The organism is Pseudomonas sp. GL_103 (assembly GCF_057835175.1).
In genome coordinates this window covers 840,343-898,013 of sequence record NZ_CM174420.1, presented here as the reverse complement: position 1 = coordinate 898,013, position 57,671 = coordinate 840,343, and the positions used below count along the sequence as shown (strand labels likewise).

Annotated in this window: 44 protein-coding genes and 3 tRNA genes (1 of these 47 running past the window's edge); 19 read left to right on the top strand and 28 right to left on the bottom strand. The window is 58.9% G+C overall.

The window, feature by feature from the left end; all coding sequences use genetic code 11:
• Positions 1–297 precede the first annotated feature (297 nt).
• From AC3IP0_RS03970 to AC3IP0_RS03935, 8 genes are all read left to right on the top strand, one after another.
• Positions 298–1,923, top strand: coding sequence for an ABC transporter substrate-binding protein (locus AC3IP0_RS03970; protein WP_489318338.1), 1,626 nt, complete (start codon positions 298–300; stop codon positions 1,921–1,923).
• Positions 1,924–2,226: 303 nt separating this feature from the next.
• Complete coding sequence (locus AC3IP0_RS03965) at positions 2,227–3,828, top strand: ABC transporter substrate-binding protein (RefSeq protein WP_489326695.1); 1,602 nt, start codon at positions 2,227–2,229, stop codon at positions 3,826–3,828.
• 173 nt (positions 3,829–4,001) lie between these two features.
• Positions 4,002–5,435 (top strand): OprD family porin, encoded by a 1,434-nt coding sequence (locus tag AC3IP0_RS03960; protein WP_489318336.1) that lies wholly within the window; start codon positions 4,002–4,004, stop codon positions 5,433–5,435.
• 78 nt (positions 5,436–5,513) lie between these two features.
• Positions 5,514–7,109 (top strand): ABC transporter substrate-binding protein, encoded by a 1,596-nt coding sequence (locus AC3IP0_RS03955; protein WP_489318335.1) that lies wholly within the window; start codon positions 5,514–5,516, stop codon positions 7,107–7,109.
• A gap of 72 nt (positions 7,110–7,181) precedes the next feature.
• A complete protein-coding gene (locus tag AC3IP0_RS03950; protein WP_489318334.1) occupies positions 7,182–8,192 on the top strand; it encodes an ABC transporter permease subunit in 1,011 nt (336 codons plus the stop codon).
• Between the two features lie 10 nt (positions 8,193–8,202).
• Positions 8,203–9,114 carry an ABC transporter permease subunit gene (locus tag AC3IP0_RS03945; RefSeq protein ID WP_489318333.1) on the top strand — a complete coding sequence of 304 codons (912 nt, stop codon included), beginning with the start codon at positions 8,203–8,205 and terminating at the stop codon, positions 9,112–9,114.
• Positions 9,115–9,124: 10 nt separating this feature from the next.
• Complete coding sequence (locus AC3IP0_RS03940; RefSeq protein ID WP_489318332.1) at positions 9,125–10,093, top strand: ABC transporter ATP-binding protein; 969 nt, start codon at positions 9,125–9,127, stop codon at positions 10,091–10,093.
• The gene (locus tag AC3IP0_RS03935; protein ID WP_223448115.1) at positions 10,093–11,073 is read left to right on the top strand and encodes a peptide ABC transporter ATP-binding protein; all 981 of its coding nucleotides are present in this window, start codon (positions 10,093–10,095) and stop codon (positions 11,071–11,073) included. The genes AC3IP0_RS03940 and AC3IP0_RS03935 overlap by 1 nt, the downstream gene beginning before the upstream one ends.
• Positions 11,074–11,207: 134 nt before the next feature.
• On the opposite strand, the gene AC3IP0_RS03930 is transcribed toward AC3IP0_RS03935, so the two are convergent.
• The 3 genes from AC3IP0_RS03930 to AC3IP0_RS03920 all read right to left on the bottom strand — a co-directional run bounded on the left by AC3IP0_RS03930 (position 11,208) and on the right by AC3IP0_RS03920 (position 14,736).
• Positions 11,208–11,459, bottom strand: a complete 252-nt coding sequence (locus AC3IP0_RS03930; RefSeq protein ID WP_489318330.1) for a hypothetical protein — start codon at positions 11,457–11,459, stop codon at positions 11,208–11,210.
• Between the two features lie 540 nt (positions 11,460–11,999).
• On the bottom strand, positions 12,000–13,022 hold the full coding sequence (locus AC3IP0_RS03925) for an IS110 family RNA-guided transposase (protein WP_489319727.1): 1,023 nt from the start codon (positions 13,020–13,022) through the stop codon (positions 12,000–12,002).
• Positions 13,023–13,152: 130 nt separating this feature from the next.
• A complete protein-coding gene (locus AC3IP0_RS03920; protein WP_060541686.1) occupies positions 13,153–14,736 on the bottom strand; it encodes a peptide chain release factor 3 in 1,584 nt (527 codons plus the stop codon).
• 327 nt (positions 14,737–15,063) lie between these two features.
• Between AC3IP0_RS03920 and AC3IP0_RS03915 the strand changes: the two genes are divergently transcribed.
• The 5 genes from AC3IP0_RS03915 to AC3IP0_RS03895 all read left to right on the top strand — a co-directional run bounded on the left by AC3IP0_RS03915 (position 15,064) and on the right by AC3IP0_RS03895 (position 20,337).
• A complete protein-coding gene (locus AC3IP0_RS03915; RefSeq protein WP_489326693.1) occupies positions 15,064–15,780 on the top strand; it encodes an ABC transporter permease in 717 nt (238 codons plus the stop codon).
• Between the two features lie 20 nt (positions 15,781–15,800).
• A complete protein-coding gene (locus AC3IP0_RS03910) occupies positions 15,801–16,694 on the top strand; it encodes a glycine betaine ABC transporter substrate-binding protein (protein WP_489326692.1) in 894 nt (297 codons plus the stop codon).
• Between the two features lie 12 nt (positions 16,695–16,706).
• A complete protein-coding gene (locus tag AC3IP0_RS03905; RefSeq protein WP_489326690.1) occupies positions 16,707–17,360 on the top strand; it encodes an ABC transporter permease in 654 nt (217 codons plus the stop codon).
• Positions 17,357–18,514 (top strand): osmoprotectant ABC transporter ATP-binding protein OsmV, encoded by a 1,158-nt coding sequence (locus AC3IP0_RS03900; RefSeq protein WP_489318326.1) that lies wholly within the window; start codon positions 17,357–17,359, stop codon positions 18,512–18,514. The genes AC3IP0_RS03905 and AC3IP0_RS03900 overlap by 4 nt, the downstream gene beginning before the upstream one ends.
• Positions 18,515–19,173: 659 nt before the next feature.
• Positions 19,174–20,337: a type III PLP-dependent enzyme gene (locus AC3IP0_RS03895; protein ID WP_489318325.1), complete on the top strand. Its 1,164-nt coding sequence runs from the start codon at positions 19,174–19,176 to the stop codon at positions 20,335–20,337.
• A gap of 170 nt (positions 20,338–20,507) precedes the next feature.
• Here the strand turns inward: AC3IP0_RS03895 and AC3IP0_RS03890 are convergent, their stop codons facing one another.
• Together AC3IP0_RS03890 and AC3IP0_RS03885 are read right to left on the bottom strand one after the other, a co-directional pair.
• The gene (locus tag AC3IP0_RS03890; RefSeq protein WP_489318324.1) at positions 20,508–21,266 is read right to left on the bottom strand and encodes a tetratricopeptide repeat protein; all 759 of its coding nucleotides are present in this window, start codon (positions 21,264–21,266) and stop codon (positions 20,508–20,510) included.
• Complete coding sequence (locus AC3IP0_RS03885; RefSeq protein WP_489326688.1) at positions 21,267–21,947, bottom strand: Fe2+-dependent dioxygenase; 681 nt, start codon at positions 21,945–21,947, stop codon at positions 21,267–21,269.
• Between the two features lie 207 nt (positions 21,948–22,154).
• Here AC3IP0_RS03885 and AC3IP0_RS03880 point away from each other — a divergent pair, with 207 nt between their 5' ends.
• Complete coding sequence (locus AC3IP0_RS03880) at positions 22,155–24,479, top strand: TonB-dependent receptor (RefSeq protein ID WP_489326687.1); 2,325 nt, start codon at positions 22,155–22,157, stop codon at positions 24,477–24,479.
• A gap of 133 nt (positions 24,480–24,612) precedes the next feature.
• Positions 24,613–27,141, top strand: coding sequence for a PepSY domain-containing protein (locus AC3IP0_RS03875; RefSeq protein WP_489326685.1), 2,529 nt, complete (start codon positions 24,613–24,615; stop codon positions 27,139–27,141).
• Between the two features lie 41 nt (positions 27,142–27,182).
• On the opposite strand, the gene AC3IP0_RS03870 is transcribed toward AC3IP0_RS03875, so the two are convergent.
• The 6 genes from AC3IP0_RS03870 to ptsP form a co-directional block, all read right to left on the bottom strand.
• Complete coding sequence (locus AC3IP0_RS03870) at positions 27,183–28,079, bottom strand: hypothetical protein (protein ID WP_489318320.1); 897 nt, start codon at positions 28,077–28,079, stop codon at positions 27,183–27,185.
• A 105-nt stretch (positions 28,080–28,184) separates the two neighbouring features.
• On the bottom strand, positions 28,185–30,431 hold the full coding sequence (locus AC3IP0_RS03865) for an alpha-xenorhabdolysin family binary toxin subunit A (protein WP_489318319.1): 2,247 nt from the start codon (positions 30,429–30,431) through the stop codon (positions 28,185–28,187).
• A 364-nt stretch (positions 30,432–30,795) separates the two neighbouring features.
• A complete protein-coding gene (locus AC3IP0_RS03860) occupies positions 30,796–32,334 on the bottom strand; it encodes an alkaline phosphatase D family protein (RefSeq protein WP_489318318.1) in 1,539 nt (512 codons plus the stop codon).
• Positions 32,335–32,432: 98 nt separating this feature from the next.
• Positions 32,433–34,172, bottom strand: coding sequence for a PTS fructose-like transporter subunit IIB (locus AC3IP0_RS03855; RefSeq protein WP_489326684.1), 1,740 nt, complete (start codon positions 34,170–34,172; stop codon positions 32,433–32,435).
• 11 nt (positions 34,173–34,183) lie between these two features.
• Complete coding sequence (gene pfkB / locus AC3IP0_RS03850; RefSeq protein WP_489318316.1) at positions 34,184–35,125, bottom strand: 1-phosphofructokinase; 942 nt, start codon at positions 35,123–35,125, stop codon at positions 34,184–34,186.
• The gene (ptsP, locus tag AC3IP0_RS03845) at positions 35,125–37,986 is read right to left on the bottom strand and encodes a phosphoenolpyruvate--protein phosphotransferase (RefSeq protein WP_489326683.1); all 2,862 of its coding nucleotides are present in this window, start codon (positions 37,984–37,986) and stop codon (positions 35,125–35,127) included. Before ptsP ends, pfkB begins: the two co-directional genes overlap by 1 nt.
• A gap of 290 nt (positions 37,987–38,276) precedes the next feature.
• Between ptsP and cra the strand changes: the two genes are divergently transcribed.
• Positions 38,277–39,272, top strand: coding sequence for a catabolite repressor/activator (gene cra / locus AC3IP0_RS03840; RefSeq protein WP_489318314.1), 996 nt, complete (start codon positions 38,277–38,279; stop codon positions 39,270–39,272).
• Positions 39,273–39,275: 3 nt separating this feature from the next.
• The gene (locus AC3IP0_RS03835; RefSeq protein ID WP_489326682.1) at positions 39,276–40,055 is read left to right on the top strand and encodes a TatD family hydrolase; all 780 of its coding nucleotides are present in this window, start codon (positions 39,276–39,278) and stop codon (positions 40,053–40,055) included.
• 124 nt (positions 40,056–40,179) lie between these two features.
• Here AC3IP0_RS03835 and AC3IP0_RS03830 read toward each other — a convergent pair whose 3' ends face one another.
• The 3 genes from AC3IP0_RS03830 to ampD form a co-directional block, all read right to left on the bottom strand.
• Positions 40,180–40,884 (bottom strand): methyl-accepting chemotaxis protein, encoded by a 705-nt coding sequence (locus tag AC3IP0_RS03830; RefSeq protein ID WP_489319716.1) that lies wholly within the window; start codon positions 40,882–40,884, stop codon positions 40,180–40,182.
• Positions 40,885–42,400: 1,516 nt separating this feature from the next.
• Complete coding sequence (ampE, locus tag AC3IP0_RS03825; protein ID WP_489318312.1) at positions 42,401–43,237, bottom strand: regulatory signaling modulator protein AmpE; 837 nt, start codon at positions 43,235–43,237, stop codon at positions 42,401–42,403.
• Positions 43,234–43,794: a 1,6-anhydro-N-acetylmuramyl-L-alanine amidase AmpD gene (gene ampD, locus AC3IP0_RS03820; protein WP_489318311.1), complete on the bottom strand. Its 561-nt coding sequence runs from the start codon at positions 43,792–43,794 to the stop codon at positions 43,234–43,236. Before ampD ends, ampE begins: the two co-directional genes overlap by 4 nt.
• A 252-nt stretch (positions 43,795–44,046) precedes the next feature.
• Between ampD and nadC the strand changes: the two genes are divergently transcribed.
• Positions 44,047–44,895, top strand: coding sequence for a carboxylating nicotinate-nucleotide diphosphorylase (gene nadC / locus AC3IP0_RS03815; protein ID WP_489318310.1), 849 nt, complete (start codon positions 44,047–44,049; stop codon positions 44,893–44,895).
• Between the two features lie 82 nt (positions 44,896–44,977).
• On the opposite strand, the gene AC3IP0_RS03810 is transcribed toward nadC, so the two are convergent.
• Positions 44,978–45,283, bottom strand: coding sequence for a DUF6388 family protein (locus AC3IP0_RS03810; protein ID WP_489318309.1), 306 nt, complete (start codon positions 45,281–45,283; stop codon positions 44,978–44,980).
• Between the two features lie 300 nt (positions 45,284–45,583).
• Between AC3IP0_RS03810 and AC3IP0_RS03805 the strand changes: the two genes are divergently transcribed.
• The gene (locus tag AC3IP0_RS03805) at positions 45,584–46,090 is read left to right on the top strand and encodes a hypothetical protein (RefSeq protein ID WP_489318308.1); all 507 of its coding nucleotides are present in this window, start codon (positions 45,584–45,586) and stop codon (positions 46,088–46,090) included.
• An 11-nt stretch (positions 46,091–46,101) separates the two neighbouring features.
• Here AC3IP0_RS03805 and AC3IP0_RS03800 read toward each other — a convergent pair.
• The 13 genes from AC3IP0_RS03800 to glmM form a co-directional block, all read right to left on the bottom strand.
• A tRNA-Thr gene (locus AC3IP0_RS03800) sits at positions 46,102–46,177 on the bottom strand.
• Between the two features lie 139 nt (positions 46,178–46,316).
• A complete protein-coding gene (gene pnp, locus AC3IP0_RS03795; protein ID WP_007915263.1) occupies positions 46,317–48,422 on the bottom strand; it encodes a polyribonucleotide nucleotidyltransferase in 2,106 nt (701 codons plus the stop codon).
• Positions 48,423–48,628: 206 nt separating this feature from the next.
• A complete protein-coding gene (rpsO, locus tag AC3IP0_RS03790; protein ID WP_003177875.1) occupies positions 48,629–48,898 on the bottom strand; it encodes a 30S ribosomal protein S15 in 270 nt (89 codons plus the stop codon).
• Positions 48,899–49,015: 117 nt separating this feature from the next.
• The gene (gene truB, locus AC3IP0_RS03785; RefSeq protein WP_095058377.1) at positions 49,016–49,933 is read right to left on the bottom strand and encodes a tRNA pseudouridine(55) synthase TruB; all 918 of its coding nucleotides are present in this window, start codon (positions 49,931–49,933) and stop codon (positions 49,016–49,018) included.
• Between the two features lie 3 nt (positions 49,934–49,936).
• Positions 49,937–50,338 (bottom strand): 30S ribosome-binding factor RbfA, encoded by a 402-nt coding sequence (gene rbfA / locus AC3IP0_RS03780; protein ID WP_007973108.1) that lies wholly within the window; start codon positions 50,336–50,338, stop codon positions 49,937–49,939.
• Positions 50,339–50,497: 159 nt separating this feature from the next.
• On the bottom strand, positions 50,498–53,023 hold the full coding sequence (infB, locus tag AC3IP0_RS03775; protein ID WP_489318307.1) for a translation initiation factor IF-2: 2,526 nt from the start codon (positions 53,021–53,023) through the stop codon (positions 50,498–50,500).
• A gap of 27 nt (positions 53,024–53,050) precedes the next feature.
• Positions 53,051–54,532 carry a transcription termination factor NusA gene (nusA, locus tag AC3IP0_RS03770; RefSeq protein ID WP_410020588.1) on the bottom strand — a complete coding sequence of 494 codons (1,482 nt, stop codon included), beginning with the start codon at positions 54,530–54,532 and terminating at the stop codon, positions 53,051–53,053.
• A gap of 59 nt (positions 54,533–54,591) precedes the next feature.
• Positions 54,592–55,050 (bottom strand): ribosome maturation factor RimP, encoded by a 459-nt coding sequence (gene rimP / locus AC3IP0_RS03765; RefSeq protein ID WP_064119463.1) that lies wholly within the window; start codon positions 55,048–55,050, stop codon positions 54,592–54,594.
• A gap of 138 nt (positions 55,051–55,188) precedes the next feature.
• A tRNA-Met gene (locus AC3IP0_RS03760) sits at positions 55,189–55,265 on the bottom strand.
• Between the two features lie 97 nt (positions 55,266–55,362).
• Positions 55,363–55,448 (bottom strand) — tRNA-Leu (locus AC3IP0_RS03755).
• Between the two features lie 22 nt (positions 55,449–55,470).
• Positions 55,471–55,854: a preprotein translocase subunit SecG gene (gene secG / locus AC3IP0_RS03750; protein WP_010463489.1), complete on the bottom strand. Its 384-nt coding sequence runs from the start codon at positions 55,852–55,854 to the stop codon at positions 55,471–55,473.
• 4 nt (positions 55,855–55,858) lie between these two features.
• The gene (tpiA, locus tag AC3IP0_RS03745; protein ID WP_489318306.1) at positions 55,859–56,614 is read right to left on the bottom strand and encodes a triose-phosphate isomerase; all 756 of its coding nucleotides are present in this window, start codon (positions 56,612–56,614) and stop codon (positions 55,859–55,861) included.
• A gap of 66 nt (positions 56,615–56,680) precedes the next feature.
• Positions 56,681–57,671, bottom strand: partial view of a phosphoglucosamine mutase gene (glmM, locus tag AC3IP0_RS03740; protein ID WP_489318305.1) — the 3' portion only. It continues 347 nt past the right edge of the window; 991 of the gene's 1,338 nt are visible here — the last part of the coding sequence; its start codon lies off the right edge, out of view; its stop codon occupies positions 56,681–56,683.

Below are 57,671 nucleotides of genomic sequence, written 5' to 3'. Positions count from 1 at the left end.
CCATGCCCACCCCACAATCCGGGGTATGAATAAGTAACACCACCGCCCCACGCGGGAGCAACCCGAGCCAGGAGCGCACTGTAAAAGTGCGTCGTTTGCACCGTAAATATGCCGCGCAAACGGTCATATACGTCAGGATTTATACAAATGCGACATTAAGGTACGTTCGTACCACCGTTTAAGGCTTGTAGTCACTCTGGATCTTGCATTGGGTATGGCCCCTGCATAAGTATCCGCAGGCACGACTCACGAGGTCGTCCTCTAATTCCAAAAATGACAACAAATCATGAGGCCACCATGCTTAAACACGCGGTCATTCCGTTCTTAGTTGGCGCAAGCTTGCTAGCCAGCGCACCGTTCGCCCAAGCAGCGACTAACCTGGTGTTCTGCTCCGAAGGGAGCCCGGCCGGTTTCGATCCAGGTCAATACACCACCGGAACCGACTTCGACGCCTCTGCAGAAACCATGTTCAACCGCCTCACCCAGTTCGAGCGCGGCGGCACCGCCGTTATTCCTGGGCTGGCGACCAAGTGGGACGTTTCCGATGACGGCCTGACTTACACCTTCCACCTGCGTGAAGGCGTCAAGTTCCATACCACGCCGTACTTCAAGCCAACTCGTGAGTTCAACGCCGACGACGTGCTGTTCACCTTTAATCGCATGATTAACAAGGATGACCCGTTCCGCAAAGCGTACCCGACCGAATTCCCGTACTTCACCGACATGGGGATGGATACCAACATCACCAAGATCGATAAAGTCGACGACCACACGGTCAAGTTCACCCTCAAGGACGTTGATGCCGCGTTCATCCAGAACATGGCCATGAGCTTCGCCTCGATCCAGTCCGCCGAGTACGCTGCCCAGCTGCTCAAGGAAGGCAAGGCTGCCGACATCAACCAGAAGCCAGTCGGCACTGGTCCGTTCGTGTTCAAGAGCTACCAGAAAGACTCCAACATCCGCTACACCGGGAACAAGGACTACTGGAAGCCTGACGACGTGAAGATCGACAACCTGATCTTCGCCATCACCACCGACCCGTCGGTACGTATCCAGAAGCTGAAGAAGAACGAGTGCCAGGTCACCCTGTTCCCTCGTCCGGCCGACCTCAAGGCGCTGCGCGAAGACAAGACCCTGAAACTGCCTGACCAGGCTGGTTTCAACCTCGGTTACATCGCCTACAACGTGATGCCCAAGGTCAAGGGACAAACCGATGCGAACCCGTTGGCTGACCTGAAGGTACGCCAGGCAATGGACATGGCGGTCAACAAGCAACAGATCATCGACTCCGTGTACCAAGGCGCAGGCCAACTGGCCGTCAACGCCATGCCGCCGACCCAGTGGTCCTACGACACCACCATCAAGGATGCGCCGTACAACCCTGAGAAAGCCAAAGAGCTGCTCAAGGAAGCCGGCGTGAAAGATGGCACCGAAATCGTTCTCTGGGCGATGCCGGTACAGCGTCCTTACAACCCGAACGCCAAGCTGATGGCAGAAATGCTGCAGTCCGACTGGTCCAAGATCGGCCTCAAGGTCAAGATCCAGAGCTACGAGTGGGGCGAGTACATCAAGCGCTCCAAAGGTGGCGAGAACCAGGCGATGCTGATTGGCTGGAGCGGCGACAACGGTGACCCGGACAACTGGCTGAACGTGCTGTTCGGCTGCGACTCGCTGGAAGGCAACAACTTCTCCAAATGGTGCGACAAGAAGTTTGACGACATCGTCAAGCAAGCCAAGCGCACTTCGGATCAAGGCAAACGCACCGAACTGTACAAGCAGGCGCAACACGTCCTCAAAGACGCTGTGCCTATGACACCTATCGCTCACTCGACGGTGTTCCAACCCATGCGCGCCAACGTGCAGGACTTCAAGATCAGCCCATTTGGCTTGAACTCCTTCTACGGCGTCAGCGTCAGCAAATAAGGTTTTGCAACGGCGACGTTCCTGACGTCGCCGTTGCTTTATCTACCGAGAAAGCAGGAATTCGCCTACATCCTAATCCGCAGCTGACTACAGCATCGGGCGAGGACGCGTTGCCATTTCCTACGAGTCTTTAGGACTCTACGCATTTACTGCCGGACCCGTGGCTCATACCGTCGGGATCCGACCAGTGCACGCGTGGGTCATCGGTTACTGCTGTGTGCATGGCTTGAAATCAGTGATGCCTCTACGTCCGCGGACGGGACGGCGGCTCATTGACAACACTTTGAGAGAAAAGGAAGCGTTATGCGCCATACCCTGGTTTTATCCGCATTGCTGGGCACCGGCCTGTTGGCCGCCACTTCCATCAGCCAGGCCGCCAACAACAGCCTGGTGTTCTGCTCCGAAGGCAGCCCCGCCGGTTTCGACACGGCGCAGTACACCACTGCGACCGACAACGATGCCGCCGAGCCGCTGTACAACCGGTTGGCTGAGTTTGAAAAAGGTGCGACCAACGTCGTACCGGGCCTGGCCACGAGCTGGGACATTTCCGAGGACGGCCTCAAATACACGTTTCACCTGCGCGAAGGGGTGAAGTTTCATACCACTAAATACTTCACGCCGACCCGCGACTTCAATGCCGATGACGTGCTGTTCACGTTCAATCGCATGCTCGACCCGCAACAACCTTTCCGTAAGGCTTATCCGACAGAGTTTCCGTACTTCAACGGCATGAGCCTGAACAAGAACATCGCCAAGGTCGAAAAGACCGGGCCGCTGACCGTGGTCTTTACGCTCAATAGCGTGGACGCCGCGTTCATCCAGAACATCGCCATGAGCTTCGCCGCCATTCTTTCGGCCGAATACGCCGACAAGCTGCTGGCCGAAGGCAAGCCGAGCGACATCAACCAGAAGCCGATCGGCACCGGGCCGTTCGTGTTCAAGAGCTACCAAAAAGACTCGAACATCCGTTACACCGGCAACAAGCACTACTGGGACCCGAGCCGGGTCAAGCTCGACAACCTGATTTTCGCCATCAACACCGACGCCTCGGTGCGCGTGCAGAAACTCAAGGCCGGCGAGTGCCAGATCACCCTGCATCCGCGCCCTGCCGATGTGACCGCGCTGAAGAGCGACCCGGCCCTGCAACTGATCGAGAAGCCGGGTTTCAACCTCGGCTACATCGCCTACAACGTGCGCCACAAACCCTTCGACCAGCTCGAAGTACGCCAGGCGCTGGACATGGCTGTGAACAAGCAAGGCATTCTCAATGCCGTCTACCAGGGTGCGGGGCAACTGGCGGTCAACGCCATGCCGCCGACCCAATGGTCCTACGACGACACGATCAAGGACGCCGCCTACAACCCGGAAAAAGCCAAGGAATTGCTCAAGGCTGCCGGCGTCAAGGAAGGCACTGAAATCACCCTCTGGGCCATGCCGGTCCAGCGTCCGTACAACCCCAACGCCAAGTTGATGGCCGAGATGCTCCAGGCTGATTGGGCGAAGATCGGCCTCAAGGTCAAGATCGTCAGCTATGAGTGGGGCGAGTACATCAAGCGCACCAAGAATGGCGAGCACGACATCAGCCTGATCGGCTGGACCGGTGACAACGGTGATCCGGACAACTGGCTCGGCACCCTCTACAGCTGTGATGCCATTGGCGGTAACAATTACTCGATGTGGTGTGATCCGGCTTACGACAAGCTGATCAAGCAGGCCAAGGTTGTCACCGATCGCGACCAGCGCACCCTGCTCTACAAACAGGCGCAGCAGTACCTCAAGCAGCAGGTGCCGATCACGCCAGTCGCCCACTCAACGGTCAACCAGCCGCTGAGCGCCAAAATCGAAGGGTTCAAGGTGAGCCCGTTCGGTCGCAACGTTTTCTCGGGTGTCAGCATAGAAAAATAACCGATTAGCCAGAAATGCCGGGGGCGGATTTTCCGCCCTCACGCAGACGCTTTGCCGTCTTTCGCCAATTTGGCGTACAGCAAACGTTTGCGATGCCGTGTATGAGTTCTAAACCAATAGCCGGATCACCCAAAAAGACCGGCATAAAAAAAAGAAAGTAAGGAGCTTTACCCATGAAACTGAGCAGCACCGCGTTATTGGCCTTGGCCATCAGCAGCGTAACCGCCACGGCTTACGCAGAAACCCAAAGCCAGGCTTTCACCCCGGTTACCGTGAACGAGAAAAGCGCCCAAAGCGAAGCCACCGGCTTTGTCGAAGGCCAGTCGATCACCGGCACCACGCGCAACTGGTACGCCAACGAGCAACTGCAACGCGGCGCCAAGTTCGCCTACAAGAAGGACGGCGTTTCGACCCCGACCGATCGCCGGATCAACTGGGTCCAGGGCACTATCCTCAAGTACAACTCGGGCTTCACCGAAGGCACTGTAGGTTTCAGCACTGAAGTCGCCGCCTACAACGCCGTTGCCCTGGACCGGGACCGCAAAGACCTGGCGTCCAACAACGGCGGCGCACCCGGCTCTCGTCCAGGCGCGGGCAACAACCGTACCCTGACCAAAGAGGGCGGCGACGCTCAAGGCCAGTGGAGCAAACTGGGCCTGGCCAACGTCAAGGCCCGTGTCTCCAACAGCACCCTGACCGCCGGCCGCATGAACTTCAGCAGCCCGATGGTCGACGTGATCGGTAACCGTGCACTGCCTTCGAGCTTCCAGGGCGTGGCCATCCACAGCGAAGAACTGAACAACCTGGCCTTCGACCTGGCCACCTTCGACCGCAACTCACCGCGTACCGAAGAAAGCCAGCGCAAATTCCGCACCGAATACGCCAACGGCATCGTTGAAACGGACCACGTCTACACCGGCGGTCTGACCTACACCCCATTTGCCAGCCTGACCACCAGCCTCTGGGCGACCCAGGCTGAAGACATCTGGAACCAGTACTACTTCGGCGCCTCTCACGTACTGGGCGACAGCCAGGTACTGAGCCTGACCACCGGCCTGAACTACTACAAAACCAAGGAAACCGGTAAAGCCCTGATCGGCGATATCGACAACGACACCTACTCGCTGTCGTTCGGCCTGACCCACCAGGCCCACACCCTGACCTTCTCGTACCAGGAAGTGAACGGTAACGAGTACTTCGACTACCTGCACGAAACCAACGGTATCTACCTGGCCAACTCCCTGCTGTCGGACTTCAACGGCCCGAACGAAAAATCGTTCCAGGTTGCCTACGGTCTGAACATGGCCGAGTACGGCGTGCCAGGCCTGAAGTTCAACATCTACCAGGCTCGCGGCTGGGGTATCGACGGTACTCACTACACCGGCAACGGCGGCGTGGCAGGCAAGGGTTACGACGGCATCCAGTCCCAGGATGGCGAACACCACTATGAATACGGCATCGGCGCGACCTACGCCGTGCAGAGCGGCCCGCTCAAGGCCACCACGATTCGCGGCACCTACACCGCTCACCGTGCCAGCGAAAACCAGGCTGACGGCAGCATCAACGAGTTCCGTCTCGTGACCACGGTTCCGTTCAACATCCTGTAATGCCGCTGCCGAACGGCTGATTCAGTGACGAATCAGCCGTTCGGCTTTTGTCCTTTAACTGATTGCAGAGGGTTCTTGATGAAAATGCTTCCCCTACGTGCGGCCATCGCGGCCGCGTTGCTCAGTGTCGCTGTCGGTGTTTCGGCCAAGCCCCTGGTGGTTTGCACGGAAGCCAGCCCCGAAGGCTTCGACATGGTCCAGTACACGACTGCAGTCACCGCCGATGCCGTGGCCGAAACCATCTTCAATCGCCTGGCAGATTTCAAGCCTGGTACCACCGACGTGATTCCGGCGCTGGCCGATTCCTGGGACATCAGCGAAGACGGCCTGAGCTACACGTTCCATCTGCGTAAAGGCGTCAAGTTCCACACCACCGACTACTTCAAGCCGACCCGCGACATGAATGCCGACGACGTGGTCTGGAGCTTCCAGCGCCAACTGGACCCGAATCATCCATGGCACAAACTGTCGAGCGTGGGCTTCCCGTACTTTGAAAGCATGGGCTTCAAGGAACTGCTGAAAAGCGTCGAGAAAGTCGACGACAACACGGTCAAGTTCACCCTGACCCGTCGCGAAGCGCCGTTCCTGGCCGACATTGCCATGGCCTTCTCCTCGATCTACTCCGCCGAGTACGCCGACCAGTTGCTCAAGGCCAACAAGACCGGCGACCTGAACAACAAGCCAGTCGGCACCGGCCCGTTCGTCTTCCAGCGCTACAACAAGGACGCCCAGGTTCGCTTCAAGGCCAACCCGGACTACTTCCGTGGCAAGCCGCCGGCCGATGCGTTGATCCTGGCCATCGCCACCGACAACAACGTGCGCCTGCAAAAACTCAAGGCCAACGAGTGCCAGGTCGCGCTGTATCCGAAGCCGGACGATATCCCGAGCATCAAGAAAGACTCGAACCTGAAGGTCGATGAACTGAACGCGATGACCGTTTCCTACGTCGCCATGAACACCACGCACAAGTACATGAGTGACGTCCGGGTGCGCAAAGCCATCGACATCGCCTTCGACAAAGAGGCGTACGTCAATGCGTTGTTCGGCAAGGGCAATGCGACCGCAGCAGTCAACCCGTTCCCGGACACCCTGCTGGGCTACAACCACAGCCTGAAGAACCCGGCCCATGACCTGGACAAGGCGCGCGCCCTGCTCAAGGAAGCCGGCGTACCGGAAGGCACTACCTTCACCCTGTTCACCCGCAACGGTGGCGGTCCGACCAACCCGAACCCGATGCTCGGCGCGCAGATGATGCAAGCCGACCTGGCCAAGGTCGGGATCAAGATCGACATCCGCGTGATGGAATGGGGCGAAATGCTCAAACGTGCCAAAAACGGCGAGCACGACATGGTTTCCGCCGGATGGGCGGGCGATAACGGCGACCCGGATAACTTCCTGACGCCTATGCTCAGTTGTGAAGCGGCCAAGAACGGAGAAAACTACGCCCGCTGGTGCAATGACAAGTTCCAGGCACTGCTCGACCAGGCCCGCGAGAAAACCGACCCGGCCGAGCGAGCCGCGCTCTACGAACAGGCCCAGGTTATTTTTAACCAGGACCAGCCGTGGATCAGCATGGCACACACTAGAATGTTCACCGCAATGCGCAACAACGTAGAGGGCTATCACATTAGCCCCCTCACCACGAATAACTTCGCCACCACCCAGGTGAAGTAATAAGAAAACTCCCGGCATTCCTGACCCAGGCATGCCGGGCACGCCTAACCGGCTGATGAGGTACAACACACGATGTTTAGTTTTATTGCCCGCCGACTGGGGTTACTGATCCCCACGTTCTTCGGCATCACCTTGCTGACTTTCGCGTTGATTCGCATGATCCCGGGCGACCCCGTAGAAGTCATGATGGGAGAACGTAGGGTCGATCCCGAAATGCACGCTCAGGCAATGGAACGCCTAGGTCTGAACAAACCCCTGTATGCCCAGTACCTGGATTACATCGGCAAGCTGGCCCACGGCGATCTAGGGGAGTCCCTGCGAACCCGTGAAAGCGTGTGGAGCGAATTCACCTCCCTGTTCCCCGCGACCCTGGAACTGTCCATGGCCGCCCTGTTGTTCGCCGGCATCCTGGGCCTTCTGGCCGGGGTGATCGCAGCACTCAAGCGAGGGTCCCTGTTCGACCATGGGGTGATGGGTATCTCCCTGGCGGGATACTCGATGCCGATCTTCTGGTGGGGCCTGATCCTGATCATGTTCTTCTCGGTAAGCCTGGGCTGGACCCCGGTATCCGGGCGGATCGACCTGCTGTACGACATCGAGCCGCGCACCGGCTTCATGCTGATCGATACGCTGCTGGCCGATGACGTCGGCGCGTTCCTCGATGCCCTGCATCACCTGATCCTGCCGGCTATCGTGCTGGGTACCATCCCGCTGGCGGTGATCGCGCGGATGACCCGTTCTTCGATGCTCGAAGTGCTGCGTGAAGACTACATTCGCACCGCCAAGGCCAAAGGCCTGTCGCCATCGCGCGTGGTGTTCGTACACGGTCTGCGTAACGCACTGATTCCGGTACTGACGGTGGTCGGCCTGCAAGTCGGCACCCTGCTGGCCGGTGCGGTCCTGACCGAAACCATCTTCTCGTGGCCCGGCATCGGCAAATGGCTGATCGAAGCCATTGGCGCCCGGGACTATCCAGTCGTACAAAACGGCATCCTGTTAATCGCCTGCCTGGTGATTGTGGTCAACTTCGTAGTGGACATCCTCTACGGCTTTGCCAACCCACGCATCCGTCACCAGCGCTGAGATCATGACCATGACCACTCCAATTCCATCGGTAGCAGTCGATCAAAGCCTGCTGTACCCGTCTCCGTACAAAGAATTCTGGCAAGCGTTTTCCAAGAACAAAGGTGCCGTCGCCGGCCTGATGTTCATGCTGCTGGTGATTTTCTGCGCCATCTTCGCCCCGTGGGTCGCCCCTCACGACCCGAGCGAGCAGTACCGCGATTTCCTGCTGACTCCGCCGGCCTGGCTGGAAGGTGGGCAACTGCAATTCCTGCTCGGCACCGATGAGCTGGGCCGCGACCTGCTGTCGCGTCTGATCACTGGCTCGCGCCTGTCCTTGATGATCGGCTTGTCCTCGGTGGTCATGTCGCTGATCCCGGGCATCCTGATGGGCCTGTTCGCCGGGTTCTTCCCGCGCGTGCTCGGCCCGACCATCATGCGTCTGATGGACATCATGCTGGCCCTGCCGTCCCTGCTGCTGGCCGTGGCGATCGTCGCCATCCTCGGCCCTGGCCTGATCAACACCGTGATCGCCATCGCCGTGGTGTCCCTGCCGTCCTATGTTCGTCTGACCCGCGCTGCGGTGATGGGCGAGCTGAACCGCGACTACGTGACCGCCGCGCGCCTGGCCGGTGCCGGACTGCCGCGCCTGATGTTCGTCACCGTGCTGCCCAACTGCATGGCGCCGCTGATCGTTCAGGCCACCCTGAGCTTCTCCTCGGCGATCCTCGATGCCGCCGCACTGGGCTTCCTCGGCCTTGGCGTACAACCGCCAACCCCTGAGTGGGGCACCATGCTGGCTTCGGCCCGCGACTACATCGAACGCGCCTGGTGGGTAGTGAGCCTGCCTGGTTTGACCATTTTGCTCAGCGTGCTGGCAATCAACCTGATGGGCGACGGCCTGCGCGATGCGCTGGACCCGAAACTCAAGAACGCCGCCTGAGGAGATTCCCATGTCACTGCTAGAAATCAAGAATCTCAACGTTCGCTTCGGCGACAAAAACGCCACGCCAGTCGTCGATGGCCTCGACCTGCAAGTGGACAAGGGCGAAGTGCTGGCCATCGTTGGCGAGTCAGGTTCCGGCAAGTCCGTGACCATGATGGCGCTGATGGGCCTGATCGAGCATCCGGGGATCGTCACCGCTGACGCCCTGAATTTCGACGGCAAGAACATGCTCAAGCTCAACAATCGCCAGCGTCGACAGATCGTCGGTAAAGACCTGTCCATGGTCTTCCAGGATCCGATGACCGCGCTGAACCCGAGCTACACCGTCGGTTTCCAGATCGAAGAAGTGCTGCGCCTGCACCTGAAAATGTCCGGCAAGCAAGCGCGCAAACGCGCCATCGAACTGCTGGAAAAAGTCGAGATCCCGGGTGCCGCCAGCCGTATGGACGCCTACCCGCACCAACTGTCCGGCGGTATGAGCCAGCGTGTCGCGATTGCCATGGCGATTGCCGGCGAACCGAAACTGCTGATCGCCGATGAACCGACCACCGCACTGGACGTAACCATTCAGGCGCAGATCATGGACCTGCTGCTGGCGTTGCAGAAAGAGCAGAACATGGGCCTGGTGCTGATCACCCACGACCTCGCCGTCGTGGCCGAAACCGCCCAGCGCGTGTGCGTGATGTACGCAGGCCAGGCGGTCGAAGTCGGTCAGGTGCCGCAACTGTTCGACATCCCGGCACACCCCTACAGCGAAGCGCTGCTCAAGGCGATTCCGGAACACAGCCTGGGTGCCTCGCGCCTGTCGACCCTGCCGGGCATCGTTCCCGGTCGCTACGACCGTCCGCAGGGTTGCCTGCTGTCGCCGCGCTGCCCGTACGTGAAAGACAACTGCCGTCAACAACGTCCGGCACTTGACCAGAAAAGCAACAGCCTCGCTCGCTGCTTCTACCCGCTGAACCAGGAGGTGGCGTAATGGCCGTCGTTCTTACCGCCCGCGACCTGACCCGTCACTACGAGGTGTCCCGAGGCCTGTTCAAGGGTCACGCCACCGTGCGCGCCCTCAATGGCGTGTCGTTCGAACTGGAAGCCGGCAAGACCCTCGCTGTCGTAGGCGAGTCGGGTTGCGGCAAATCCACCCTGGCTCGTGCCCTGACCCTGATCGAAGAGCCGTCCTCCGGCTCCTTGAAAATCGCCGGCCAGGAAGTCGCCGGCGCCGACAAGGCCCAGCGCAAGCAACTGCGCAAAGACGTGCAGATGGTGTTCCAGAGCCCGTACGCCTCGTTGAACCCACGGCAGAAAGTCGGTGATCAGCTTGCAGAGCCACTATTGATCAACACCAACCTCAGCGCTGCGGAACGTCGCGAGAAAGTCCAGGCGATGATGAAGCAGGTTGGCTTGCGTCCCGAGCACTACCAGCGTTATCCGCACATGTTCTCCGGCGGTCAGCGCCAGCGGATCGCCCTGGCCCGGGCGATGATGCTGCAACCGAAAGTGCTGGTGGCGGACGAACCGACCTCGGCGCTGGACGTGTCGATTCAGGCGCAGGTGCTCAACCTGTTCATGGATTTGCAGCAAGAGTTCAACACCGCCTATGTGTTCATCTCCCACAACCTGGCGGTGGTACGCCACGTTGCCGATCATGTGATGGTGATGTACCTCGGTCGCCCGGTGGAAATGGGCACGAAAGAGGACATTTACTCCCGCCCTCTACACCCCTACACCCAGGCGCTGTTGTCGGCGACGCCGGCCATCCACCCGGATCCGAACAAGCCGAAAATCAAGATCGTCGGCGAGTTGCCCAACCCGCTGAACCCGCCGTCCGGCTGCGCCTTCCACAAGCGCTGCCCGTACGCCACCGAGCGATGCAGCACTGAAGAGCCGCCCCTGCGCCTGCTCGCCGGCCGCCAGGTGGCTTGCCACTACGCCGAGCAATTCCTCGACGGCGCGGCATAAAAAATGTGGGAGCGAGCCTGCTAGCTCCCACAGGGATTGAGTAGCTCAAGTAATTACGCGTTAACCCGACCCCTTCCGCCTCGATTGCGCATCACTCAGGTAGAAGGGGTTTTCTTTTGCCCGCCATTGAGCGACTACGTCTGGCTGTCGCCCTCTTCATCGGAGTCCGGCTCGTCGGTGGTCGAGTCATCGTCGTTGTCAGCACCACCCTGCCCCTGATCTCCCGGTTCCGATTCGGACTTGGCGATCATCAACTCCACGTACCCCGCCTGCCCGCTCGAAGCCTGCTCCCCATGATCGATACACTCGGCCCACGCCATCGAAGTTCCGAGCGAGAGCATCACCATCACCTTCAACAGCAGTAAAACGCGAAACAATCTGTTCATAGCCGATTCCTTCCTTTCGTTGAGTGCCTGTCTGGCGCTGAGTCAAATCTAGTTCCGATCAGTCGGGTTCTCCAGATTGGACGCTATCTGGCGGGGGAAAATGCAGCGGGTTTGGAGACTGGTTTGGAATAGGGGCTATTCCCGATTCAGCTAACACCGAAGAACCCTGTGGGAGCGAGTTTGCTCGCGATGGATGCTAACGATGACGCGCTCTGTCTGGATAAACACAGCGCGGCTGGAATCATCGCGAGCAGGCTCGCTCCTACAGGGAATTGCGCCAGGCAATAAAATGTATGGTCAGCCCATCTCCTGCAACCCCATAGGCTGTTTTCGGTAAAACTGGCTTGCGCTAATGTATCCGGGCTCGTTGTGAGCGTTGCTGTAACAACGCTCGACCCTCGATGAGTAGCCGCTCCCTACTGCCCTGAAAAAACCCTCAGCCTCTAAAGCTGATTTTATTGCCAGGTTCTCAGTCGGGCCGTTTGCCGTTTACTGTCATCAGTCAGTGACGTCGCAAAAGCCGGTGGCAAAGCAGTACGTTCAAACGTTCGGATGTGGGTCGTACTGGCCGCCCTTGGTCAGTACCGCCCACACGATTCGCGCCAGTTTGTTCGCCAGTGCGCACGCGACGACATTGGAGTGGCGACGTCTCAGCAGCTCTCGAACCCAAGGTCCAAGGGCGTCTTCACGTTTGTCGATATGTTGCATGATGGCCCGCGCACCCTGCACCAGTAGCCGGCGTATGTGCTTATCGCCGCGTTTTGTAATCCCCAGCAGCACTGTCTTTCCGCCGGTTGAATGCTGCTTCGGCACCAACCCCAACGAAGCCGAGAAATCACGTCCGCTGCGATAATTCGATGCATCCCCTATATCCGCCAGCAGCGCGCTGGCAGTAATCGGGCCGATGCCTGGAATACTCTGCAAGCGACTCGCGGCATCGTCTTCTTCCAACTGCTGCTTCAAGTCGGACTCGATGTCCTTGATTTCATCATTAAGCTGTTGGATTTGATGATGCAGGCGTATCACTACGCCCTTGAGGCGCAATGGCACCGGGTGTTGTGGGTCATCCAGCAACGCTGGCACGCGGTGCAACGCAGTGACCCCAATAGGCAGGCTGATCCCGAACTCCAACAGAAAACCGTGGATCTGATTAGTCGCCTCGGTGCGATGGCCAATCAATGAATCACGAACACGGTGCAGGGCTGAAAGCGTTTGCTGCTCTTCGGTTTTAATCGAGCAGAAGCGCATCGCGGGGCGGCTCGCCGCCTCGCAAATCGCTTCGGCATCAATGAAGTCGTTTTTGTTGCCTTTGACGAACGGTTTGACGTACTGCGGGGCGATCAGCTTCACCTCGTGGCCCAATGCACCGATCTGTCGAGCCAGCCAGTGGGCGCCGCCGCAGGACTCCATCACCACCGTGCAGGCTGGCAGTTGGGCCAATGTGCTGAGCAACTGGCCGCGGTTGGTTTTTTTGCGCAATACCTGATGGCCTCTGGCGTCCTGGCCATGCAGGTGGAAACTGTGTTTGCCAATGTCGATACCGAGAAGTGTCATCGTGTTCATGAGAGATCCTCCGCCCGAAAACGAGAAAAGCCCTGCAAGCGTAAACCTGCAGGGCTTCTCGGTCAGGCTGACCATCTCATTAAGCCCCGAGGCTTTCGCAACGGGGCTTTGGGATTTTGCAACTCAGCGCTTAATGATGCTCACGGGTCGCACGGAATTTCACGTCCGGCCAGCGCTCTTCCATCAGGGCCAGGTTGACCCGCGTAGGCGCGAGGTAGGTCAGGTGACCACCGCCGTCCAGCGCCAGGTTTTCCACAGCCTTGTTGGAGAATTCCTCGAGCTTCTTCTTGTCGCTGCATTCGATCCAGCGAGCCGAGTAAACAGTGATCGGCTCGTAGGAGCACTCGACCTTGTATTCCTCTTTCAAGCGGCTGGCGACCACATCGAACTGCAGCACACCGACGGCGCCGAGGATGATGTCGTTGCTGCGCTCCGGGAAGAACACCTGGGTCGCGCCTTCTTCGGCCAGCTGTTGCAGGCCTTGGCGCAGTTGCTTGGATTTCAGCGGATCTTTCAAACGCACGCGGCGGAACAGTTCCGGGGCGAAGTGCGGGATACCGGTGAAGCCCAGGACTTCGCCTTCACTGAAGGTATCGCCGATCTGGATCGTGCCGTGGTTGTGCAGGCCGATGATGTCGCCGGCAAAGGCTTCTTCCAGTTGCTCACGCTCGGAGGAGAAGAAGGTCAGCGCGTCGCCGATCCGCACGTCCTTGCCGGTGCGCACGTGGCGCATCTTCATGCCTTTTTCGTACTTGCCGGAGCAGATACGCATGAAGGCGATGCGGTCGCGGTGCTTCGGGTCCATGTTCGCCTGGATCTTGAAGATGAAGCCCGAGAACTTCTCTTCCACCGGCTCCACGGTACGCTCGTTGGCCACGCGTGCCAGTGGGCGCGGAGCCCAATCAACCACGGCGTCGAGCACGTGGTCGACACCGAAGTTGCCCAGTGCCGTACCGAAGAACACCGGGGTCAGTTGGCCGTCGAGGAACTCCTGCTGGTTGAACTCGTGGCAGGCGCCCTGCACCAGTTCCAGCTGTTCGATGAAACGCTCGTACTCGTCACCCAGGTGGGCGCGGGCTTCATCGGAGTCGAGCTTCTCGATGATCTTGGTTTCGGTACGCTCGTGGCCGTGACCGGCGGTGTACACGATGATGTAGTCATCGGCGAGGTGATACACGCCCTTGAAGTCGCGGTAGCAACCAATCGGCCAGGTGATCGGCGCAGCCTTGATCTTGAGGACGGCTTCGATTTCGTCGAGCAGTTCGATCGGATCGCGGATGTCACGGTCGAGTTTGTTGATGAAGCTGACGATCGGCGTGTCACGCAGGCGGCAGACGTCCATCAGCGCAATGGTCCGTGGCTCTACACCTTTACCGCCGTCGAGAACCATCAACGCCGAGTCCACCGCCGTCAGGGTGCGGTAGGTATCTTCGGAGAAGTCTTCGTGGCCCGGGGTGTCGAGCAGGTTGATCATGTGTTCGCGATACGGGAACTGCATGACCGACGTGGTAATGGAGATACCACGCTGCTTTTCCATTTCCATCCAGTCGGAGGTGGCATGGCGATCGGATTTACGAGATTTCACCGTACCGGCTACCGCAATCGCCTTGCCCATCAGCAAGAGCTTCTCGGTGATGGTGGTCTTACCGGCATCGGGGTGGGAAATAATGGCGAAAGTGCGGCGTTTCGCGACTTCGGCGGCCTGTTTGGTCATGGGAAATCGCCTGGCAGGTGATTCAAAAAAGGGCGCAGATTATAGCCCAAGTTGATCCAAGAACCGAACCGTTGAGCATATTAGGGGTGGCCAAATGCTGCCGCAGATGGGAACCTTTTAAAGCACGGAGACGTCCACTCCCCCGTTACGACCACTCGTCGGGGGCCTGAAACACCTGCAAATCGGCCTGACGAGGCTGTGCTCATGGCTCGATTGCACGCCGCTTTGCCGGCCTGTTCGAGCTGCTTCTCGCGACATTTTTTCGGCAGCCAAGCAAGGCGTTGCCACACGAAAAAGTGTTCGCCGACTGAAAAAAGGAGTCCGCCTGTGGCTATCCACTATGGCAAAGGGCTGATAGGAGGCGCGCTGGTAATCGCCCTTCTGGCCCTGCTGATCCAATGGATCGGCATCAACACGATCGAACACTACCGCGACGATTTGTTGTTTTACCTGCAAGCTCATCTGGTTCTCGTTCTCGCTTCCATGCTGGCCGCCCTTGTCGTGGGCATTCCCGCCGGCATCCTCCTCAGCCGCCCGTCCATGGTCGGCCGCGCCGAACGCTTCATGCAGCTCTTCAACATCGGCAACACCGTTCCACCCCTGGCCGTCCTGGCCATCGCCCTGGGCATCCTCGGCATCGGCAGCGGCCCTGCCATCTTCGCCCTGTTCCTCGCCTCCTTGCTGCCCATCGTGCGCAACACCTACGAAGGCCTGAAAAACGTTCAGGGTTCCCTCAAGGAAGCCGCCGTCGGCATCGGCATGACCCCGCTCCAGGTGCTTTGGAAAGTCGAATTGCCCAACGCGGTGCCGATCATCATCGGTGGTGTGCGCGTGGCATTGGCGATCAATGTCGGGACGGCGCCGCTGGCGTTCCTGATCGGCGCCAACAGCCTCGGCAGCCTGATCTTTCCCGGCATCGCCCTGAACAATCACCCGCAATTGCTGCTCGGCGCGGCCTGCACCGCCCTGCTGGCCCTGTTGCTCGACGGCCTGGTGACACTCGCCAGCCGCCTCTGGCTCGAACGCGGCTTGCGCCCGTCTTAAGCCTCGGCAAAGGAATCGTCATGAAAACATCAAGCCTTTTACTAGGCTGCGTCCTGCTGTTCGCAGGATTTGCCCAAGCCGCGGAAAAACCGTTGATCCGCATTGGCGCCCGGGTGTTCACCGAACAGACCCTGCTGGCGGAAATCACCTCGCAGTACCTGCGCACCAAGGGTTACGAGGTGCAAGTGACCGGCGGCCTGGGCAGCAATCTGGCCCGCAGCGCCCACGAAAGTGGCCAGCTGGACATGCTCTGGGAATACACCGGCGTTTCGCTGGTCGCCTACAACCATGTCACTGAAAAACTCGACAGCGAACAGTCCTACGCGCGAGTAAAAGAACTCGACGGGAAAAAAGGCCTGGTCTGGCTCACCCCGTCGAAATTCAGCAACACCTACGCCCTCGCCCTGCCGAAGAACGTCGCCGACCAATACCCGCAAATCAACACCATCAGTGAGCTGAACACGGTGCTGCGCAAGGAAGCCGATACCAACAACCTGGTGGCGCTGGATACCGAGTTCGCCAACCGTTCGGACGGTCTGGATGGCATGGTCAAGCTCTACGACATGAACCTGACCCGCAAGAATATCCGGCAGATGGACGCCGGTCTGGTCTACACCGCGCTGCGTAACGGCCAGGTGTTTGCCGGCCTGGTCTACACCACCGACGGTCGCCTCAACGCCTTCAAGCTGAAACTGCTGGAAGACGACAAGCACTACTTCCCGGACTACACCGCCGCACCGGTGGTGCGTCAGGCCTACCTCGATGCGCATCCGCAATTGGCCGCACAGCTCAAGCCACTGGCTGAACTGTTCGACGACAACACCATGCGCGAACTCAACGCGCGGGTCGACGTCGAGCACCAAAGTCCTTCAGCCGTTGCCGCCGATTTCCTGCGCCAACACCCGATCAATTAAGGAGGAAAAGTCATGGAATTCCTGAACGCCTTTTCCCATCTCGACTGGCCATTGGTCTTACACCTGACGTGGCAACACATCACCCTGGTCGGCATTGCCGTGACCCTGGCGATTGTGGTTGGTGTGCCGCTGGGCGTCCTGATGACACGCTTCCCGAGTCTCGCCGGGCCTTTGCAAGCCAGCGCCACGGTGCTGCTGACCGTGCCGTCGATTGCCTTGTTCGGCCTGCTGCTGCCGTTCTACTCCAAATTCGGCCAGGGCCTGGGGCCGATGCCGGCGATTACCGCGGTGTTCCTGTACTCGCTGCTGCCGATCATGCGCAACACCTACCTGGCCCTGACCAATGTCGAGCCGGGCATCCGCGAAGCCGCCCGCGGCATCGGCATGACCTTCAGCCAGCGCCTGCGCATGGTCGAACTGCCCATCGCCGTGCCGGTGATCCTCGCCGGTGTGCGCACCGCCGTGGTGATGAACATCGGCGTCATGACCATCGCCGCCACTATTGGTGCCGGCGGTCTCGGCGTACTCATCCTCGCCGCCATCAGCCGTAGCGACATGTCGATGCTGATCGTCGGTGCGGTGCTGGTCAGTGTGCTGGCGATCATCGCCGACCTGCTTCTGCAAGTGCTGCAACGCTCGCTGACTCCAAAAGGACTCCTGAAATGATCGAACTTCAAAACCTCAGCAAGACCTTCCAAAGCAACGGCAAAGATGTGAAAGCCGTGGACTCGGTAAGCCTGACCGTCAATGAAGGCGAAATCTGCGTGTTCCTCGGGCCATCGGGTTGCGGCAAAAGCACCACGCTGAAAATGATCAACCGCCTGATCAAACCGACCTCGGGCAAGATCCTGATCAATGGCGAAGACACCACCGGCCTCGACGAAGTGACCCTGCGCCGCAACATCGGCTACGTGATCCAGCAGATCGGTCTGTTCCCGAACATGACCATCGAGGAGAACATCGTCGTGGTGCCGAAACTGCTCGGCTGGGACAAGCAGAAATGCCACGACCGCGCCCGCGAACTGATGAGCATGATCAAGCTTGAGCCCAAGCAATACCTGCATCGTTATCCACGAGAATTGTCCGGTGGGCAGCAACAGCGGATCGGCGTGATTCGCGCACTGGCCGCCGATGCGCCGCTGTTGCTGATGGACGAACCCTTCGGCGCGGTCGACCCGATCAACCGCGAGATGATCCAGAACGAGTTCTTCGAAATGCAACGGGCGCTGAACAAGACCGTGATCATGGTCAGCCACGACATCGACGAGGCGATCAAGCTCGGCGACAAGATCGCGATCTTCCGCGCCGGCAAACTGTTGCAGATCGATCACCCGGACACCTTGCTCGCGCACCCGGCTGATGACTTTGTCAGCAACTTCGTCGGCCAGGACAGCACGCTCAAGCGTCTGCTGCTGGTGAAAGCCGAAGATGCGGCGGACAACGCGCCATCCGTCAGCCCGCATACCCCGGTGGCCGAAGCGCTGGAGTTGATGGACGAGCATGACCGACGCTATGTGGTGGTCACTTGTACCGAGAATAAAGCCCTGGGTTATGTACGACGTCGTGACCTGCACCGTCAGACCGGCACCTGCGCGCAGTACCAGCGCGAGTTCAATGCCACGGCAGCGTACGACGAACATTTGCGCATCCTGCTGTCGCGCATGTACGAGTTCAATCGGGCGTGGTTGCCGGTGATGGATGCCGAGCGGGTGTTTTTGGGTGAGGTGACGCAGGAGTCGATTGCTGCTTACTTGAGCTCCGGTCGTTCGCGGGGGATGAAGACCAACATCGTGTCGCCTGCCGAGGCAGCGGTCGCCTGACAGCTCACATTACCCGCTAAAAATACAAAACCTGTGGGAGCGAGCTTGCTCGCGATGGCGTTATTTCAGGCAACTACAATGCCAGCTGTGAAAATGTCATCGCGAGCAAGCTCGCTCCCACAGGTTCTATGCAATTTTCCAGTGATTCGCAGGCCGGAAAAAAATATCAACAGTAGCGTCTATAAAAGCCATCCTGAAACGCGCTCCGCAATAGTCAAATCCCTTCTCAGCCCACCTTTTCGCAGCCAACGTCGCCGATGTTGACGCTATCGTAGTTACCAGCGACTTGGCGCACAAAAGCGTCGAACGTGCAGGTATTTTTAACACTTCACAAATCATCGGGAACATCCGACTGTCATCTGAGTCGGTTAGAAAGAGTGATGCTCGTAACGCACGTCAGAAGCGTGCAAAAACGCGACATTTTTTGTTGATCTCAAGCCCCTCACGCCCTAAAGTTCGCGCCGAACGTCCATGCTGGAAACGATCCATCCGGCTCAAGTACTGACGACGAGACAGCAAGGCCAAGGGAAAGCTGCACTTCCCATGGCCTTTTTGCTTTCGGCGACATGCCTTGGGAAGTAGGCGAACCAAAGTGGGGATACGGAGGACGTTCATTTGCACCCATTGATTACTAATGTTTGCCACTAGGAGTCCCAAGTATGTCGATCCAGGTCGAAGATTATTTCGCGCGCGCCACTTTTGACAAAATGAAGGCGTTCGCCGACAAGCAGGAAACCCCGTTCGTGGTGATCGACACCGCGATGATCAGCCAGGCCTATGACGACCTGCGCGCCGGTTTCGAATTCGCCAAGGTCTACTACGCGGTCAAGGCCAACCCGGCCGTCGAGATCATCGACCTGCTCAAAGAGAAAGGCTCCAGCTTCGACATCGCCTCGATCTACGAACTGGACAAAGTGATGGATCGCGGCGTCAGCGCCGACCAGATCAGCTACGGCAACACCATCAAGAAATCCAAGGACATCCGCTACTTCTACGAGAAGGGCGTGCGCCTGTTCGCCACCGACTCCGAAGCCGACCTGCGCAACATCGCCAAGGCCGCACCGGGTTCGAAAGTCTACGTGCGTATCCTGACCGAAGGTTCGACCACCGCCGACTGGCCACTGTCGCGCAAATTCGGTTGCCAGACCGACATGGCCATGGACCTGCTGATCCTCGCCCGCGACCTGGGCCTGGTGCCTTACGGCATCTCGTTCCACGTCGGCTCGCAACAGCGCGACATCAGCGTGTGGGACGCGGCGATCGCCAAGGTCAAAGTGATCTTCGAGCGCCTGAAAGAAGAAGACGGCATCCACCTGAAGCTGATCAACATGGGCGGCGGCTTCCCGGCCAACTACATCACCCGCACCAACAGCCTGGAAACCTACGCCGAGGAAATCATCCGCTTCCTGAAGGAAGACTTCGGTGATGACCTGCCGGAAATCATCCTCGAGCCAGGCCGCTCGCTGATCGCCAACGCCGGCATCCTGGTCAGCGAAGTGGTGCTGGTCGCGCGTAAATCCCGTACCGCCGTCGAGCGTTGGGTGTACACGGATGTGGGCAAGTTCTCCGGCCTGATCGAAACCATGGACGAAGCCATCAAGTTCCCGATCTGGACCGAGAAAAAGGGCGAGATGGAAGAAGTGGTTATCGCCGGCCCTACCTGCGACAGCGCCGACATCATGTACGAAAACTACAAGTACGGCCTGCCGCTGAACCTGGCCATCGGTGATCGCCTGTACTGGCTGTCGACCGGCGCGTACACCACCAGCTACAGCGCTGTTGAATTCAACGGCTTCCCGCCGCTGAAGTCGTTCTACGTGTAAATACTGCGTAGAAAACCAAAAGCCCATGACATGTCATGGGCTTTTTTGTTTATGCAATCCCATGTAGGAGCGAGCTTGCTCGCGATGGATTTCAGAGCACCGTGTGTACTCAGACAGCACGCGTTATCGTTGTCCACCATCGCGAGCAATCGAGCGTCGACCGGCTGCTCCTACAGGGTTTCGAGCTGTTCGGTACGTTGTTTGTAATCAACAGACATCGCCTGAATCTGTGGATCATTGGCGGCTGACAATGCCTTACAGGCCACTCGCAGAAAATTCAGGTTGCCACCGGCCAACGCCTTGCGCAGCCAGACCAACGCATCCTCGATATTCCCTTCGTCGGTCAAGACCGCTGCAAAGCTGAACTGCCCGCGAAAATCCCCGCCCTCGGCCGAACGTCGGTACCAGTTACGAGCCGCTGCCGGATCCGCCGGACAGACCCGCCCTTCTTCCAGATACCGTCCCAACAGATTCATCGATTTTGCATGGCCCAACTCAGCCGCACGGCGATAGAGACTCAGTGCTTGAAGCTGATCCTCAACCACCCCGCGCCCGGTCGCCAGCAGATTGGCATAGTTGTACATCGCCCAATCCAGCCCAGCAGTGGCGGCAATTCGGTAATGCCTGGCCGCTAGCGATGCATCGGCAGCACAGCCCCAACCATGCTCATGACAACGGCCGAGCATGTTGCGCGCCATCACATGCCCGCGTCGCGCGGCGATGTCGAACCAACGCAGCGCCAGCGGCCGATCCTGAGCAATGCCCTGCCCATCCAGCAAAATCTGCCCGAGCAACGCCTGCGCATCGAGGACGTCTTCGCGGGCCGCGATCAGAATCGCCTGGGCCGCCCGGGCCGGACTTTCGTCGAGCATCGCGCGCAGGCGCTCACCGTCGAGCATTTCCTCGCGGCGTAAACGGAAATCCGCCACTTACACCTCGACCCAGCGACGCAACAGGTTGTGATACGTACCGGTGAGGCGGATCAGCGATAAATGATCGGGCACATCGCGGGTCAGTTGCTGGATTGCCCCGTCCATCTCGAACAACAGGGCGCGCTGGCTGTCTTCACGCACCAGGCTTTGCGTCCAGAAAAACGAGGCGAGTCGCGTTCCGCGTGTCACCGCGTTGACCTTGTGCAAACTGGTGCCTGGGTACAGCACCATGTCGCCGGCAGGCAGCTTTACCCGCTGGGTGCCGAAGGTGTCCTGGATTTCCAGCTCGCCGCCGTCGTAATCCTCCGGCTCGCTGAAGAACAGCGTGGCGGACAAATCCGTACGCACCCGCTCGATGCCACCTTTGGGCTGACGCACCGCATTGTCGATATGGAAGTCGAAACTGCCACCGGCGGTGTAACAGTTCAGCAGCGGAGGAAAGACTTTGTGCGGTAACGCTGCTGACATGAACAGCGGATTTTTCCACAGCCGCTCCAGCATCGCCGCGCCGATCTCCTTGGCCAGCGGATGCCCTTCAGGCAGCTGCAAATTGTGCTTGGCCTTCGCCGACTGGTAGCCGGCGGTGATCTTGCCATCGGCCCAATCGGCTTGCTCCAGAGCCTCGCGAATGCGCTGCACCTCGTCTTTTTCGAACAGACCGGGAATGTGCAGCAGCATGACAGAGGCACCTGAAACCAAAGGGATGCCAATGGTATTGATTCTTATTGCCTGTGTAAAACCCATCTGACGAATGAGTCAGCAAAAACCGTAAGGTTAAATTGTAAAGAATGTAAATTCAGTGCGAATAGTAATATTTCGCAATTGTTACAAATACCTATTTACCCTATATTCCGCCGCATCAAATCCTTGGGGAGGGGAATTCAAATGTCGCGTCAACAACCACAAGTACCGGTCAGTTCACCACGTCTGCTCGCATCCGCCATCGGCATGGCGATTACTGCCAGCTCTGCGGGCCACATGGTTTTCGCAGCGGAAAAAACCGACGAAAAAGCACCGGACAAAGTGATTTCGCTGGGCGCCACTGCCATCACTGGCGAAGCCCAGGACGAGACGACCTACAACGTAGAGAAAGCCTCCTCGCCCAAGTACACCGCGCCGCTGATCGACACTCCGCGCTCGGTGACGGTCATTCCGCAACAGGTTCTCAAAGACACCGGTGCCCTCAACATGCAGGACGCATTGCGCACTGTTCCAGGCATCACCTTCGGTGCAGGTGAAGGTGGCAATCCCCTGGGTGACCGTCCGTTCATCCGCGGCTTCGACGCCCAGGGCGATACCTACCTGGACGGCGTGCGCGATACCGGTTCCCAGAGCCGCGAAATCTTCGCCGTTGAATCGATCGAAGTCAGCAAAGGCCCGAACTCCGCCATCGGCGGTCGTGGCGCTGCGGGCGGCAGCATCAACCTGGTCAGCAAGAAAGCTCACCTGGGCAATTCGCTCGACGGTGGTTTCACCTGGGGCTCCGACCAGACCCAGCGCTACACCTTCGACGGCAACTACCAGTTCACCGACACCGCCGCTGGCCGTCTGAACCTGCTGAGCCACGAGAGCAACGTCGCCGGACGTGATAGCGTCGACTACGACCGCTGGGGTGTCGCACCGTCCCTGGCTTTCGGCCTGGGCACGGACACCCGCGTCAACCTCGACTACTACCACCTCGAAAGCAACGACACGCCGGATTCGGGTATTCCATACTCCATCCCGACCACTCTCGCGGCTGGACGCACCAAGTCCAATCCGGACAAGCCGAATGACGGCGGCGACAGCAGCAACTTCTATGGTCTGACCGACCGCGATTTCCGCAAGACCCGCACCGACACCGCGACCTTCGCCATCGAGCACGACCTGAGCGACGCGCTGACCATCAAGAACACCCTGCGCCACGGCAACAGCATGCAGGACTACATCCTGACCCAGCCGGACGACAGCAAGGGCAACGTCAACAATGGTAGCGTCTGGCGCCGGGCCAACACCCGCGTGAGCAACACCGAGACCACCACCAACCAGACCGACCTGTTTGGTGATGTGTATATCGCCGGGTTCAAGAACAGCTTCTCCACCGGTGTCGAATACACCCACGAGGAAAGTGAAAAATCCTCGTACAACGTCAACACGGACACCACCCCGAGAACGGCAGCGGTAACCAATAACTGCTCGCCGGCCCTGATCGGCGCGCCAAGCGGTTACAACTGCACCTCGCTGTCCAACCCGAACCCGAATGATCCGTGGAGCGGCGCCATCTCGCGCAACTATGCGGGCACCGACACCAAGGCCAACACCTACGCGTTGTACGTGTTCGACACCCTGACGTTGACCGAGCAGTGGCTGGTGAACATGGGCCTGCGCTACGACCACTTCGACACCGACTACAAAACCTTCAACGGTTCCAGCGTGACCACGTCCAAGGGCGATGACACCAGCGAATTCGTTACCGGTCAGTTCGGTGTGGTGTACAAACCAGCCGAAAACGGCAGCATCTATGCGTCCTACGCGACGTCTGCCACGCCACCGGGCAACACCCTGGGCGAAGGTTCGGAAGGCAACCCGTTGGGTGGCACGCCGGATCGCAACGGCAACCTGCTGAAAAGCGACATGGAGCCGGAAACCACCAAGAACTACGAAATCGGTACCAAGTGGGACCTGCTGAACGATCGTCTGTCCCTGACTGCCGACATCTTCCGCACCGAGAAAGAAAACGCTCGTGTGCAGACCAACACCACCACCTACGAAAACGTCGGCAAAACCCGCGTCCAAGGTGTCGAACTGTCGGCCACCGGCAAGCTCACCGACAAATGGCAGGTCTTCGCCGGTTACGCCTACATGGACAGCGAACAAGTCGACGGCGGTGATATGCCGGCAAACAAAGCCAACGATGGCAACGAACTGCCTAACACGCCGAAAAACAGCGCCAGCCTGTGGACGACCTATCAGGTCACGCCAAGGCTGACCATCGGTGGCGGTGCGTTCTATGTCGATGACGTGTTCGGCAGTGCCGCCAACACCACCATGGTCGATTCCTACGTTCGTTACGACGCGATGGCTGCCTACAAACTGACCAAAAACGTCGACCTGCAACTGAACGTGCAGAACCTGACCGACGAAACCTACTACGACAAGGCGTTCTCGACTCACTTCGCCAACCAGGCGGCCGGTCGTACCGCTTTGCTGAGCACCAACTTCCACTTCTGATAGAGGTGTGTAGCCCGAGGCCCCGTTCATCCAGATGAACGGGGCTTTTGTGCGTAAAAAAGAATGCTTCTCGACAACCCCGCGGCATAATGCGCGCCGTGATGAATCAATTTGAACGAACAAGGCGAGCGACGTGTTGAAGAAAACCCTGTTCCAGTTGCACTGGTTTTTCGGCATCAGCGCCGGGCTGGTCCTGGCCCTGATGGGCATCACCGGGGCGACGGTGTCGTTTCAGGATGAAATCCTGAGCACACTCAACCCTTCTGTATTGCAGGTCGAAAAACAGGTCGCCGGTGTGCTGCCGCCCGCCGAACTGGTGGAGCGAATCGAAGCCGTATCGGGCAAAAAAGTCTCGATGCTCACGGTGGAAACCGACAGCGGCAACGCCGCCAAAGTGTGGTTCACCCCGCCTCCGGGTGAACGCCGTGGCGAGATGCGCTACTTCGACCCGTACACCGCCGAGTTCCTCGGCGACGCCGCCGGCCAGGGCTTCTTCGGCCTGATGCTGCAATTGCACCGTTTCCTCGCCATGGGCGACACGGGTCGGCAGATCACCGGCGCGTGTACGTTGATCCTGGTGTTCTTCTGCCTGTCCGGCCTGTACCTGCGCTGGCCTCGTCAGTGGAGAAGCTGGCGCACCTGGCTGACCCTGGACTGGAAGAAAAAGGGCCGCGCCTTCAATTGGGATCTGCATTCGGTGGCCGGTACGTGGTGCCTGTTGGTTTACCTGCTGCTGGCGTTGACCGGGTTGTCCTGGTCCTACGAGTGGTACAACAAAGGCCTGACCAAACTGCTTTCCGACGCGCCGCAAAACGAGCGTGTGCGTGGTGGTCGCGGCCCGGCTCCGCAAGGTCCGGCGCCGACCGCCGATTACGCAGCGATGTGGAGCAGCATCTACAGCGCCGCCGGTCCAGGCCTGTCCGCCTACAACATCCGCATGCCTCCAGTGGCTGGCCAACCGGCAACCGTGTTCTATCTGCTCGAAAGCTCGCCCCATGATCGCGCGCTGAACCAGATCACCCTCGACCCGGCCACCGGCATCGTCAAACGCGTTGACCGCTATACCGACAAGAGCATCAAGGCGCAATTGCTGACCAGCATTTATGCGCTGCACGTCGGCAACTATTTCGGCCTCGTCGGACGGATCATCATCACAGTCGCAGCGGTGTGCATGCCGCTGTTCTTCATCACTGGATGGCTGCTGTACCTGGATCGTCGCCGCAAGAAAAAGCAGATCAAGGATGCGCGCAAAGGCCTCGAACAACCGGCCGGTGATGCGTCGGCATGGCTGATCGGTTTCGCCAGTCAGAGCGGTTTTGCCGAACAACTGGCGTGGCAGACTGCCGGCCAATTGCAGGCCGCCGGATTACCGGTGAAGGTGCAGCCACTGGCGAATGTCAGCGAACAGGATTTGCATGATTCCAGTAATGCGCTGTTCGTGGTCAGCACCTTCGGCGACGGCGAAGCACCGGACAGTGCTCGTGGTTTCGAGCGCAAGGTGCTGGGCAAGGCTTCGTCGCTCGACAGCCTGAACTACGCAGTGCTCGGTCTCGGTGATCGTCAATATCAGCACTTCTGCGGGTTCGCCAAACGCCTGCATCAGCGGTTGAGCGAACACGGCGGCAAGACGCTGTTCGCGCCAGTGGAAGTCGACAGCGGTGATCCCTACGCCCTGCGTCACTGGCAAACCCAGCTCGGTCTGCTCACCGGGCAGGCACCGGTCGATACCTGGCAGGCACCGAGCTACGACAACTGGACACTGGTGCGCCGCGAACTGATGAACCCCGACAGCAGCGGTTCGCCGGTTTATCTGTTGGGCCTGATTGCTCCGAACACCAGCAGTTGGCTAGCCGGCGATCTGGTCGAAGTGCTGCCGCGCAACTGCCCGTGGGTCATCGAACACTTCCTCGACGGCCTCGGCATTTGTGGCGAGACCACGGTGAAAATCAACGGCCTCGAAGAGCCGCTTGATGTAGCGCTGGCTTCGCGTCAACTGCCGGAACACCGCGCGCATCTGGTGGGCCTGCATGCTCAATCATTGGTCGATGCGATGGTGCCTTTGGCCAAGCGCGAATACTCGATCGCCTCGATTGCAGCAGACGGCGTACTGGAGCTGATCGTGCGCCAGGAGCAGCATGCCGACGGCAGCCTCGGCATTGGTTCCGGCTGGTTGACCGAACATGCGCCGGTGGGTGGCAGCATCAGCCTGCGGGTGCGGCGCAACAGCGGTTTCCATTTACCGAACGAGCCGGTGCCGATGATTCTGCTGGGTAACGGCACAGGTCTGGCCGGGTTACGCAGTTTGCTCAAGGCGCGGATTGCTGACGGTCAACAGCGTCAGTGGCTGCTGTTTGGCGAGCGTAATCGTGAGCACGATTTCCTCTGCCGCGCGGAACTGGAAGAGTGGTTGACCAACGGTGATCTGGCGCGTCTCGACCTGGCCTTCTCGCGGGATCAGGCTGAGAAGATCTACGTGCAGGATCGCCTGCAGGAGTCGGCCGAGGAACTGAAAAAATGGCTGGCAGAGGGTGCGGTGATTTATATCTGCGGCAGTATGCAGGGGATGGCTAGCGGGGTTGACCAGGTGCTGCAGAAAGTCCTCGGAGCTGCGCAGGTAGAAACGCTTATCGAACAAAACCGTTATTGCCGCGACGTCTACTGAGTGCAACCGGATCTCATTCGGCTACAACTCCACTTTGCTCATTATTCTTCAACAGCATATTTACCTTTACAACGCATGAATTCTGACCACTCCTGCAACCTGTCAATCCGCAGTTGCAGTGGGTTCAGCAAGCTGGCAACCAGGTTCAGCACCAAGAGCAAAGTCGAATACGTCGAGGAAGCTGTTATCGAGGAAAGCCTATCAATCATCACCGTCAATAACTGCTGAATCCTGTTCAGAAAATTGCCGAAGTTGAATAGTGCGGAGGAGGAGGAGACGTATACGCCAGTCAAACGATACAGCTCCAGCGTTTGCGGCCCAGGATCTCCTATGTACGGTCTCCTGAAATCGAAGGGGGAAGTCCCGGAACCCGAAGGAGGCTTTTGCGGTGAGTAGCCATACGCCTCTATTTTTTGTTTTCTTGCTGCAACGATGCGGTAGAACATTGGATGAATCCCTTGCTCCATCGAGGAGACATTCAATCTGTACCGTTCAACTGTTTGCAGTTTGGTGCGGCACTGGTCAACGAAAAAGCTCACGACTCCGGAAACGTTGTAAAAACTGCAAATGGCAAGGTGAGGTTGCCAGAGGTCGAAAGGAGCGCACCCCAAAGTATCAATAGACACCCGTCGGTAGCGCGTCACGCCTGGCTTGGCCTCAATGAAAACCTGCCGAAGATGTCGGGCGTGATCGACGCAGGCAAGCACTCCCGCCCGTAACTCCTCCACATCATCCACCAAGGACTGAAATCTGGAGAGATTGGCGTCAGCCTCTTCGCTCAACTCCTGCGCATAGGCGCCTAGCACCTTTGATGTCTCAGGGGTGGAGTGAGTGATGAAATCCCTGTGGAGCACCTCATTCAAGAACAATTTGTATGCGCGCAACGAAATAAAATCATCTTCCTGAAAAAATATGACATCCCTGTTCTCGTCGCTCATAGTCGTCTCCTGCGAATATTCAATCCCGAGTAACACTATCAATAAAAAGCCGTGCATCGAGAGGCTCGACGCACGGCCATTCAAGGGCGGTGTGAAACGTAATACTTACAGATAAGAAAGCTGATTCAGGTAACCGACAAAACCATTGGCGGTAGAGAAATACTCTGAAATCTGCTTACTCAAGGGCATGGCCTGATGAGCCTTCATCGAGTTCAAGAAGCGCGACACTGTTTTGTCGATCTTATCGAACTCTGCCACGTAGAGTTTGCGCTGCTCATTCATTTCGCCAAAAACTTCGATGAGCTTGATCTTGTCGGCAGTGATGCGTGCGCTGTGTTTTTCGGCAGCGATTTGCGCCTGCACCTCCACAGTCTTATCACGAAGGACCTGATTCTGTTTTACCATCAAGACAAAGGAAACACTCCTGACTGCACCCTCCAGGTCCTGTTTCACTTTTTCGATCGCTGCCAGCACAAGATCAACCTGAGATGGCTTCGCACCAAGTTTCTTGACCGCCTCGACACTCAGTTCGATATTCCTGGTAACGCCGGAAATACCGAGTTTATTGAGCTCATCCACTGCTTCGTTGATGACTGCACGTTTTTTTTCAAGATTGGTCAGGCTGGAATTCAAACGTTCCAATACGACTTCACGCTCTGAAACGTCATTAATCAACGAGGCTTTGAATCCCTGCACGGTTGTCTCGTCGTAGCCTGCATTGAACTTCCTGAGGCTCTCACTCAGCGAGTTGGAAATTTCACTGACGGATGCCTGTGCCTCATTTAACAACACAGCCTGCTCCCCATGAATTTCATCGATCTCTTCAGAACCTTCTTGCAGTTCTTCATCAAGCGACATCAACTGTCCAAGCGTGGATTTAAGTACAAATTCGGTTTTCAGAGCCTTTTCCCTGACCACATTGGAGCCGGTCGAAACATCGACCGAAAGTGTATTAAACTTTTCGCTCAAGTCCGGAAGATAATCAGTTTTCATGAACAATAACTTTGCTTCCACCGCACTGTTACGCAGTTTCGAACTACTGCCCTGCAAGACATCGGTTTGCACGCCAGGGTACATATCACTTTGCATTAAAGACCTCCTTGATCTTTTTCCTTGAAAACCGTATTCCCTCATGTATTCCACTTCCGCCTCGCGGAATAATTCAACAAGGTCATCAGCACTGCTGTGGATCATGCGCCATGGCGCAGCGACCAAACGAAATTGAGTAATGAAGGCTAGTAACCGAACACCGCCTTCGATCTTCGAGACTGCTTTTCCGGAGCTTTCGATGTAGGTATGGAGCACATTCCAAGTATGGACCACGTTATTTGTCGCCACTTCAGCATCTAGAGCAACCGTCTGCATATCCTGCATGTCACTTCTGATCCGTGCGATCGAACCCAGAGTCTTGGACTTGCTCTCAAGGCTCTTGATGGCCGTTTCCTGGATGCGGTTCAGATCATTACGCCGGGATCGAACACTTTCAGCTTCTACTCCGATATAGATGGCAACTCCCAACCCTACGAGAGAAAAGTTGCTCACCGACTCAAGCGACTTCATTACCAGCGCCTTGTACTCTTTATTCAACTCATCAATCTGATTAGCGCGCTCCTTGATCTTGTTATTCAAACCCTCGATGTCCGCCGCGTATGTATTGCTCTCAAGAGCCAGCGCCAGCAACTTGATCGTGGGAATGACATCGTTAGTCAGTTGTCGACTAAACGTGTTGAGATCTGTTTTGATTTCAACGGCCGTCTGCAGATGCTCTTTGACCTGCTCGAAGATCAGATCCAGAACATCCCCCAGATTCGGGATGGTGTCCTCTTCCAATGCAAGATCCGGGAACGATTTGCCTTCTTTCACTTCCCAGTCACGCAGTTCCTTGTAGTTGGTGATTTTGTGTGTGCCCAGCGTCTTTGCCAACTTGACCTCAGCGAAAATTTCCTCGACCGAAGCAAGGTAAACATCCATGCTCAAACCAAACACTTTCAAATGGGTTCCCGTCAGCATGATGCGAGAGCGCAGGGGGGACCACAGCCTGGCATGCGAGTTTATCTTCGTAAAAGACGCGAGAAAGTCTTCAGTCGTGAAACCTTTGCCACCGTCTTCGTCGCCAAAGTTCAGGTAAGTCGCAAGGGATCGCTCGTTGGTCGGAAGTGCCAGCCCTGCGGCTTCATATTTACGCAGGGAAATGATTTGGGCTTTTGTTAGTATCAAGCCGTTTGCGCGAGTAATGTCATTCGCGGCCCCGGTCGACAAGGACATCAGTGATTGGGGGACAACGGCTGCAAGATTTGCAATTTCTTCGTGGTTTTTGCCTTCCAGGCTCTTTTCCCACAATACAGCGGACATAGCGATTCCTCTCTAAAAGTTCGACTCTTAACCAGACCATTTAACTTTCATAACCTGTTTATTCGTCATAAAGTTCAGAAAAGAAAGTAAGCACTCCTCCAATATCGATCAAGCGATTAAATATATGAAAATGTAATAGCTAGAGAACCAGAATAAAACCTCAGCAAAAAAAACATCAAACTCATCGACCAACGAGAAACACTGAAAACTTCAACCAACATCTACACACCAACCCCAAAAACTCCAAAACTCCAAAACTCCAAAACTCCAAAACTTGACAGTAACTACAAATAAAACTCAGCAACTTCCAGTATCAGCTTCTTGTGCAAAAATCATTTCCCATACAGCGAACAACTACCGAGTCTCACGGTGACAGTTTTTGCTCGAACACAGCTACGCCATCCAGATCGCGCAACACCACACTCATCTCCCCGCTCTGCCCATCGATATTCACCTCGCCAAAAAACTGAAACCCGGCAAACGGCGAGACGTTCTGCGCGGGCGGCGCCTTTTCGAACACCACTTCAGGGCCAAAGGTTTTATCCAGCGAGTTCGGTCCGAAGCTGCCGGCATTCAGCGGTCCGGCGACGAACTCCCAGAACGGTTCGAAATCCTGGAACGCCGCCCGATCCGGGTGGTAATGATGGGCTGCGCAGTAATGCACATCCGCGGTCAGGAACAGGAAGTTGCGCACCTGCTGCGCCCGCAGGAAGCCGAGCAACTCGGCGATCTCCAGTTCGCGCCCCTGGGCCGGGCCGGGGTCACCGTTGGCCACCGCTTCCCAACGCTCGACACCGGGGCTGACTTCGCCGTCGGGCACACCGAGGCCAATGGGCATGTCGGCGGCGATCACTTTCCATTGCGCGTTCGAGGCCTGCATTTCGCGCTTGAGCCAGTCCAGTTGCTCACGCCCGAGGAAGGGTTTTTCAGCGCCCAGATTGTCATCGTTGGCTCCGCGATAGCTGCGCATGTCCAGCACGAAAACATCGAGCAGCGGCCCGTAACCGAGCTTGCGATAGATCCGCCCGCCGCCATCGCCGCTCTGCAAACGCATCGGCGCGTATTCAAGCCAGGCCTGGCGTGCGCGGCCCACCAGGCTGTGGATATCCTTGTCCTGGTAACGCGCATCCAGTTGCTTGCCCGGCGACCAGTTATTCACCACTTCGTGGTCGTCCCACTGCCAGATCTGCGGGACCTCGGCATTGAAGCGACGGATGTTTTCGTCCATCAGGTTGTAGCGATAGTTGCCGCGATACTCATCGAGGGTCTCGGCGACTTTGCTCTTGGCTTCGGTGGTGATGTTGCGCCACACCCGGCCGCCTTCCGTGGTGAGCTGTGCCGGGATCGGGCCGTCGGCGTAAATGGTGTCGCCGCTGTGGATAAAAAAGTCTGGCAGACGCAGGCGCATTGCTTCGTAGATGCGCATGCCGCCAATGTCCGGGTTGATGCCGAAGCCCTGGCCGACGGTGTCGCCGCTCCAGACAAAACGGATGTCACGGCGGGTTTGCGGCACGCTGCGCAAGTGACCGAACCAGGGCTCGCTGGCAACGCCGCTCTGGGCGTCTTCAAACTGCACGCGATAGAAAATCGCCTGGTCGGCGGGCAGCCCGGTGAGTTCGACCCGGGCGGTGAAATCGGTGCGTGCATCGGCCAGGGGCGAGACGAATCGCCGGGGGTTGGGAAACAGGCTGCGGGTGTCCCACTCCACCACCATCCGCGCGGGGCGGTCGCAGCGGCTCCAGATGATCGCCCGGTCGCCCAGCAGGTCACCGGACTGCACGCCGTCGGTGAGTTGCGGCCGATCCTTGACCGAAGCGATCACCGCCGGCGCCAGCCCCGGCAACAACAGCCCGGCACCGACCGCTTGCATGACACGACGGCGCCCGAGGTTGAAATCGCTCATGGTGTTCTCCCTGAAAAAGGAAAAACTAAAGCATGGACCTATGACCCTGGCATGACACAGATCCCGCCAACACCACAGATCCCTTGTGGGAGCGGGTGTCAGGCAGTGACGGGTTCCACCGCCAACTCCACCGCCTCAGACCGCTTGACCAGCGCATACACCACCGCCGTCAACAAGCTCCCCGCCACAATCGCCAACAGATAAAGCAGCGCATGGTTGATCGCATTCGGGATCGCCAGCACGAACAACCCACCGTGGGGCGCCATCAGTTTGCAGCCGAAATACATCGACAGCGCACCGGTCAGCGCACCGCCGGCGATGCTCGCCGGAATCACCCGCAGCGGGTCTTTTGCCGCAAACGGAATCGCCCCTTCGGAGATGAAGCACAGCCCCAGCACCAAGGCTGCTTTACCGGCTTCGCGTTCGGTCTGGGCGAACTTGCGTCGGGCAATGAACGTGGCGATGCCCAGGCCGATTGGCGGCACCATGCCGGCCGCCATGGTCGCCGCCATCGGCGCGTAGCTCTGCGACGCCAGCAAGCCCACCGAGAACGCATAAGCCGCCTTGTTGATCGGCCCGCCGAGGTCGACGCACATCATGCCGCCCAGCAGCACACCCAGCAGAATCGCGTTGGTGGTGCCCATGCTGTCGAGGAAATGCGTGAGCCCGGCAAGCATCCCGGCCACCGGCTTGCCGACCACATAGATCATCACCAGACCGGTGAACAGACTCGCCAGCAGCGGGATGATCAGGATCGGCTTGAGCGCCTCAAGGCTTTGCGGCAAACGCGCATAACGGTTGATCGCCCTGGCCGCATAACCGGCAAGAAAACCGGCAATGATCCCGCCGATGAAACCGGCGCCCAGGGTGCTCGCCAGCATGCCACCGATCATCCCCGGCGCGAGGCCCGGACGGTCGGCGATGGAATAGGCGATGTAACCCGCCAACAGCGGCACCATCAGCTTGAACGCAGTGTCGCCGCCGATCTGCATCAACGCCGCCGCCAGCGTGCCCTCTTCCTTGAACGCGGTGATACCGAACACGAACGACAAGGCGATCATCAAGCCGCCGGCTACCACCATCGGCAACATGAACGACACGCCGGTCAGCAGGTGTTTATAGACGCCCGTCTTCTCCTGCTTGGCCGTTGTCTTGGCAGTGTTCGATGCGCTTTCCTGCTGGCCTTCGGCCAAGGCTTTTTTCAAGGTCGCCTCGGCTTGCTTGAGGGCAATGCCGGTGCCGCAGCGATAGATTTTCTTGCCGGCGAAACGCTCGGTGGCGACTTCGATATCGGCCGCCAGCAGCACCACATCGGCCTCGGCAATCGCTTGTGCGCTCAATGGATTGCGCGCGCCGACCGAGCCCTGGGTTTCCACCTGCAGGTCATAGCCCAGGCGCTTGGCCGCTTGCTGCAAGGCCTCGGCGGCCATAAACGTGTGAGCGACACCCGTCGGGCAGGCGGTGACGGCCACCAGTCGCGGCGTGTTCTGGACGACAGCCACAGGTTCGACGACGACTTCGGTAGCGACGTAGACCTGTGCCTCCTGCGCTCCTCGCCGCAGCACGGCTTCCACGTCCTGCAGGGCCTGGGCCGGGGTACTCTGGAACAGCCGCTTGCCGACAAACCGCGACATGTCCACCGGCGCGCTGGTCACCAGCAGCACCCACTCGGCCGCGTCGAGGGTGGCCGCCGACAGTTGCTTTTCGGGATGCGCGGCATCGGTGACTTCGACACTGGTGCTCCAGCCCTGACGCTGGGCCGCGGCATCGAGCAGTCGGGCACACAGCACACTGGTGACCATGCCGTTCGGGCAGGCCGTAACGATGGCTAACTTCATGACAAACCCTCTTATTGTTCTGTCAGGGGACGCACGCGCACACCCTGTTCGAGCTGCGCCAGTTGCGCTGCATCGCCAATGCCGAATCCGATCTGGGTCACTGCCATCGCGGCAATCGCCGTGGCGGTGCGCAAGGTCTGCTCCGGCGTATCGGCACTGAGCAAACCGTGGAGCATCCCCGCCAGCAACGAATCACCCGCGCCCACCGTGCTGGCGACGCTGACCCTGGGTGGCGTGGCATGCAGTGCCGAGCCGACGCTGAACCAGTTCACGCCTTCGGCTCCGTGGGAGATCACCACATGCTCGATGCCCTGACCGTGCAAACGCTCCGCCGCCAAGGCCTGGGCACTGACCGACACAACCTCGCAATCCAGCACCTCGGCCAGCTCTTCAGTGTTGGGTTTGATCAGCCATGGCCCCGCTTTCAGCGCTGCACGCAACGCCTCGCCGCTGGTGTCGAGGGCGACGTTCAGCCCCAGGTGCTTCAAGCGCAAAATCAATGCCTGCAACCATTGCGCGCTGACGCCCAACGGCAAGCTTCCGGCGACCACCACCGCATCGTGCCCCGGGGCAATCTGCTCCAGTCGATCCATCAAGGCCTGCTGCGCCGCCTCGCTGACCTGCGGCCCCGGCCCGTTGATGTCGGTGATGCGGCCGTCGCTTTCCGCCAGTTTGATATTGCTGCGGGTCTCGCCCGGAACACGGATGAAGGCATCGACAAAACCGCGTTTGGCGAACAATGTTTCGAACGCTTGCAGGTTGTCTTCGCCGAGAAAGCCACTGACGGTCAGCTGATGCCCGAGGTCCGCCAGCACTTGCGCCACGTTCACGCCTTTGCCGGCGGCGTGGGTGTGCATCACATCGCTGCGGTTGACTTGGCCGGCGTCAAGGCGCGGCAACTGGACGGTCAGGTCCAGCGCCGGGTTGAGGGTCAGGGTAAGAATCCGGGCCATTACAGGGCCTCCACTAATGCGCGCACTTCATTGGCGCTGCCCACGGCCAGGGCCTGTCGGGCAAGGGTTTGAGTCTGAGTGAAGCCCAGTTCGCGAATCCGCGCCTTGACTTCGGCAATGCTGCGCGCCCCGACGCTGAGCTCATCCACCCCGAGGCCGACCAGCACCGGCACCGCCAGCGGGTCGGCCGCCAGCTCGCCGCACACACCGACCCATTTGCCGTGAGCATGGGCCGCGCGCACGGTGATGTCGATCAGTTGCAGCACCGCCGGATGCAAGCCATCGGCCTGGGCCGACAGCGTCGGATGGCCACGGTCGATGGCCAGGGTGTATTGGGTCAGGTCGTTGGTACCGACGCTGAAAAAGTCGACCTCTTTGGCCAGTACCGGCGCCAGCAATGCCGCCGACGGCACTTCGATCATGATCCCCAGTTGCAGGTCAGCGACCGGGATTTCCACACGCAGGCGCTCGGTCATGTCACGGGCCTGGCGCCACTCGTCGACGCTGCCCACCATCGGGAACATGATCCGCAGCGGCCGGTTGTCGGCAGCCCGCAGCAAGGCGCGCAGTTGTGCTTCCATGATCTGCGGGCGCTGCAAGGTCAGGCGAATGCCGCGCACGCCGAGGAAGGGGTTCTCTTCCTTCGCAATCGGCCAGTACGGCAGCGGTTTGTCGCCACCGACATCGAGGGTGCGCACCACCAGCGGCCGCCCGGCCAGACCGTCGAGGACGCGGCGGTACTCGATTTCCTGGGTCGCTTCGTCGGGCGCTTGCGGGTGGGCCATGAAAATCAGTTCAGTGCGCAACAGGCCAATGCCTTCGGCGCCCTGCTCCACCGCGCCAGCCACACCGGCGCTTTCACCGAGATTGGCGAACACTTCGACGGCGTGGCCATCGGTGGTCAGCGCCGGTTGATGGCGCCGTTCAGCCGCCGCCTTCAAGCGTTGCTCGCGGGTATCGCGTTCGGCCGTGGCGCGTTGCAGGGTCGCCGCGTCAGCGTCCACATGCAGGCGACCACGCTGGCCATCGAGCAGCAACGGCGTGCCCGGCGCCAGCAGCAACACGCCGGGGCCGGCGCCGACCAGTGCCGGAATGCCCAGGGCCCGGGCGACAATCGCACTGTGCGCCGTAGCGCCACCCCGGGCGGTGAGAATCCCCGCCACGCGAGCGGGGTCGAGACGCGCGACGTCGGACGGGCCGACCTCGTCCATCACCAGAATGTACGGTTGGTCCGGTTCGCTCGGGGTTTCGATGCCGCTGAGTTGCATCAACACCCGACGCCCGATGTCGCGCAAGTCGGCCGCACGCTCGGCGAGCAAGGCATCCTGCAACGCTTCCTGCTGCCGGGCCGCCGCTTCAATCACGGCCATCCACGCCGCCTCGGCGCTTTCGCCCTGCTTGAGGCGCGTATCGACCTCATCGGTCAGTTCCGGGTCGTCGAGCATCTCTTGGTGGGTGATGAAGATTTCGCGGATGGCTTTGCTCTTGCTGCGCTCGATCAGCCCCTGGATGTCACGGCGAACCTGCGCCAGGGCTTGCTGGAGACGCTCACGCTCGATGCCGGCGGACTCGCCGCGCAACGGGTAATCGATGGTTTGCAGCACTTGAATATGCGCCGGGCCGATGGCGATCCCCGGGGCGGCGGCAATCGCCTGAACCACGCTGCCTGACACCGGGGCGAGGACCACTTCGGCCATATCGGCAACGACTTCGCGCACCTGGCTTACCGGCGGCAACGGTTCGACTTCCTCGCCGAGGCCTTCTTCGATGGCGGCCAACAAGGCCGGCAACGCATCCGCCGCGATGCCCGGTTCGGCGATGATTTCCAGGACCTGCCCCCGACGGGCGCCGAGGCTGAGCAACTTGCTCAAACTCTTTACCGACACGGCGCTGTCGTGACCATCGACGATGCGCACACGGATGTCACCGTCAAAACTCTTTGCCAGTTGCGCGAGGATTTTCGCCGGCCGCGCATGCAAACCGTGGGCGTTGGCCAATGCAATTCGCGCGCTGGGCCAGTCGGCGGGCACTTCGCCACCGAGCACTTCGAGGACCTTGCGGCTGCTGGTGGCGCGCCCCAGCTCATGGCCACGCCCTTCGATCAACAACGCGCACAGGCGTTCGAGCAGGGCTTGATGGGCCTCGCCGAGGCTGGCCAAGCAGAACAGTCCAGTGAGTGGCTGGCCGAGATAACGCAGCGGTCTGTCCGGGGTGACGAAGGCCAGGCCCGGACGCTTCACCGTTTGCTCGCTGTGCAGCCACCACAGGCCATCGCCCAGGGGCAGCGCTTCAACCTGCTGCAACACGGCGGAGAAACCGTTGCTCACGCAGTCGGCCTGCCGCAACAGACGTGCACCGCGCCAGACCAGCTCTTCGAAATCTTCGGCCGCCACACCGAGGCCGATCATCTGCGCATCCAGCGCCAGTTCCTGCGGCGCGCCTTGCAGCAACTTCAGCAAGGCTTCGGCGGAACCGGCGCGACGCAGGGCCTGGCCCAGGTCAGTCTCGCCGAGGGCGCGGGTGAGCAATTGCAGCAGGCGCAGGTGCTCATCGGATTTGGCGGCGATACCGATCGCCAGGTAAACGATATGACCGTCGCCCCAGTCCACACCTTCAGGGAACTGCATCAGGCGCACACCGGTGGTGAACACCAGTTCGCGGGTTTCGGGCGTACCGTGGGGGATGGCAATACCTTGACCGAGAAAGGTCGAGCCCTGGGCTTCCCGCGCCTGCAAACCGGCGAGATAACCCTCGGCAACCAGGCCGTCGGCGACCAGGTGCCGGGCCAGCAATTGCAGCGCTGCGGACTTATCCACAGCCGATTGGCCCATGGAAATCTGCTCTACAGTGAGCTCGAGCATGCTTTCTCCTTTTTGGCGCCTTGGGGCACCAGGTATTGTTTTGAATGAGTCAGCTTAGGCGCTTGGTCAGCGCTTTTGGCGGTTTCACGGCAGAACCGGCCAAAGGCGCCTAAAACGTAGAAAATACGCTTGCTGAAACGTTTAATCTAGATCGATTGGCACGTTACTCGATATTGGCCCATCCTTGAAGTCCAACTTGTCGGATACGTTGCGACAATGGTCGCCTGCCTTAATCGGTTAGGATTGACGAAAATGTCGAGGCAATCTCGAAAAAACAAGGAAACAGCGGGTTGAAACTCAGTGATATCGCCCAGTTGGCCGGTGTGTCCGTCACCACCGCCAGCTATGTCATCAATGGCAAGGCCGAACAACAGCGCATCAGCAGCGCTACCGTCGAACGCGTGCGCGCGGTCGTCGAACAACATGGCTTCACGCCTAACCCACAGGCCGCCGGTTTGCGCAGCCGGCACACCCGCACACTGGGGTTCATTCTGCCGGATCTGGAAAACCCCAGTTACGCGCGAATCGCCAAATTGCTGGAGCAAGGTGCGCGGGCCCGGGGTTATCAGTTGCTGATCGCCAGTTCCGACGATGCGCCGGACAGCGAACGGCAACTGCTGCAACTGTTCCGCGCCCGGCGCTGCGACGCACTGATCGTTGCCAGCTGCCTGCCGGCCGGAGACGACAGCTATCGGCAACTGCAGGCCAAGGGCATTCCGATCATCGCCATCGACCGGGTCATGGAACCCGAGCATTTCTGTTCAGTGATCAGTGACGACCGCGAAGCCAGCCTGCAACTGACCCGCAGCCTGCTCGATCCCTTGCCCAAACAGATCGCGTTGATCGGCGCCCGCCCGGAGCTGAGCATCAGCCAGGAACGTTGCGCAGGCTTCAAAGAGGCGCTCGTCGGGTTCAACGGCGAGGTGTTGATCGAAGAAGGTGAGTCCTTCAGCCGTGAGTGCGGCAAACAATTGATGGAAGAGTTGCTGCAGCGCCTGGGCCATTTGCCCGATGCCCTGGTGACCACATCCTACGTGCTGCTTCAGGGCGTGTTCGATGCGCTGCACGACTTCCCGCTGAAAAACCGCCCGCTGCGCCTCGGCACGTTCGGCGACACCCAGTTGCTGGACTTCCTGCCGCTGCCGGTCAACGCCATGGCCCAGCAACACCAGTTGATCGCCGACAAGGCCCTCGCGCTGGCCCTGGCAGCCATCGAGCAGTCGGATTACCGGCCCGGCGTGCAGGCCATACCGCGCACGTTCAAGCAGCGTATTCTCCAGGACTGAACCGTGGAGCTGATCGACACCCACACCCATCTGGATTTTCCGGACTTCAACGTCGACCGCCAGGCGCTGCTGGCCGAAAGCCGCGCCCTCGGGGTGCGGCGGATCGTGGTGCTGGGGGTTTATCAGGCCAATTGGCAGCGGGTCTGGGAGCTGGTGCAAAGTGATCCCGACCTGCATGCGGCGTTCGGTTTGCATCCGGTGTATCTGGACGATCATCGCCCTGAAGACTTGAGCGAACTCGGCGATTGGCTAACCCGCCTGGCCGGCCATCAGCAACTATGTGCAGTCGGCGAGATCGGCCTGGACTACTTCATCGAAACCCTGGACCGCGACCGCCAGCAGGCGTTGTTCGAGGCGCAATTGCAATTGGCGGCGGATTTCGCGCTTCCGGCATTGATCCATGTGCGGCGTAGCCATGCGGCGGTGATTGCCACGCTCAAACGCTTTCGCCTGAAACGGGCCGGCATCATCCACGCCTTTGCCGGCAGCAAGGAAGAAGCCCGGGAATACATCAAGCTGGGTTTCAAACTCGGTCTTGGTGGCGCACCGACCTGGCCGCAGGCGTTGCGCATGCACCGTGTGCTCGGCGAACTGCCACTGGATTCGGTGGTGCTGGAAACCGACTCGCCGGACATGGCCCCAGCCATGTTCCCCGGCCAGCGCAACAGCCCGGCACACTTGCCGGCGATCTGCGCGGCACTGGCCGACATCATGACGATCAGCCCCGAGCAATTGGCCGCGGCCAGTACGGCCAATGCCTGCGAGTTGTTTAACTGGTCATAACGGCCAGCACCCGCCAACTGTGGGAGCGGGCTTGCCCGCGAAGATAGCGGCACATTCAACGTCAATGTGGCTGAAGGACCGCTTTCGCGAGCAGGCTGCTCCTACAGGGTTCCCGAGCGGTCTTTCAAACCCGGAATGCGCTGATCAACTGTTTCAACTCCACGACCTGGGCCGACAACGCCCGGCTGGCATCTTCGGTCTGATGCGCACCTTCAGCGGCGCGCTCGCCGGCGCGATTGATCTCGACGATGTTCTGGTCGATGTCGTGGGCCACGGCGGTTTGCTGCTCCACAGCGGCGGCAATCTGCTGGTTCTGGTCGACGATCATGCCGACCGCTCCCAGAATGTTTTCCAGCGCCCGCTGGACCTTTTCCGACTGCCCGACCGTGCCGTTGGCCATTTCATGGCTGGTGCCCATGGCCTTGACCGCCGCGCCGACACCGCCATGGAGCCTGGCGATCATCTGCTCGATTTCTTCGGTCGATTGCTGGGTTCGTTTGGCCAGGGTCCGGACTTCATCGGCCACCACGGCGAAACCACGGCCCTGCTCACCGGCCCGTGCTGCCTCGATGGCGGCATTGAGCGCCAGCAGGTTGGTCTGCTCGGCGATGCTCTTGATCACTTCGAGCACGCGGCTGATGGACTGGCTGTCGCTGGCCAGTTGGTTGATCACCAGTACCGATTGATCGATCTCGCTGGCCAACGCGGCAATGCTGCCTTGCTGAGACTCCACCAAACTGCGGCCACTGATGGTTTCATCGTTGACACTGTGAGCACTACTCACCGCTGCGGCGGCACTGCGCGCGACCTCCTGGGAAGTGGCCGACATCTGGTTCATCGCCGTGGCCACTTGTTCGATCTGTGTGCGCTGCCCGGCGACGGCCTGGTTGCTTTGCGCGGAAACGTTTTCCACTTGCCCGGCCTGACGCTCGACTTCGCTAACGGTCTGCCCCACCCGCTCGATCAGGTCATGGATCTTTTTCACCGTGCCGTTGAATACCTCGCCCAGCTCCCCCAGTTCATCGCGACTGTGGGCGCTGAAGGTCACGGTCATGTCGCCGGCCGCCACCTTATCCATCACCGCCCCCAGGCGCTTGAGCGTGGTGCGGGTCGAGGCATAGAAAGCGCCGTAGAGATAAAAGATCAACACAAATACGACTGACAACGCCACGGCCTGCAAGACCATGTGCGTGCGGTTCTGGTCCAGGCGTTGCTGCAACTGCGGGCCCAGATACTTCAGGGTCGCTTCGTTGAGTTGGTAGGTCTGGTCCATCAGGGCGCTGACCTGATCGTAAAAAACCTGCCACGGCGCGTCGAGGGTATCGGCCATGACCACTTGTTCTTCGAACAGCTCGCTGGCTTTCTTCAAGGATGCCCGGCTGCTATCGGCCTGAGCGGTCAGGGTATCGCGTGCGGCTTTGCTGGAACCCAGGGCATCCTGCAGCTTCAGGCCATACTCGGCCTGGAGCTTTTCAATCTGCGCCAACAATTCATCGAAACGAGTACTCGAAGCCGAGTTGATGAACCCCTGCCCCAACGAATAAGACCCCATTGCCCGACCTTCGCCCAGGATCTGGGTGACCCGTGGCGTGACGAGGGTGACGAGCTCGCTCAACTGGCGCATGTCGCTCTGGTTGTCGCGACTGAGGCCGGACTGGCTGGTGATGAGTTGGCTGAAAATCTGCGCGCTGCCCACCAGCTTGCCGATCAAGGCACTTTTGCTTTGCAGGGAGTTTTCCGTTTGCTGGGCCTTGAACGCGGCGATCATTTCATCGCGTTTGCCATCAAACACCGCGACCTGCTCCGGGTCGCTGGTCATCGCCGTCAGCCCTTGCAGGCGAGTCAGAATATTCTGTTCAAGGGCGCTGACTTTCGATTCGACATTGCCGGCCTTGCCGGATTGGCCGAGGCTGACATTGATCTGCACCAGGTTGTTCAGGGTTTCCAGATCGCGCCGCAGCGTCAGGCTGCTGCCCAACAGGTCGAGACTTTGCAGTTCGATGCGCGTGCCCTGGAATTCGCGGTAGGAGTCACGCACCAGATAGAAGTTGGTCACCAGCATCGGCACCAGGAACAGTACGCTGATCAGGCTGAACTTCATGCCGAAGCTCAGGCGGTTCATCAGTGCGACAGCGGGATAGAGCAAGCTCTTCACTGGATGTCTCCCTTCAATTTTTTATTTTTTTTATTGGCAGGCGCAGACAGAAAGCAGATAGCCACTATTCGGCGCTATCTCTGTATAACTTAAATCGGCAGGGGGTTTTGTAACTTAAGGTTAACGACAGGGCGAAGCACTTCGGACTAGTGATCGCCCTGTGGCTAAGGAGCTTGCTCTGAATGCAGCGTTAATGCAGGACTGTCCACAACGCAAATCCGGCATACCAGAGCACCGCTGCACGCAACAGCAGCGCCCAGATGCGGTCCAGATTGTTGATACCTTCTACGCCGGTCACTGGCGCCGGAATTTCACCGGCCACCAGCCCGACTTTCACGATCAGTTGCGCGGCGCTTATGTTCCAGTTCAGCAGCTCATGCAGCATGACCCGACTGACCGCGACAAAATTGCCGACCAACGCCAGGCTCGCCGCCAGCAGACGCACCGGCAACCAGTCGAAGGCGTGACGCAGTTGCCCGGCGCGCTCGACCACCGCCGGGTTTTTCCCGTGCTCTTCGGCCAGCGCCAGCAGCCGATAACTCAGCGCCGCGACCGGCCCCAACAGGAAGTACCAGAAAATCACCGCGAAAAAGCTATGGTAGGCCTCCCACAGCAAATGCCCTTCGACCTGCTCCAGCAGCTGCTCGCCACTGTCTGCGCAGATATCCAGATCGCGCTTGGCGACATGGGCCGCCGCTTGCAGGTCCTCTCGACGCCAGGCATCGCGGAACGGCCCGAGATCGCCCAGCAGATCACCACGTCCCAGGCTGTAGATCACTACCAGCAAATGGATCGGCAACGCCAGCAACCCGTAGGCCACCGGCTCGATGACGACCAGCAGCAAACCGAGCAACGCCACCGGCAACAAGACCAGTACCGCCAACACCAGCCATGGCCGGTTTGAAAGTCGCGGGCTGGCCTCAAGCTTGTTCAGCTCGTGTGTCCAGCCATTGTCACGCTGAACCCGATGGCGCAGGGCCGAGAACTTCTCGATCCACACCGCCAACAGCAACACCAGAAAACTCATCGTCCTTCCTCTTGTGCCAGGGCGGCACGATAGCGTGCCCAGTCGAACGCCGGCCCTGGATCGGTTTTGCGCCCCGGTGCAATGTCGCTGTGCCCGCAGATGCGCTCTGTGGTGATTGCCGTGAACGCCTGTTGCAACTGACGGGTCAGGGCTGTCAACGCGCTGTATTGCGCGTCGGTGAACGGCAGATCATCCGTGCCTTCGAGCTCGATGCCCACTGAAAAATCGTTACAGGTTTCCCGCCCCTCGAAGCTCGAGACACCCGCATGCCACGCACGCTCAAGGCATGAAACAAACTGAGTGACGGTACCGTCACGCTCGATCAGAAAGTGCGCCGACACCCGCAAATCCACGATCCCTTCAAAGTAGGGATGTTCGGTGACATCCAGACGATTCTGGAAAAACTCCTGCACCTTGCCGGTGGCGAACTGTGCCGGCGGCAGGCTGATGTTGTGGATCACCAGCAGGGAAACTTCGCCTGTGGGGCGCGCATTGAAGTTGGGTGAGGGGCAGACATGCACACCCTGAATCCAACCGCTCGCGGGGTCCAACTGCATACATATTCCTTCAACGGCGACTGTGTTGGCACAGTATGCCGCGATAATCCCCCGGGGCGCGATCCCTTGCCGTGTTTGAGGCGCTGGAGGTTGCTGATCTCAAACAGGCGTTTGTTCGGAATCGACGGTCAACGCCGACAACGGCAGGGATTCGACCAAATGCAGGCGCCAGCACCAACGTAACGCTCTGATGCCTTGGGTTGGTCCGCGCCATGGCCCTATAATCGAGCCACTTTGTTTGTGGAGTCCGTTATGCCGAATCTACGTCTCGCCGATCTGACCGCCGAAATCGAAGCCAACGTGCGCCGTGCGTTGCGTGAAGACATCGGCAGCGGCGACATCACCGCGCAGTTGATACCGGCCGAACGCCTGGCCAAAGCGACCATCATTACCCGTGACGCGGCCGTCATCAGCGGCACCGCCTGGGTGGATACCGTGTTTAGGCAACTGGACCCACGGGTGGCGGTGCACTGGCAGGTTGCAGATGGTGAACGGGTGACGCCCAATCAGGTGCTGTTCCACCTCGAAGGCCCTGCGCGCTCGCTGCTGACCGGCGAACGCAGCGCCCTGAACTTCCTGCAATTGCTCTCCGGCGTGGCAACCCGCGCGCAATACCTGGCGGACTTCGTGGCCGAGACTCAGGTCAAGCTGCTCGACACCCGCAAAACACTGCCGGGGCTGCGCCTGGCGCAAAAGTACGCCGTGACCTGCGGCGGCTGCCATAACCACCGCATCGGCCTGTATGACGCCTTCCTGATCAAGGAAAACCACATCGCCGCCAGCGGCGGCATCGCGCAGGCCATCGCCGCCGCGCACAAGATCGCCCCGGGCAAACCGGTCGAGATTGAAGTGGAAAGCCTGGATGAACTCAAGGAAGCGCTGGCGGCCGGTGCCGACATCATCATGCTCGATGAACTGAGCCTGGACGACATGCGCGAAGCCGTGCGCCTGAACACCGGCAAGGCCAAACTGGAGGCCAGCGGCGGGATCAACGAAAGCACGTTGCTGCCGATTGCACAGACCGGGGTGGATTACATTTCGATCGGTGCGATGACCAAGGATGTGAAGGCGGTCGATCTGTCGATGCGCTTGAGTCTCTAGGAGCAGTTACAAGCGGCAAGCTGCAAGCTTCAAGCGGATCTGCTTTGACTTGTAGCTTGCCGCTTGAAGCTTGAAGCTGCTTTCAAACCACCAGATTGTTCATCTCGCAGTACTCTTCCCACCCGACGCCCAGCACCTCGGCAGCTTCTTTATGCAGCTTCAGGCGTTCTGCTTCGTACTCCTCCGGCGTTGAGGTGTACTTGAGCGTCAATTCCCACGGCTGCAAGCCCTGGGCTTCCGCCTCGTCCTCGAAAGCCCATTGAATCTGGTCTTTCTGATCATCGGGACTCAAGTCCTTGATCTCGTCCATCAGTTCGGGGGCATCCAGCACGTACTTCTTCAGCGCTTCTTCGTGTCGGGCTTGCTGGGTCATCTCTTTAACGGTCATGGCGTTCTCGCTGATCTGGGAATGGAAGATGGATCTGGATCTTCAAGGATCTCTCTGACACAAAAACCGGATCAGGCCCGGTTCATCTGGCCTTCAGAACCATTCTGGATCATCTGAAAACTGCTGGGCGGTGCTCAGGCAGGCTCCGAATATAGGACGTTTGGCTGCGGATTTACACGTCTCTTTGCATCTCCCCACAAAAAGTTGTGCACACGATGTTTTGATGACGGCGGGAACATAAATTCAAACCCCCCAGTCATAGCGATGTGCCATATCAGCACTTCACAAGGAATCCAGGTGATGCGCAGCTTTTCGAAGTTTTCGTCTGTTGTGTCCGCGACGGTGGTGACAACCTTGCTGGGAGCCCTGGCGCTACCGGGAACCGCACTGGCCAGTGTTGAATTGAGTAGCGGTTACACGTCCTCCGGCGACAAACTCACAGTCATTCACAATGAATTTGGCAAAGACGTGCTCGTGAGAAGCGATTACAGCCTCGACGATCTGAAAAAAATGCAGGATACGATCGACAACCAGACCCGGCAGCTCGAAGAGCTCAAGCGCAATAGCGGTTCCAGCTCAAGCTCGAGCAGCAAGGAAATCGACGAACTCAAGCGCACGCTGGCCGAGCAGGAGCGCGACATCAACAACCTCGGCAAACAGGTTGAAGAGCTCAAGCGCAATAGCGGCTCCAGTTCCAGTTCGAACAGCAGCGAGATTTCCAGCCTGAAGCGGGAGGTCAGCGATCAGGACCGCGAACTCGAGAACCTCAAGCGCACCGTCGAGGACCTGAGCAGAAAGGTGAAATAACCGGGGGGACATGGTGCCCGAGACAGGAATCGAACCTGCGACCTTCGCGTTACGAGTGCGCTGCTCTACCGGCTGAGCTACACGGGCGGTGGGCTAAACCTAGCACTGAGTTTCGACTCCGGCAACGTCGCCAGTCATCTCTGTGATCTACAGACAAAAAAATGCCCCGCCGTTTTCACGGCGGGGCATTTTCTACAACGTTGAAGCGGTCAGGCGTGAGGCGTAATTAAACGCCCGAAGCCTTGGCCGCTGCCACGTCTTTGATGGACAGCTTGATACGGCCGCGGTTGTCCACGTCCAGTACCAGTACTTCCACTTCCTGGCCTTCTTTCAGGATGTCGGTCACTTTCTCAACGCGAGCGTCGCTCAGCATGGAGATGTGTACCAGACCGTCCTTGCCCGGCAGGATGTTGACGAATGCGCCGAAGTCGACGATGCGCTCAACCTTACCAACGTAGATCTTGCCGATCTCGGCTTCAGCGGTGATACCCAGAACGCGCTGACGTGCTGCTTCAGCCGCTTCCTTGGTTTCGCCGAAGATCTTGATCGAACCGTCGTCTTCGATGTCGATCGAAGCCTTGGTCTCTTCACAGATCGCACGAATGGTCGCGCCGCCTTTACCGATGACATCACGGATTTTGTCGGTGTCGATCTTCATCGCGATCATGGTCGGAGCGTTGGCCGACAGTTCGGTACGCGACTGGCCAATGATCTGGTTCATCTGGCCGAGGATGTTCAGGCGCGCTTCCAGGGCTTGGCCCAGAGCGATCTCCATGATTTCTTCGGTGATGCCCTTGATCTTGATGTCCATCTGCAGCGCGGTGACGCCTTTGGCGGTACCGGCTACCTTGAAGTCCATATCGCCCAGGTGGTCTTCGTCACCCAGGATGTCGGTCAGGACGGCGAATTTCTCGCCTTCTTTAACCAGACCCATGGCGATACCGGCAACCGGCGCCTTCATCGGCACACCGGCGTCCATCAGGGCCAGGGAAGCGCCGCAAACGGAAGCCATCGAGCTCGAACCGTTGGATTCGGTGATTTCCGACACAACACGGATGGTGTACGGGAACACGTCAGCGGCAGGCAGCATGGCCGAAACCGAACGACGGGCCAGACGGCCGTGACCGATTTCGCGACGACCAGCGCCACCCATGCGACCACACTCGCCTACCGAGAACGGAGGGAAGTTGTAGTGCAGCATGAACGGGTCTTTCTTCTCGCCTTCCAGGGTGTCGAGCAGCTGTGCATCACGGGCAGTACCCAGAGTTGCAACGACCAGAGCCTGGGTTTCGCCACGGGTGAACAGAGCCGAACCGTGGGTTTTTGGCAGGACACCGACTTCGATGTTCAACGGACGTACGGTCTTGGTGTCGCGACCGTCGATACGTGGCTTGCCGTTTACGATGTTTTCGCGAACGGTGCGGTATTCGATTTCGCCGAAAGCCGCTTTGACTTCGCTGGAAGAAGGCTGGCCTTCTTCACCGGACAGCTTGGCAACGACCTGGTCCTTCAACTCGCCCAGGCGAGCGTAACGGTCGGCCTTGACGGTGATGGTGTAGGCCTGGGAGATCGCTTCGCCGAACTCGGCACGGATAGCGCCCAACAGTTCGGTGGCTTCTGGCGCAGGAGCCCAGGTCCAGGTTGGCTTGGCAGCTTCAGCGGCCAGTTCTTTAACGGCGTTGATCACAACCTGGAACTCGTCGTGAGCAAACAGTACCGCGCCCAGCATCTGGTCTTCGGTCAGCTCTTTGGCTTCCGACTCAACCATCAGTACGGCGTCCGAAGTACCGGCAACGACCATGTCCAGGCTCGAAGCAGCCTGTTGCTCGTAGGTCGGGTTCAGCAGGTAGCCGGTGCTTTCGTGGAAGGCAACGCGGGCAGCGCCGATCGGGCCATCGAAAGGAATGCCGGAGATCGCCAGCGCAGCCGAGGTACCGATCATCGCAGCGATGTCCGGATCGGTCTTCTTGCTGGTGGAAACGACGGTGCAGACAACCTGCACTTCGTTCATGAAGCCTTCCGGGAACAGCGGACGGATCGGACGGTCGATCAGTCGGGAAGTCAGGGTTTCTTTCTCGGAAGGACGGCCTTCGCGCTTGAAGAAACCGCCAGGGATCTTACCGGCAGCGTAAGTCTTTTCCTGGTAGTGAACAGACAGAGGGAAGAAGCCCTTGCCTGGATCGGCTTGTTTTGCACCGACTACGGTCACCAATACGCTGACATCGTCGTCAACGGTGACCAATACTGCGCCGGAGGCCTGACGGGCGATACGGCCAGTCTCGAGGGTAACGGTCGACTGACCGAACTGGAATTTTTTGATTACCGGGTTCACGGTGTCCTACCTTCTTTGTGGCTCTTGGGGGAACTGGTTTCTTGCGAAATTCTTGGGCAATGTCGGGAATCGGCCCGACTGGTTTGTCCAGGTGTTACTCAGGCAAAGCAGGTATCCAGATAAAACTTGAGGCTGGGAGCCTGCCATGCGCCGGCGGGAAACCCGCTGGTGCACGACAGACAACCAACCTCTAGCGCAATCGCTTATTAGCGACGCAGACCCAGGCGACCGATCAGAGTCTGATAGCGACCCAGATCCTTGCCTTTCAGGTAGTCCAGCAGCTTACGACGCTGGTTAACCATGCGGATCAGACCACGACGGGAGTGGTGGTCTTTACCGTTGGCCTTGAAGTGACCTTGCAGCTTGTTGATGTTGTGGGTCAGCAGTGCAACTTGCACTTCTGGCGAACCGGTGTCACCAACAGCTTGCTGGTAGTCAGCTACGATTTGAGCTTTTTCTTGAACGTCGAGAGCCATGAGGCAATCCTTTTATCAGGAAACTGTTTCAGAAAAACAGTTTCAACAGGCCAGGGACAAATCCCTGTATCTAAAAATGAGTAGTGACCGTGCCTGTTGACAGCCACCCTCGTCCGGTCATTCTGACCGAATCAGTCGACGCGGCGCGATGCGCCCGTCTTCGCTCACTTCACCGATACCGATGAAGCGACCATTGTGATCCTGTACCCGCACCATGCCGAACTTCGGAGCATCCGGGGCACGTACCGGCTGGCCGTTGAGCCAGTAGAACGCACTCGCTTCCGAGAACTGCAATAGTGGCCAATCCAGCAGGCCGCTGTCCGATGGCATCAGGAAGCGATCGACCGCTTCGTTGCCGCCTTCGGCATGTACCGCTTCCAGCTCTTCGAGAGTAACCGTCTGCGCCAGGGTGAATGGCCCGGCCTGGGTACGTCGCAGTTCTGCAACGTAAGCGCCACAACCGAGTTGCTCACCAATATCCTCCACCAAGGTGCGGATATAGGTGCCTTTAGTGCAATCCACCGCCAGCCGCGCAGTATCACCTTCGAAGGCCAGCAATTCCAAGCGCGTAATAGTAACAGAACGCGGTTCGCGCTCCACTACTTCGCCTGCACGAGCCAGCTTGTACAGCGGCTGTCCATCACGCTTGAGTGCCGAGTACATCGGCGGTATCTGACTGATTTGCCCACGAAATTTCGGCAGTACAGCCTCGACATCGGTGCGACCAACGGTCACCGGGCGCTCCTGCAAAACTTCACCTTCGGCATCCGCCGTGGTGGTGGTCTTGCCCAGTTGCGCCAGGGTTTCATAACCCTTGTCGGAGTCGAGCAGGTATTGCGAGAACTTGGTCGCCTCACCGAAGCACAGCGGCAACACGCCGGTGGCCAGGGGATCGAGACTGCCGGTATGACCTGCCTTTTCGGCGTTCAGCAACCAGCGAACCTTCTGCAAGGCCGCGTTGGAGGTGAACCCCAGCGGCTTGTCGAGAAGGATAATGCCGCTGACGTTACGACGGATACGTTTGACCTGAGCCACCGATTACTCCTTGGTGTCTTCGGCTTCTGCCGCAACCGGATGCTGATTGTCTTCAGCCACTGCGCGCTCGATCAATGCCGACAGATGCGCACCACGCACGACGCTTTCGTCGTAGTGGAAGTGCAGCTGTGGAACGCTGCGCAGTTTCATCTCGCGAGCCAGTTGCATGCGCAGGAAACCGGCGGCGGAGTTCAGCACCTTGATGCTTTGTGCAATTTCTTCGGCGCTGTCCTGCCCCATCACGGTGATGAAGATCTTGGCGTGACCGACGTCACGGCTGACTTCCACTGCGGTAATGGTGACCAGGCCGACGCGCGGGTCTTTGACTTCACGACGGATCAGTTGTGCCAGCTCGCGCTGCATCTGATCGCCGATACGTTGGGTACGGCTATATTCTTTTGCCATGTCTTGTTACCTGTTACTGCCTCACGGTGAAACCCGTGTGGTCTGAAAGCGGCAAACGCCCGGCCTGACAAAAGCCAGACCGGGCGTTGCGTTTAGAGTCCTGGTGACGAACTGCGCATTTGCATGCGACGACCCGTCACGGCTCCTGAAGTGCGCGAATTAGAGGCTGCGAGCAACCTGCACCTTCTCGAAGACTTCGATCTTGTCACCGACTTTAACGTCGTTGTAGCTCTTCACGCCGATACCGCATTCCATGCCGGCACGTACTTCGGAAGCGTCATCCTTGAAGCGGCGCAGGGATTCCAGCTCGCCTTCGAAGATAACGATGTCTTCACGCAGTACACGGATTGGACGGTTACGGTGCACAACACCTTCGATAACCATGCAACCGGCGATCGCGCCAAACTTCGGCGAACGGAACACGTCACGCACTTCGGCGATACCCAGGATGTTCTCGCGAACATCGCTGCCGAGCATACCGGTCAGGGCTTTCTTGACGTCTTCGATGATGTCGTAGATCACGTTGTAGTAACGCATATCCAGACCTTCCTGCTCGACGATCTTGCGCGCGCCGGCATCGGCACGCACGTTGAAGCCGAACAGTACAGCGTTGGAGGCCAGTGCCAGGTTGGCGTCGGATTCGGTGATACCACCGACACCGCCACCGACTACACGCACTTGCACTTCGTCGTTACCCAGGCCGTTCAAGGCACCGTTCAACGCTTCCAACGAACCACGGACGTCGGATTTGAGGACGATGTTGAGCGTCTTCTTCTCTTCCTGGCCCATGTTTTCGAAGATGTTTTCCAGCTTGCCGGCGTGAGCACGGGCCAGCTTGACTTCGCGGAACTTGCCTTGACGGAACAGAGCCACTTCACGGGCTTTCTTCTCGTCGGCAACCACGCTCATCTCGTCGCCAGCATCCGGGGTACCGTCCAGGCCGAGGATCTCGACAGGGATGGCCGGACCGGCTTCCTTGATTGACTTGCCGTTCTCGTCGAGCATGGCGCGAACGCGGCCATAGTTCGAACCGACCAGGACCATGTCGCCCTGGCGCAGGGTACCGTCTTGAACCAGAACGGTAGCCACCGGACCACGGCCCTTGTCGAGACGGGATTCAACCACAACGCCACGGCCAGGAGCCGATGGAGTGGCAGTCAGTTCCAGAACTTCGGCTTGCAGCAATACAGCTTCGAGCAGTTCGTCGACGCCAGTACCCATCTTCGCCGAGACCGGTACGAACGGAGTGTCACCACCCCACTCTTCCGACGTCACGCCGTGAACCGACAGTTCGCTACGGATGCGATCGAGGTCAGCACCTGGCTTGTCGATCTTGTTCACCGCAACAACCAGTGGCACACCAGCCGCTACTGCGTGCTGGACAGCTTCAATGGTCTGCGGCATCACGCCGTCGTCCGCTGCAACCACCAGGATCACGATGTCGGTCGCCTTGGCGCCACGGGCACGCATTGCGGTAAACGCAGCGTGACCAGGGGTGTCGAGGAACGTCACCATGCCACGGTCGGTTTCAACGTGGTAAGCACCGATGTGCTGGGTGATACCACCGGCTTCGCCAGCAGCAACCTTGGCACGACGGATGTAGTCGAGCAGGGAAGTCTTACCGTGGTCAACGTGGCCCATTACGGTCACGACTGGTGCACGGGAAACTGCCTCGCCTTCAAACTTCAGGGACTCGGCCAGGGAATCTTCCAGGGCGGTGTCGCTGACCAGGGTCACTTTGTGGCCCAGCTCTTCGGCAACCAGTTGGGCAGTTTCCTGATCCAGTACCTGGTTGATGGTCGCTGGAGTACCCAGTTTGAACATGAACTTGATGATTTCAGCAGCCTTCACCGACATCTGCTGAGCGAGATCGCCAACAGTGATGGTCTCGCCGATCTTCACTTCGCGCACAACAGGGCCGGTAGGGCTCTGGAAACCGTGGGCGTTGCGCTTCTTCAGCTTGGCCTTGCCGCGACCACCACGACGGAAGCCATCGCTTTCTTCGTCGGTAGTACGTGGGGCAACACGTGGAGCCGGAGCCTTTTCCTTGACCGAAGCACGATGCGGAGCGTTTTTGCGCTCGCCATCGCCGCTACCGCGACGACTGTTGTCGTCGGCACGTGGCTTGTCCGGACGACGCTGCTCGTCGCGCTTGCGGGTATCGGCCGCAGGAGCTGGAGCGGCTGCCACAACCGGTGCGCTTTCGCGAACTGGCTCAGCCACCACAGCAGGCGCTGCAACAGGTACGGCTTGAGCGGTCGGCGCAGCAGCAGGCTGGCGACGCGCTTCTTCTTCGGCGCGACGCTTGGCTTCTTCTTCAGCCTTCTGACGAGCAGCATTTTCTACTGCGCGACGTTCATCCAGTTCACGCTTGCGCTCGGCTTCGATTTCTTCCGGGCTGCGCTGTACGAAGACTTTCTTCTTGCGTACTTCAACGCTGATGCTCTTGCTGCCAGCAACACGCAGGGTGCTGGTGGTTTTACGCTGCAGCGTAATCTTGCGTGGTTCTTCCACTTTCGCCTTGTGGCTGCTTTTCAAGTGAGTCAGCAACGATTGCTTCTCACTGTCAGTCACATGTTCTTCGGCGGCGGTGTGCGGCAGACCTGCCTCACGCATCTGCTGCAACAGGCGCTCTACCGGTGTTTTGACCTCATCGGCCAGTTGTTTCACCGTGACTTGCGTCATGCACTTCTCTCCTCAGGCCGCGCCTAATTACTCGAACCAGTGGGCTCGGGCGGCCATGATCAACTTGCCGGCACGATCATCGTCAATGCCGTCGATGTCGAGCAGGTCGTCAATAGACTGCTCGGCCAGGTCTTCGCGGGTAATTACGCCGCGCACCGCCAGTTCCATCGCCAAATCCTTGTCCATACCCTCAAGCGAGAGCAGGTCTTCGGCCGGATGGGCGTCTGCCAGCTTTTCCTCAGTAGCGATGGCTTTGGTCAACAAGCGATCCTTGGCACGAGCGCGAAGCTCGTTGACGGTATCTTCGTCAAAGCCGTCGATGTTGAGCATTTCTTCCAACGGTACGTAGGCAATCTCTTCCAGGCTGGTGAAGCCTTCATCTACCAGCACCTGTGCCAGGTCTTCGTCGACTTCCAGCTCGTCGATGAAGTTGCGCAGGATGTCGCCGGTTTCTGCTTGCTGCTTAGCCTGGATGTCCGATTCGGTCATCACGTTCAGGGTCCAGCCAGTCAACTGGCTAGCCAGACGCACGTTCTGACCACCGCGACCGATGGCCTGAGCCAGATTGTCTGCGCCAACGGCGATGTCCATTGCGTGGGCATCTTCGTCAACGATAATTGCCGCAACCTCGGCCGGGGACATGGCGTTGATCACGAACTGAGCCGGGTTGTCGTCCCAAAGAACGATGTCAACACGCTCACCGCCCAACTCACCCGACACTGCCTGGACGCGCGAACCGCGCATACCGATGCAAGCGCCCTGCGGGTCGATGCGTTTGTCCTTGGAGCGAACGGCGATCTTGGCGCGCGAACCCGGATCACGGGACGCAGCCATCACTTCGATCAGGCCTTCGGCAATTTCCGGCACTTCGATGCGGAACAACTCGATCAGCATTTCCGGCGCGGTACGCGACAGGATCAACTGCGGGCCGCGGTTCTCGGTGCGGATTTCCTTGAGCAGCGCACGCAGACGCACGCCAACCCGGAAAGTTTCGCGAGAAATGATGTCTTCACGGGCCAGCAACGCTTCAGCGTTGTTGCCCAGATCAACGATCACGTTGTCGCGGGTGACTTTTTTCACGGTGCCGGAGATGATTTCACCCAGGCGCTCGCGATAAGCGTCAACAACCTGAGCGCGCTCGGCTTCGCGAACTTTCTGCACAATGACTTGCTTGGCAGTCTGCGCAGCGATGCGGCCGAACTCGATGGACTCGATCTTATCTTCCACGACGTCACCGACCTTGGCGCCAGGATGCGTTTCGGCAACCTTGCTCGGCCAGGTTTCGATGGCCGGATCGTCCAGGTCTGCTTCTTCGACGACCGTCCAGCGACGGAATGTCTCGTATGCACCCGTGTGGCGGTTGATTTCCACACGCAGATCAACTTCGTCTTCGAAACGCTTCTTGGTAGCAGTGGCCAGGGCCAGCTCCAGCGCTTCAAAAATCACGTTTGCCGGTACGCCCTTTTCATTGGATACCGACTCAACAACCAGCAGTACTTCTTTGCTCATCGTACGCCTCGCCTTTCGCAAGCCATTGGATCCGCGGGATCCGCAGTATCTGGCACGCCTCAGTCAAAACTGGGAATAATGTTGGCCTTGTCGATCATATCGATCGGCAACAGGAACTCATGGTCATCTACCTGCACCACGACATCCTGCTCTTCTACGCCGCGCAGAAGGCCCTGAAAGTTGCGTCGTCCTTCAAAAGGCGAGCGCAGCTTGATCTTCACTTGTTCACCGGCAAATTTTGCAAACTGCTCAAGAGTGAACAGAGGGCGTTCCATGCCAGGCGAGGAAACTTCAAGGGTGTACTCAACGGTGATTGGATCTTCAACATCCAGCACACCGCTGATCTGACGGCTGACGATGGCGCAATCGTCCACCAGCACGCCGCCTTCTTTATCGATATAAACGCGCAACATCGAGTGACGACCCTGAGCCGAAAACTCGATACCCCAGCATTCATAGCCTAGGGCCACGACCACCGGGGCCAGCAAGGCCTGCAACTCTTCTAGCTTGCTCGACACCTGAACCCCCTAGTGCATGTATGTGCATGCTATGCAAAATAAAAAAATGGGCGAAACGCCCATCCTTGAAACGCCGTCGAACAGCGGCGTTGAAAGTGTCCAGCTAACAAAAAGCCCCTTAAAAGGGGCTCCTTAAACTGGTTGCGGGGGCCGGATTTGAACCGACGACCTTCGGGTTATGAGCCCGACGAGCTACCAGACTGCTCCACCCCGCGACAAAGCTGGGGCGGAAGTATACGACCGATCCCCTACAGGGTCAATGTAACCTTCCACCTGCAAGAAAGCCCGCAACAGCGGGCTCTCCTGACTAATTGGTACCGAGAAGGGGACTCGAACCCCTACACCCTATGGGCACAACCACCTCAAGGTTGCGTGTCTACCAATTCCACCACCTCGGCAATACTACGTTTGAAACCCTTCTTACTTCTGCTCTTGAGCTGGAGGCACGTCAGTCGCTGGAGTAGCCGACTTTTGCTCTTGAAGCACCGGGACATCATCAGAAGCCGGTTGTTGCTTTGGAACTTCCAGTACCGCTGGATTTGGGAGACCTACTTGAGTCAGCTGTTGAGCCTTCTCTTTAGCAAAGTAACCTAACCCCAAGCTGGTTATGAAAAAACCTGCGGCAAGTATAGCAGTAAACTTACTAAGAAAGGTAGAGGAACCTTGGCTTCCGAACACAGTATTTGAAGCACCTGCTCCGAAAGACGCGCCAGCATCCGCACCTTTACCCTGCTGCAGCAAAACCAGAGCTACTACGCCCAATGCACCCAGCAGATGAAAAACGACTACGACTGTTTCCAGCATTTTTTCAGTTTCCCGCGGCGCGACAGATCGCACCGAACTCATCTGCATTCAGGGAAGCCCCACCAATGAGACCCCCATCGATATCCGGCATGCCGAACAGTTCGACCGCATTGGCCGCCTTCACGCTGCCGCCGTATAGAAGCCGCACACCTTGTGCGACTTCAGAATTCTCTGCCGCCAACTGGGCGCGAATGGCTGCGTGCACATCCTGCGCCTGCTGCGGCGTTGCAGTCAGCCCGGTGCCAATGGCCCAGACCGGCTCGTAAGCGATCACTGCCTTGGCAAAGGCACCGACACCCAGCTCCTCAATGATACTGCCCAGCTGACGCGAGACAACCTCAAGAGTCTTTCCGGCTTCACGCTGCTCCAGGGTCTCCCCTATGCACAACACCGGGATCAAGCCACATGCCTGTGCCGCTGCGAACTTGCGGATCAGCATTGCGTCCTGCTCGCCCATGATCTGGCGGCGCTCGGAATGCCCGACAAGCACCAGGGAACAACCTGCATCCACCAACTGACTCGGTGCAACCTCACCGGTCAACGCACCTTGCCCGGACTCCACCGCAGAATTCTGCGCGCCGACCGAAATCGACTTTCCTTCCAGGCCATCAATCACTTGATTGATATGCAGCAAAGGCGGGAATACCGCGACATCAACACTGCTCGGCAAGGCCAAGTCACGAAGGCCGTTGATCAGCTCAGCGACGCTGGCGCGGGTACCGTGCATCTTCCAGTTACCAGCTACCATAGGGCGACGCATGCTGTACCTCGTCGGTCAAAGTGGGCGCAGATGTTACCCAACACAATCATGGCTGGCAAGCCGAATTCAGGCAGAAACTTCAGTAACCAGTTTTGCCAGCTCTTCGGCATAGCCACGAACCTGCGTTTCGTCTTCGCCTTCGACCATCACACGCACCAGCGGTTCGGTACCGGACTTGCGCAACAGCACACGCCCGCGACCAGCCATGGCCTTGGTCACACGCTCGCTGGCTTCCTTGACCGACGGATGATCGAGAGGGCTTGCGCCGCCACCGAAACGCACATTGATCAGCACCTGAGGGCACTTGCGCAGCGCCTGTCGGGATTGCGCCAGACCTTCGTCACGCCTGCGCAGCGCCATCAACACCTGCAGCGCCGCAATGATTGCATCACCCGTGGTGGTGTGACTGAAACATACGATGTGTCCGGAGTTTTCACCCCCCACGATCCAGTTGCGCTCCAGCAGCTCGGCAATGACATAACGGTCGCCGACGTTGGCACGCACCAATGGAATACCCAGGTCCGCCAGGGCCAGCTCCAGCCCCAGGTTACTCATCAGGGTTCCGACCACGCCGCCCTGCAGCTTGTCGCGCTCATGCAGATCACGGGCAATGATGAATAGCAGTTCGTCGCCATCCACCACCGCACCGGTGTGATCGACCATCTGAACGCGGTCACCGTCACCATCGAAGGCAACACCCAGATCGGCCTTCTCAGCCAAGACGGCAGCCTGCAGCGGCCCCATATGGGTCGAGCCGCAATTGTCGTTGATGTTCAATCCATTCGGTTGCGCCGACAGTACGACGACCTCAGCGCCCAACTCGCGGAACACGCTCGGCGCCACTTTGTAAGTCGCACCGTGTGCGCAGTCGATGACGATTTTCAGGCCCGAGAAGCTGGTGCCGGTCGGCACGCTGCTCTTGCAGAATTCGATATAGCGTCCCGACGCATCATTGATTCGCGAGACCTTGCCGATCTTGCTCGACTCCACCACGGTCATTGGCGTATCGAGCAATTCTTCGATCATCAGTTCGACTTCATCCGGGAGCTTGGTGCCC

What these genes read in the sequence shown, in the direction of transcription:
- AC3IP0_RS03970 (WP_489318338.1), top strand. Translation starts at nt 298, where the DNA reads ATGCTTAAACACGCGGTCATTCCGTTCTTAGTTGGCGCAAGCTTGCTA.
- AC3IP0_RS03965 (WP_489326695.1), top strand. Translation starts at nt 2,227, where the DNA reads ATGCGCCATACCCTGGTTTTATCCGCATTGCTGGGCACCGGCCTGTTG.
- AC3IP0_RS03960 (WP_489318336.1), top strand. Translation starts at nt 4,002, where the DNA reads ATGAAACTGAGCAGCACCGCGTTATTGGCCTTGGCCATCAGCAGCGTA.
- AC3IP0_RS03955 (WP_489318335.1), top strand. Translation starts at nt 5,514, where the DNA reads ATGAAAATGCTTCCCCTACGTGCGGCCATCGCGGCCGCGTTGCTCAGT.
- AC3IP0_RS03950 (WP_489318334.1), top strand. Translation starts at nt 7,182, where the DNA reads ATGTTTAGTTTTATTGCCCGCCGACTGGGGTTACTGATCCCCACGTTC.
- AC3IP0_RS03945 (WP_489318333.1), top strand. Translation starts at nt 8,203, where the DNA reads ATGACCACTCCAATTCCATCGGTAGCAGTCGATCAAAGCCTGCTGTAC.
- AC3IP0_RS03940 (WP_489318332.1), top strand. Translation starts at nt 9,125, where the DNA reads ATGTCACTGCTAGAAATCAAGAATCTCAACGTTCGCTTCGGCGACAAA.
- AC3IP0_RS03935 (WP_223448115.1), top strand. Translation starts at nt 10,093, where the DNA reads ATGGCCGTCGTTCTTACCGCCCGCGACCTGACCCGTCACTACGAGGTG.
- AC3IP0_RS03930 (WP_489318330.1), bottom strand. Translation starts at nt 11,459, where the DNA reads ATGAACAGATTGTTTCGCGTTTTACTGCTGTTGAAGGTGATGGTGATG.
- AC3IP0_RS03925 (WP_489319727.1), bottom strand. Translation starts at nt 13,022, where the DNA reads ATGAACACGATGACACTTCTCGGTATCGACATTGGCAAACACAGTTTC.
- AC3IP0_RS03920 (WP_060541686.1), bottom strand. Translation starts at nt 14,736, where the DNA reads ATGACCAAACAGGCCGCCGAAGTCGCGAAACGCCGCACTTTCGCCATT.
- AC3IP0_RS03910 (WP_489326692.1), top strand. Translation starts at nt 15,801, where the DNA reads ATGAAAACATCAAGCCTTTTACTAGGCTGCGTCCTGCTGTTCGCAGGA.
- AC3IP0_RS03905 (WP_489326690.1), top strand. Translation starts at nt 16,707, where the DNA reads ATGGAATTCCTGAACGCCTTTTCCCATCTCGACTGGCCATTGGTCTTA.
- AC3IP0_RS03900 (WP_489318326.1), top strand. Translation starts at nt 17,357, where the DNA reads ATGATCGAACTTCAAAACCTCAGCAAGACCTTCCAAAGCAACGGCAAA.
- AC3IP0_RS03895 (WP_489318325.1), top strand. Translation starts at nt 19,174, where the DNA reads ATGTCGATCCAGGTCGAAGATTATTTCGCGCGCGCCACTTTTGACAAA.
- AC3IP0_RS03885 (WP_489326688.1), bottom strand. Translation starts at nt 21,947, where the DNA reads ATGCTGCTGCACATTCCCGGTCTGTTCGAAAAAGACGAGGTGCAGCGC.
- AC3IP0_RS03880 (WP_489326687.1), top strand. Translation starts at nt 22,155, where the DNA reads ATGTCGCGTCAACAACCACAAGTACCGGTCAGTTCACCACGTCTGCTC.
- AC3IP0_RS03870 (WP_489318320.1), bottom strand. Translation starts at nt 28,079, where the DNA reads ATGAGCGACGAGAACAGGGATGTCATATTTTTTCAGGAAGATGATTTT.
- AC3IP0_RS03865 (WP_489318319.1), bottom strand. Translation starts at nt 30,431, where the DNA reads ATGTCCGCTGTATTGTGGGAAAAGAGCCTGGAAGGCAAAAACCACGAA.
- AC3IP0_RS03860 (WP_489318318.1), bottom strand. Translation starts at nt 32,334, where the DNA reads ATGAGCGATTTCAACCTCGGGCGCCGTCGTGTCATGCAAGCGGTCGGT.
- AC3IP0_RS03855 (WP_489326684.1), bottom strand. Translation starts at nt 34,172, where the DNA reads ATGAAGTTAGCCATCGTTACGGCCTGCCCGAACGGCATGGTCACCAGT.
- pfkB (WP_489318316.1), bottom strand. Translation starts at nt 35,125, where the DNA reads ATGGCCCGGATTCTTACCCTGACCCTCAACCCGGCGCTGGACCTGACC.
- ptsP (WP_489326683.1), bottom strand. Translation starts at nt 37,986, where the DNA reads ATGCTCGAGCTCACTGTAGAGCAGATTTCCATGGGCCAATCGGCTGTG.
- AC3IP0_RS03830 (WP_489319716.1), bottom strand. Translation starts at nt 40,884, where the DNA reads ATGTCGGCCACTTCCCAGGAGGTCGCGCGCAGTGCCGCCGCAGCGGTG.
- ampE (WP_489318312.1), bottom strand. Translation starts at nt 43,237, where the DNA reads ATGAGTTTTCTGGTGTTGCTGTTGGCGGTGTGGATCGAGAAGTTCTCG.
- ampD (WP_489318311.1), bottom strand. Translation starts at nt 43,794, where the DNA reads ATGCAGTTGGACCCCGCGAGCGGTTGGATTCAGGGTGTGCATGTCTGC.
- nadC (WP_489318310.1), top strand. Translation starts at nt 44,047, where the DNA reads ATGCCGAATCTACGTCTCGCCGATCTGACCGCCGAAATCGAAGCCAAC.
- AC3IP0_RS03810 (WP_489318309.1), bottom strand. Translation starts at nt 45,283, where the DNA reads ATGACCGTTAAAGAGATGACCCAGCAAGCCCGACACGAAGAAGCGCTG.
- AC3IP0_RS03805 (WP_489318308.1), top strand. Translation starts at nt 45,584, where the DNA reads ATGCGCAGCTTTTCGAAGTTTTCGTCTGTTGTGTCCGCGACGGTGGTG.
- rpsO (WP_003177875.1), bottom strand. Translation starts at nt 48,898, where the DNA reads ATGGCTCTCGACGTTCAAGAAAAAGCTCAAATCGTAGCTGACTACCAG.
- rbfA (WP_007973108.1), bottom strand. Translation starts at nt 50,338, where the DNA reads ATGGCAAAAGAATATAGCCGTACCCAACGTATCGGCGATCAGATGCAG.
- infB (WP_489318307.1), bottom strand. Translation starts at nt 53,023, where the DNA reads ATGACGCAAGTCACGGTGAAACAACTGGCCGATGAGGTCAAAACACCG.
- nusA (WP_410020588.1), bottom strand. Translation starts at nt 54,532, where the DNA reads ATGAGCAAAGAAGTACTGCTGGTTGTTGAGTCGGTATCCAATGAAAAG.
- secG (WP_010463489.1), bottom strand. Translation starts at nt 55,854, where the DNA reads ATGCTGGAAACAGTCGTAGTCGTTTTTCATCTGCTGGGTGCATTGGGC.
- tpiA (WP_489318306.1), bottom strand. Translation starts at nt 56,614, where the DNA reads ATGCGTCGCCCTATGGTAGCTGGTAACTGGAAGATGCACGGTACCCGC.